This window comes from Pedobacter psychrodurus, from assembly GCF_004331735.1.
Classification (GTDB): domain Bacteria; phylum Bacteroidota; class Bacteroidia; order Sphingobacteriales; family Sphingobacteriaceae; genus Pedobacter; species Pedobacter psychrodurus.
Genome location: NZ_SJSO01000002.1, coordinates 1 through 57,671 on the forward strand (window position 1 = coordinate 1; position 57,671 = coordinate 57,671).

Consider the following 57,671-nt stretch of genomic DNA (forward strand, 5'->3'; position numbering starts at 1 on the left):
ATTGGTACTCCTATTTGTAAAGTAGTTTAATATGGTTTCATAGTTGTTCTGTATCGTTCTTGAAATGGTGTTAAACGACTTGAATCCAGCGGCTTCTACCTGATTATACCAAATTGCCAGTCTTTTAAAAGCAACTATTCTGTCTTTGGATGTACTGAGTATAATGGACAAGCCCTGACTTAATTTATAAGCCTGTTCCAGATCAGGGTACAAGCTGAACAATAGCTCTGCCCGGTGTGATTGTGACGGGGTCCAGTTAGCCTCCCGTTTGAACAGTAAATATCTGCTTCTTGCCAGCAATTGTTTTACTGTATCACCATTTCCCAGCAATTCCGGCACCCAGCGTTTTTTTACAGTCTTGGCCAGCTCCAGTTCCTTGTTTTCCTGTTCGATGGCCTCCCATCTGTGTCTTATCCTTATTTCCTGGACGCCTTCGGTAGCCAGCTGCTGTACGTGGAACCGATCGGAAACCAGTTCTGCATTAGCAAAGCACCGTTTAACTATCCGCGACATTGTTGGAGCAAGATCAAGAGTAACTTCTTTCACTTTTCTGCGCAAGCCTACCTGGATCCGGGAGAGGATTTTGATAACCGATTCGCTTTCAGTTCCTTTAATAATGGCAACCAGGGCACCTTTTTTACCTTTTGCAGCCTTATTGGTCAGAACGGTATACAACTCTCCCTGAGAGAGGCTGGTTTCATCTATGGAAAGATATTCTCCCAGATTCTCAGGAAAAAGAAGCCAGTTCTCCGCATGTTCCAACTGATCCCAATCTGTAAATCCACTCAGATGGCTAGCATATTGTTCCTCAAGGCGTTTGCCATCTACTCCAAAGAAATGACCTAGAGTTTTACAGCTTATTGGGCTTGAATCCAAATAGCTTTTCAAAAAAAAATGCAAACTCAGTAGTCATCTTAGTACCATCGGCAACCAGATTCCAATCCCTGTAAACAATCTTTTTGGTATGGAGGTTTTGCCACTTGCGCCGCTTTACCTTCAAAAAACAAGGCTTGCCACGTAAGGGAAAGTCACGAACGGTAATTTCATCGAAAAAGCCTTTAGAAATCAATTTCTCACCTGAATATTCCTCAGGATGAATGTTTTTTTCTAAAAGATAAATATGATAAGAGCCTTCAGTAACTTCAAACCTATCAAGTTCAAAGTATTCGGTTAAGCCTTCAGGGAGTATAAAAGATAGTATCGAGGTGTCCAAAATAATAATGTTGAACAAAATTAAATAAACTTTTCAACTCCCCAACTTTTTTGCTTGATCCTTCTGCCAACTCTCCGCCGCAAAAGTACGAAGTTGAAGCAAAACTGCAAATGATTTTTAATTAAATTTTTTAAAAAATATTATAAACGTTGCTAATCATTTAGTTAGCAGACGAAAAAAAAGCAAAAAACTTTATTAAAGGGCAGATTCGAGCCATTTAATAAAGTTTTTGATCAATATCTATTACGTTAAAGTGCCTGTTTGGGGTAAACTTTTTCTCGATCTACAGATAATATTCCATTTCCCTCAATTGCAAAACAAACCAATCCGATTAATACGGAGGCCGAAAACCAAAATTCTGAATAGGGTTTAAAAATACCCCCAGAAATATTAACAAAGAATACCGCCCCAATCAGTATGGGTAAATTAACCAGGCAAAATACGCGTGTATGTGTGCCTAGGGTAATGGCTAAGCCCCCAATAAGGTGTAACATAATAATCAGGTGTGCCAGTAAGCTAATGCTCACGGCTGTGCCTAAGAAAGCGCCCCTCATTAAATTACTAAAGGCTTGCATATTGATGTAAAAATCAATACCCTTCCAAATTAAAATAAGGCCTAATAAGATTCTAAAATAGTCTAACCATTTTGGGTGATGGTGATCGCCCCAGTGCTGGATTTTCTTAAGCATGTTCATAACTTCTATATTTTGGTTATGACAATTTACGGAAAAATAAAGAAAATAACAATGCTTAACTATTTGATTTTAAGGCTTTTTTTTCTCTACAGTTTTACTGTTTACATAGTCGGTAGGCGACATGCCGAACTGTTTGGCAAAGTTTCTTCCAAAGTGTGATTGAGAGCTATAACCAACCATTTCTGAGATTTCATAAATTTTTAGTACCCCTTCATTTAAAAGCTCGGCAGCTTTTTTTAGCCTTGCCAAATTAATCAGTTCGTTTGGACTGAGGTTAGAAATAGATTTAATTTTCCGGTATAAGGTTGGCCGGCTCATATTCATCTTTTCTGCCAGATGCTCTACATCCAGATCCTGATCGCTGATGCTTTTGTTAATCGTATCTTGTAATTTTTCCAAAAACAACTCATCCGCTTTAGAATAGGCAATACTTTTAAGGTGAAGGAGGGGAGAACTGGAGAAATATTCTTTAATCTTGTTCCTGTTTTTAATCAGACTGGAAATCTGTACCTGTAAGAATTCGGGTGAAAAGGGTTTTTCAACATAAGCATCGGCACCCAGCTCTAAACCTTCAATTTTAGATTGTAATGAATTTTTTGCGGTAAGCAAGATAACGGGGATATGGCTGAATTCTAAAGTAGACTTGACTTTCGCACAAAACTCGAAACCGTCCATTTCGGGCATCATCACATCACTAATAATGAGTTGTACAATTTCATGTTGTAATATTTCTAACGCTTCTATGCCATTCCTGGCCTGTAGAACATGGTATTTATCTTCCAAATCATCTGAAATGAAATCAAGGATGTCTTCATTATCATCAACCAATAACACTACAGATCTTTCCATATCTTCAGTATCTTTTATGGTAAGCGTGCCTACAATTTCTTCCATTTTCCGTTCAGGTTAAATTCTATAAGTTGATGGATAGGCAGTTCTAATACAAATATATTAAAATCACGATCATTAAAATCTAAATAAAGCTCCCCGCTATGCAGTTGAGCAAGTGATTTTGAAATCGATAAACCTATTCCGGTTCCTGCCTTTATTTCTGTTTCTTTGCCCCTAAAAAAAGGTTCAAATATCTTGTCTTTAATTTCAATAGGGATTCTTTTGCCGTCGTTTTTAACTATCACCGCAAACTTGTCACCTTCCTGTAAGGATAAGTTGATTTGTACAGTGGTTTTTCCATATTTAATGGCATTGTCTATCAAATTGCTGGTCATTTTGTAAAAGGCCTCTACATCGATATAAGCATGGAGCTTTTTTTCGGGTATATGAAGGTCATATTTAATGTCTGCCTGTTCTGCCGCAGGTTGAAACTGTAAAAATACGTCTTTTAGGATTTCAGAAATGTCGGCCTTTACAAAGTTTAAGGAAAACTCACTGGTTTCGGTTTTTCTGAAATCCAGTAACTGATTGGTCAATTTGAGCAACCTATCCGTGTTTCGCCCCATAATCCGTAAATTCTTTTCTATTGCGGGCACAGCATCAGCCTGTTTAATCAGTTTCTCCATCGGGCCGATAATCAATGTGAGCGGTGTTCTGATTTCGTGGGCAACATTGGTAAAGAATTCAATTTTCGCCTGATACACTTCTTTTTGTTTTTCATGCTCGAAAACTTCCATGCGCCGGCTGTTTTTTAACGCAATTTTTCGGTGGTAACTTCTCACCAGGAAGAAAATAATTCCGCCTGCAGCGATCAGATAAAGCAGATAAGCAATTGGACTAAGGTAAAAAGGAGGCCGGATTTTGATCAGGAGTTTAACATTTTTGGTGCTCCATGTACTACTTCCTTCTACCAATGCTTTTACTTCAAAAATATAATTCCCGGGGGCAAGTTTGGTGAAATAAACCTTCCTGTTGGTTTTTAAATATTCCCAGTTTTTATAAAGCCCTGTCATTTTATAAGCATACTCTGTCATTTCGGGCGATAGATAGCTTAAGGCCGCAAAATCGATACTAAAAGAAGATTGGTTATAGTTAAGTTCGATGGTATTGGCATAAACGATCGATTGATCAGAAATAGAATCCGCCCCATTTAAACCGATTTCTGAACTGTTGATTTGAAAGCCCGTTAAAAATACAGGGGTTTCGTACGAAGTTGCCTTTAGGTTTGCGGGATTGAAGCTGACCAATCCTTTTACGCTCCCAAAATAGGTTCGGCCATCCTCATCCTGATAGGCAGAGCTGTAGTTGAACTGATCGGTAAGTAATCCGTTGGCTTTAGAATAGGTTTTGCTGAGACCTGTGTTGGGGTCAAAATGGATAAGCCCCCTGGTACTGCTAATCCAAAACTTGTTTACAGCATCTTCTTCAATCCGGAAAAGGTAATTGCTGGGAAAACCATTTTTTATGCCGTAACGATTAAACTGATGTGTTTTCTGATCAAACCGGCAAAGCCCGCCACCATCAGTGGTTATCCAAATCTGCTGTTTGCTATCTTCAAAAACACTATTTACGGTGTTAAGGCTTAAACTTTTCGCATCTCTAGGGCTATTTCGGTAGTTCACATAACCTGGTTTGGATAAGTTAAACTGAAATAAACCATCGTTAAAGCTACCTGCCCAGATATTACCCTTGCTGTCTTCGATAACCGAATAGTAAAAAATAAAGGGGAGGCCGGCAATAGGTTCAAAATCATCGCGTTTTCGGTTATAACGGTAAATACCATTAATGGTTCCAACTAAAATTTCACCAGATCGTGTTTTACAGAAGGTAACAATAAAGTTGGTGCGTAAAGCATTTCCAACACCTGCCTGATAATGTTTGATTACTTTTTCTGTTTTCAGGTCCAAAACATCTAATCCATGTTCGAAAGTACCAACCCATAGTTTGTTGCCGTCAACCAATAAACCGTGGATATTGGAATAGGCAATGCTTCCAGGTTTTCCGTCGGGTAAAAAGTGTTTAAATATCCCTGTTTTTGCGTCAAGTTTGTTCAGCCCGGCATCTTCCGTACCGATCCAGAAATTTCCGTTACCATCTCGGGTAATTTCCCTTACATCACTTCCACTAATAGAATTTGTACCTTTTTGAGGAAAGTATTTGGTAAAGAGTGAAGTATGGCTCGAATAGTAATTTACACCGCCAAAATAGGTGCCCGTCCAAACCCCGCCTTCGCGGTCAAGGCAAATGGTGTAAACGGCATTATCACTTAAAGAATAATCGTTATTGTATTGTTTTTTAATGTGGATAATTGCTCCACTTTCATCATTATAAATGTAAATGCCCGATTCTGTGGCAATCCAAAACTCATGAGCGCCTGTTTTTTTGATGTCCCGTACAAAAATTGGCGTTTGGTCGTCGTTTAACCTGAGTATATTTTTCGATGTCAAGGTAACCGGATTAAAGAGTTTAACACCTTGATTGGTGGTGCCGACCAATAAATTCCCATTTTCGGTTTCGGCAATTCTCGATACCCAGCCATATTCGGTTTTGGCATTTTTACCGTTGATATTAAAGCGTTGAAAATTGTTCTCTTTGGGATTGTATTTTTCGAGGGTTCCCTTTCCGGTACTGATCCATACACTACTATCTTTTAAAACCGTTACCAATGAGGCATCGAAAGGTGCATTATGGGTAAAAGCCTGTATTTTCTTAGTACGCTTTTGATATAAGTATATTTTGAATGAAGATAAGATCCATAAATTTCCACGCTGATCGCTGGCCAGATCAATTATGCGCATCCCTTTGGTTTCTTTAATGATAGTGAAACTTTCTTTTGCAGGATTGTATTGGTACACACCGTTGTTTGTACCCACCCAGAGTGTTTGTTCCTGGTCGTGGTGGAGCGCGTAGATTAAATCGTTGCCTAAACTGCCAGCCTGATCCGGATCGTGACGATAGGTTTTAAAAGAATAACCATCAAACCGGTTTAAACCATCTTTTGTGCCAAACCACATAAAGCCGTTTCCATCCTGTACACTACAAAAGGCCGTATTGTTAGAAAGTCCGTTTTCTACCTGGTAATGCCTGAAATAGTAAGGTTGCCCCCACAGCAGGTGGACCGAAAACAGAAGACATAAAAAGATGAAGAGTTTTTTCAAGATATCTTGGTCAGCTGCATCAAATATATTAAAGAAATGCTTTGCTTTCGGGCTAAATTGAATTTGAGCGGATAAGTAGAAAGATTGAGACAGATTCCATTTTATTTGGGAAAGCCTTAAAGATTTAAGAAACTCAGTTTTTATAGACCTGAAAACTGTCAATTGCTAATTGCAATCTAATCTGAGTATTACTCTTTGTTATAGACCTGAAAACTGTAAACTGCCAATTGCAGACTAATTTGGGCGTTACCTAAGCTGCGCAAAGGTCGGGCTTTGCAGGGCTGCGCTTCGCTCCGGTACCGATGAAGGATCGGTACTGAATCCTTACAATCCCTAACGCAAAAACCCAGCGTAAAAAACTGCGAAATCTGATTTCAATAGCGCTACATCATTGCAAGATTGCTTCCTCGAAAGGTAGATTCCATAGAAAGGTCGTCATCTCGACTGTAGTGCAACGGAATGGAGAGATCTTTGGACTATATTAAAAGATCTCTCCACTACGGTCGAGATGACGATACTCAGAGTCGTCATACTGAACTTGTTACAAGTAGAAATATTATTTTCAATTGTCTTGTAGCTACTACGTGGTCAGTATCTATCATGCTAATCCGTTGCCATTAAGATCTTGAGACGAACTCAAGATCACGGATTGAGCGGCATTTTCCGTGTTTCTGAGTCTCCGTGTCTAAACAGACTCCTTAGTTACAAATCGAGACAAAATGAAGAAAGATTGATACAAATGCGTATCCCTCTCAATAGCTAAAAACCGAATCTTTGGATAAGAATTAAATAGAACTAAATCCATTTACTTCTTTAACTAACCAAATACCTAACCTAATATGAAAAGAAGTTTATTCTCTTATGGCGGCTTTGTACGCTTGGATTGGTACTTGCTTCAAAGAATATTTTTGAAACGCAAAGTCCTCTCCGTTATTTTTACTTCCATCACCCTAATCTTACTTTCCTTTCAGCTCAGTGCCCAGGAGCAAACTGCCGTTACCGGAACAGTAACTGACGAAAAGGGCGAAACGGTTGTTGGTGCCAGTATTAAAGTTAAAGGTACCAATACAGGAGTAACTACCGATGGCAATGGAAAATTCAAGATTCAGGTAGCAGATAAAAACGCCACGCTGATCTTTATTTATGTGGGTTATATTAATCAGGAAGTAGCATTGGCTGGCCGTACTCAAATCAGCGTTCAGCTTAAGCCATCTAATAATGATTTATCGGAAGTTATTGTAGTGGGCTACAATACACAGAAAAAGGAAGCCATTACAGGCGCTATTTCATCAATCAGTAGCAAAGATATTGAAAAAGTACATGGCGGTTCTACCGTGAGTACAGGTTTAGCAGGAAAGTTACCCGGTGTATCTTTCAGGATGCCTGACGGAAGACCTGGTGCGAGCGCCAATATTCAGATCCGTAACATGGGTAATCCGCTCTATGTTATCGATGGTATTCAGCAAGATGCCGGCCAGTTCAATAATATCTCACCTAACGATATCGAAAGCATCAGTGTGCTTAAAGATGCATCGGCTGCTATTTATGGTAGCAGGGCATCAAACGGTGTAATTTTGGTTACCACCAAAAGGGGAAAGAACAGTACCCGCAATACCTTTAGTGTTGATGCGTATACGGGCTGGCAGAACTGGGTACGTTTTCCAGAAACTACTGATGCTTACCAATGGAAAGTGGGGCAGGCAACTGCAGAAATGAACCAGAACGGCGCAACGAGTATTACCCAGGCCGAATTGGATAAATGGAAAGCTGGTACAGAATATGGCTATCAGAGCCAGAACTGGAAAGACATTATCATTGCGCCAAACGCGCCACAAACTTCAGTAAATTTAAGTGCTTCGGGTGGAAGTGATCGAGTAAATTATTACTTTTCTGCTACGCGTTTAGATCAGAAGGGCGTGTTTGGAACAGCAAGGGAATTCGATTTTAACCGGACCAATATCCAGAGCAATATTGAAGCTAAAATAACCGACCGTTTTAAGGTGGGTATGCTCATCAATGGCCGTATCGAAAGCCGCGACCAGCCAGGTGTACCGGGTGGAGATGATTACTGGGCTGCCCGTTTTGCTTTATTGAGAAACAGACCTACTGAACAAGCTTATGCCAATGGCAATCCAAACTATCCAAATGATATTGGGCACAATACCGAGCAGTTTGCCGTGCAGAGCAAAGCATTAAGCGGTTACTGGAAATCAGACTGGAGGGTTTTACAAACCAATTTATCAGCCTCTTACGAAACACCGATAAAAGGGTTGGAGATAAAAGGTTTATATTCTTATTACATCGCCGATAACGTAATCAACGGGCATGAGTATACCTATAATGTATATACTTATCATCCAGAAACGGGTATTTACGAAGAAAAAGTAGGAAGTTCAAATCCATATAGAGAGCGTAGAAACGAAAAAGTATATACCAATACCTATCAGCTTCAGGCCAATTATAACCGCACTTTTGGCAAACATACCGTAGGTGCTGTATTTGTAGCCGAGCGTTTAGATCGTTTTAGAACCTATACCTTTCAACACGCTGTACCACAGACTAATATTTTGCCTGTACTGCAGTTTGCGGATATGGATGGGCAGGATTTTGCTGATATACAGGAAGAACAGGCCCGTATTGGTTACGTGGGTAGGGTAAACTACAACTACGATAATAAATATTACCTGGAGCTTTCCGGTCGTAGAGATGCTTCATGGAAGTTTGCGCCAGATAGACGTGTAGGTTATTTCCCTTCGGCATCTATCGGATGGAGAATTACGCAAGAGAAATTTATGAAATCGCTTTTGGGCGAAAGCAATATCTTAAACGATTTGAAACTCCGTGCCTCTTACGGGCAGCTTGGGGATGATGATGTAGGTATTGACCCTTTTGCTTATATCCCAGGTTATAACTACAATCAGGGCAGCGTGATATTGGATGGAAAAAACATCACCACTTCAAGAGATAAAGGTCCTATCATCAATAACCTGAGTTGGTTTAAAAGCAAAATTACCGACATCGGTTTAGATTTTTCGATGTTCGGTAGTAAACTTTCCGGAACAGCAGATTATTTTTATAGGAAACGTACTGGTTTACCGGCCATTAAAAACGACGTAATTGTTCCAATTGAACTGGGATACCCTTTAAATGTTGAAAACCTGGAAAGCGATGCACAGTTTGGAGGTGAATTCTCCTTAAACTACAGAGATAAAATCGGTGAGTTTAACTACAATGTTGGTGGAAACATTTCCATTAGCAGAAAGAAACTTTTGGAAAGATATAAGCCACGTTTTGGCAACTCATGGGAGAATTACAGAAGTAATGGTACGGATAGATATGCCGATATTTTTTGGGGTTACGAAGTAACCGGTCAATTTCAGAATGTCGATGAGATCAATAACTACAAGGTAAATATTGATGGGAAAGGTAACCGTTCTTTATTGCCTGGCGATTTAATTTACAAGGATCAGAATGGCGATGGTATTATTGATGGTTTAGATGAAAGACCGATAGGTTATACTACTGGAGGGCAACCAAATGTAGGTTTTGGATTTACCATTGGCGGTTCTTATAAAAACTTCGATTTTACCGCCGATTTTTCTGGCGGTGCCATGTATTCCTGGAACCAGAACTGGGAGCAACGCTGGGCATTCCAGAACGGAGGTGCCTTACTGCAGAATTTTGCTGATGACAGTTGGCACCGTACTAATCTTTATGACCTGAACAGCCCCTGGGTGGCTGGTAAATATCCTGCAATCCGTTTTAATGATCGCGATCATAGTAACAACACTAGAAATTCGACTTTCTGGTTGCACAACGTGCGATACCTGAGGGCGCGTACACTTGAGATCGGCTATACCTTGCCAAAAAGCTGGGCAGAAAAAATCAAGATCCAGAATGCAAGGGTATATGTTAACGGGTATAACCTGTTCTCTATCGATAACCTGAAAGATTACGGTGTAGACCCTGAAATTGCAGACGATAATGGATTGCAATATCCACAGAACAAGTTCTTTAACATCGGTCTTAAATTATCGCTATAACATGAAAAAGACTAATCAAATGAAAAAATATATATACGCATTTGCTGCCATTGCATGTTTAAGCTTTGCGCAGTCATGTAAAAAAGATTCCGAATTTTTAGATAAGCAGCCGACGAGTACCCTTCCGATTGATGCGGTGTGGAAAGATCCTAACCTGGTGCTTACCGTAGTTGGCGATCTGTACGATCGTTTCCCTGATTTTCAACGAATCGAATCGTGGTGGCTTTTTGCCGATTTTGATGAAGGTTTTGGCTCAGCAAGCGGTGATTATTTTCGCCACCAGAATCTGGAATATGGATACGACTCATGGAGATACTGGGATATAAATGTTTATAGGCTGGTAAACGACCTGAACCTGTTTATTAAACGTGGGCAGGAAGCTACAGCTTTAAAAGCCGAAGACCGCGATCGCTTTTTAGCAGAGGCGCGTTTTATAAGGGCTGGTGTATACTTCGAGATGGTAAAAAGAATGGGCGGTGTGCCTTTGATTACTGTTCCCCTGGCCTATGATTATAGCGGAGATCCAAGTTCCCTGCAATATCCGAGGGCAAAGGAATCAGAAATTTATGATTTTGTGATTGCCGAATTGGAAGCGATTAAAACCGTACTTCCTGATAATGCAACCATTCAGAGCAGGGCTACAAAAGCTGCGGCCCTGGCTATGGAATCAAGAGCTGCGCTTTATGCAGGTTCTATTGCAAAGTATAGCAATGCCCAATTAACCCTTCCGGGTGGAGAGGTTGGCATTCCTGCAGCAATGGCTAACGGTTATTTTACCAAAGCCTTAAATGCGGCAAAAGAAATTATCGATGGTGGTAAATATTCGCTTTACAAAAAGAATCCAAATCTATCTGATAATTTTGCAGCCCTTTTTACGGATAAAGGCAGCAATCCAGAGGTAATATTTGCCAAAGATTTTAAATTGAAAACCAATAAAGCTCATGGTTTTACAATCGACAACCAACCACGTTCTTCTGCCGAAGAAGCACAAGGTGGAAGGTTAAACCCTTCCTTAAATCTGGTTCAGTCTTTCGAAAAACTGGATAATAACTATGCCTCTTTAGCTGCTGTTGATGGCAGTGGAAACCCGGTTTATTATACCAACATCACCGACATTTTTGCTGGCCGTGATGCCCGTTTGGCCGGTACAGTTATCCTTCCGGGAACACAGTTTAAAGGCAAAACCGTTGATATCTGGGCCGGTTACCAATTGGCCAATGGTACAATTGTAACAGGAGATAATTTTGCTCAGAGTAAAACCAACGTACTTCCGGGTAATGCCGGTTCTGTGCAGGTAGTGGGTGGTGATGGTCCTGTTGATGGACTTGAATTCAGTGCGCAGTCTGGTTTTTATGTACGGAAATATTTAGATCCAGCCACAGGTTCAGGCCAGATTGGTACCCGAAGTGATGTATGGTGGATCCGTTACCGTTATGCCGAAGTATTGTTAAATGCAGCCGAAGCAGCATTCGAACTGGGTGATGCAGCTACAGCAGCCAATTATATCAAGCCGGTAAGAGAACGCGCAGGACTCATCACTGCATTAAATCCATCTGATATCACTTTTGATCGTATCGTACACGAACGAAAAGTAGAATTTGCTTTTGAAGGACATCAGCTTTGGGATATGAAACGTTGGAGACTGGCCGATAAAGTATGGAACGGCAACAATATGTCGGCTGCCGATTTTACCAATGCAAGCAATATTGGAAGTGCAACACGCCCAAGTACACAGGTGTTTGGTTTGTGGCCATATAAATATTATAACCCAGGTAATGCAAACCACCTCAAGTATATTTTTAAGGTGATTAAACCGAGCCGCGTTACTGCAGCGCACCGTTTCCGTATCGGTAATTACTATTCTTCAATCGGGCAGGATGTACTTAACGGCAACCCAAAAATTATCAGAAACCCTAATCAATAATCATATATAGACATGAAAAATAGATTTTATTTCATTATAGGGGCAATTATAGCCGTGTTTTTCTCTTCTTGTAAAAAGGATAATTACGAAGCACCTGCGGCCGATTTTACAGGAAGGATCGTGTATAAGGGCGAAGCAATCAATGTTCAATACGGCCAGGTAAATTTCGAACTTTGGCAATCTGGCTTTGGAAATTACTCCGCACTAAACGTAAATGTTAGCCAGGACGGCAATTATTCGGCGAAGTTATTTGATGGGAACTATAAACTGGTTTTCTCACCAAACCAAGGGCCGTTTTTATGGAAAAAGAATGCAGCTGGTAAACAGGATACCGTTGCCGTAAATATTAGCGGTGATAAGGTGATGGATATTGAGGTAATGCCTTATTACATGATCCGCGGTGCCACTATGGCTGCCGCTTCTGGAAAAGTGAATGGCTTCTGCAAACTGGAAAAAATAATTACTGATGCCAATGCAAAGGATATAGAAAGTGTAACGCTATATATTAACAAAACGCAGTTTGTAGATGGAGGCAATAATATCGGGGTGCAAGAACTTAGAGGTACTGCGCTAGCCGACCTGAATAACTTAAATATGAGTGTAAACATCCCTGCAATTGTACCTGCGCAAAATTATGTTTTTGCCAGGATAGGTGTTAAAATTGCAGGAGTAGACGATCTAATTTTTACGCCGGTAACTAAAATAAATTTTTAAACTTTAGACAGGCTTCCATTGATAGGTTCAAAAGAAAAATCGTCATCTCGACTGGAGCGCAGCGAAATGGAGAGATCTAATAGATTTCTCGGCTACGTTGCACTCCGCTCGAAATGACGATCTTAACACACTTTATGTCCTCTACTATCAGTATCTTACCCTTAGTTAATCATTATTAAATGAAATATCTTTTCGCCTTTTTTTTATGCTTCTTCGTATTTTCTATTGGTAAAAACGTGTCTGCTAAGCAACTAAATGATACTATTTACCTGGCCGATCCAACCATTTTTTTAGATAAAGGTGTATACTATTTATATGGTACGAGTAGCGATGAAGGTTTCCTGGTTTATTCTTCCCACGATCTTAAAAACTGGACTAAACCTATTGGAAAAAATAAGGGATTTGCATTAAAAAAGGGCGATGCCTTCGGAAGCAAGGGTTTTTGGGCTCCGCAGGTATTTAAAAGAGGTAAAACGTATTTTATGGCCTATACCGCTGATGAACAAATTGCTATTGCTCATAGTAATAGTCCAACAGGGCCTTTTGTTCAGGAAGAATTAAAAGCAATATCAGGCATAGCAAAACAGATCGATCCATTTGTATTTACGGATACTGATGGGAAAAACTACCTCTATCACGTTAAACTCGATAAAGGCAACCGGATTTTTGTAGCACAACTGAAAGATGATTTTTCTGATGTAATCTCTGAAACAACAAAAGCTTGTTTATCAGGAACAGAAGCCTGGGAAAATACGGCAAGAACCGATTGGCCGGTAACCGAAGGTCCAACGGTAATCAAAGAGGGAAATCTTTACTATCTTTTTTATTCGGCAAATGATTTCAGAAATCCTGATTATGCCGTGGGGTACGCTACTTCAAGCTCGCCCATGGGGCCATGGTTAAAATATGAAGGTAATCCCATCGTCAGTAAAAATATACTGCAGGTAAATGGAACCGGACATGGAGATTTTTTTACCGATAAAAACGGTCAACTGCAATATGTGCTACATACCCATTACTCAAAGGACAAAGTATCGCCAAGGGCTACCGCCATCATAAAAGCTGGCTTTGTAAAAGATAAAAAAGGTATCTACCAGATGCAGATCGACCCTGAAAGTTTTAGGTTTTTAATGCAAAGTGCAACAAGAATTTGATTGCATTTGTAGAAATATTGAGATAAAAATAAGCTTATTTAAGAGAATAAATTGCTTTTTTTAAAGATTGGAAAATGCCGATGATCGAAAAATATAAAAGACGTAAGGTTTTAAAAATGAATGCTTTGAAAATAAAATATCTGCTTATCGCTTTGTGCCTGTTATGGGTTACAGGCTTACATGCACAAACATTTACCAATCCTTTACTGCCATCGGGTGCCGATCCTTATAGTTATTATAAAGATGGTTATTACTATTATACCCATACCACCGGAAACCGGGTAGATCTTTGGAAAACCAAAACTTTAGATGGCTTAAAAGATGCGGAGCGGAAAACCATTTGGCATGCACCTGTAGGCACCATGTACAGTAAAGAAATCTGGGCGCCAGAAGTCATGTTTTTAAGAGGTAAATGGTACACTTACTTTGCAGCAGATGATGGGAAGAATAATAACCACCGCATGTATGTTTTAGAAAATGCTTCAGCTGACCCCATGAAAGGCGAGTGGATATTTAAAGGCAAAATTACCGATCCGACGGATAAATGGGCCATTGATGGCGATGTGATCGATTTTAAAGGTCAGTTGTATATGATCTGGTCTGGATGGGAGGGAGATGAAAACGGCAAGCAGGAAATTTTCATCGCCAAGCTTAAAAACCCATGGACGGTAGCGGGGAAACGGGTAAAGATTTCTACACCCAAATTTAGCTGGGAAAAAATCGGAGATCTCGGTGGAGGAGCGCATGTGGATGTAAACGAAGGACCTCAGTTTTTGCCGCACGGTGATAAAATATTCATCATTTATTCGGCCAGTGGCTGCTGGACAGATTTTTATGCCTTGGGTATGCTTTCCGCTTCGGCTAAAAGTAATCTGCTCGATCCTGCTTCCTGGACAAAATCTGATCAACCTGTTTTTCAGCAGTCGCCTAAAGACGGCGTTTATGCGCCAGGCCATAACTCATTTTTTAAATCGCCAGATGGAAAAGAAGACTGGATCCTATATCATGCCAATGATAAACCAGGCCAGGGCTGCGGAGGTTTCCGCTCACCCCGGGCCCAAAAGTTCAACTGGAATACCGATGGTACACCAAATTTTGGAACTCCGCTAAAAGCAGGATTAAGCATAACATCACCAGCTAACCGAAATAAAAAATAATCAGATAAATACCGATATGAAATTAAAAAACTACGCGTTACTTGTTGCACTGAGCTTTAACATCAGTATGGGCTTTGCACAAAAAACAAAAAAAAGCACCGAGCCTGCAAAGGTTTGGTCTGTTGAAAAAGCCAATGCCTGGTACAAAGAACATAAATGGTTAACAGGTGCCAACTACATTCCTTCCAATGCAATCAACCAGTTAGAAATGTGGCAGGCCGATACTTTTTCACCCGATCTGATTGATAAAGAACTAGGTTGGGCCGAAGGAATTGGTTTTAACACTATGCGTGTATTCTTGTTTAGTAAAGCCTGGAGCCAGGATCCCGAAGGTTTTAAAAAGAGAATGGATCAATTTTTAACCATCACCCAAAAACATGGCATTAAACCGATGTTTGTCTTCTTTGATGACTGTTGGAACAAAACTTCAGCGATCGGAAAGCAGCCTGAGCCCAAAACAGGTATCCATAATTCGGGCTGGTTGCAAGATCCTGGCGATCCTGCTTTTAAAGAAGAAGCAAACTTCTCGGAGCTCGAAAAATATGTGAAAGATGTACTTAGTCATTTTGCGCATGATAAAAGAATTTTACTCTGGGATTTGTACAATGAACCCGGAAATAGTGGGAAATTAGAGGCAACCATTCCCTTGTTAACCAAAACCATTAGCTGGGCAAGGTCGGTTAATCCCGATCAGCCTATTTCTATCGGATTGTGGAGCTGGGGTTTCGAAAAGCTTAACGAAATACAGCTGGCCAACTCAGATATTGTAACCTATCATAACTATGAGGCACCAGATTGGCACCAAAGAACCATCGATCTTTTAAAAGCCAGCGGCCGACCATTAATCTGTACCGAATATATGGCCCGATCGCGAAACAGCCGTTTTTCTAACACTTTGCCCCTGCTAAAAAATGAAAATGTTGGCGCTATAAACTGGGGTTTTGCTGCGGGTAAAACCAATACAAAATATGCCTGGGATACTCCACTTGCAGATGGATCTGATCCGATGGAGTGGTTCCACGAAATCTTTCAGCCCGACGGCACTCCGTACCGCTTGGATGAGGTTAACCTGATTAAAAAACTCAACAACAAATAAATCATATGCTGATCAGGGAAAACCCAAAATGGCATTAACTTAATCATAATCGTTGTCAGTTTGAGCGGTCAGTTTTTAACCGAAAAACATTGAAGGCGCAATAACAGGTTTTAGCGGTTCGTCATTCCCAACTCGATTGGGAATCGTAATGCAATAAGCTTTAAGATTCCCACCTGCGTGGGAATGACGATCGATTTTTGGAATCTGTCAATTGTAGCGGAGTCGAAGACCTTTTGGTAGTCGAAAACAAAAACCTTTTGCCTTTTGACAGCTTTGGGATGAGAATTTTTCCCCCTTAAGTTAACACATTTAGCGAAACCCAACCTTAACACACAAATTTAAACCAATGAATAAAAAAGTATCCATCCTTATCTCGCTGCTAGGGCTTTCACTTTCCCTTTCCGCGCAGCAACAGGACAAATCGTGGTCGATGGTAAAAGGGAAAATCTCCTCACCATGGGCCCAGGAAGTAAATCCTAAAAGTGTTCTTCCAGAATATCCGCGTCCACAGTTTGAGCGTACAGGCAACTGGAAAAACCTGAACGGCCTTTGGGATTATGCCATTTCCGAAAAATCGCAGCGCCCTGCAATAAACCAGGGTAAAATTCTGGTTCCTTTCGCCGTAGAATCTTCACTTTCGGGTGTGGGTAAAACAGTTGGTAAAGATAGCCTGCTCTGGTACAAAACCAGCTTTACTGTGCCTGCTAACATGAAGGGCAAAGAAATTATGCTCCACTTTGGTGCGGTTGATTGGAGAAGTACAGTGAGTATTAATGGTAAACAGGTAGGGAAACATGAAGGTGGTTTCGATCCCTTCAGTTTTAACATTACGCCATTTATAAACAAGAGTGGAAGCCAGACTTTAACCGTAGAAGTTTGGGACCCGACAGATGATGGCCCGCAACCAAGAGGAAAACAGGTAAAAAAACCAGAAGGTATCTGGTATACCCCAGTAACGGGTATCTGGCAGACGGTATGGATTGAGGCAGTAAATAAAGTACATATCGATCACATTAAAGTAACACCAGATATCGATCAGCAAACCGTAGCGGTTACCACATTTTTAACGGAAGCTGCTACAGGTGATCAGGTTAAGGTTTCTGCATGGGACGGCACAACCAAAGTAGCTGAGCAGATAGCTGATGGTAATGGTGCAATCAGTTTAAAAATTGCGAACCCTAAACTTTGGAATCCTAAAAATTCGTTTTTATACGATTTAAAAGTTGAACTGATTGCTAAAAATAAAAAGGTAGATGAGGTGAAAAGTTATTTTGCCATGCGCAAAACCTCAATGGGCAAAGATCAGAACGGTATTCAACGCATGTTGTTAAACAATGAGTTTGTTTTTCAGTATGGTCCGCTAGATCAAGGCTGGTGGCCAGATGGACTTTACACTGCACCCACAGATGCAGCCTTGAAGTTCGATGTAGATAAAACCAAAGAAATGGGTTTTAATATGATCAGGAAACACATTAAGGTAGAGCCTGCACGTTGGTATTACCACTGCGATAAAGCTGGTATGCTGGTTTGGCAGGATATGCCTAGTGGCGACTTGGGTAATGGCTGGGAAAACCGTCCAGGTATTTTAGACCATGGCTCAGATCAAAACAGAAGTCCCGAATCTGAAGGCTATTATAAAAAAGAGTGGAATGCCATTATTGATGCACTTTACAATGTACCTTCAATCGTAGTGTGGACACCTTTCAACGAGGCTTGGGGGCAGTTTAAAACCGTAGAAATTGCCAAATGGACAAAAGAGAAAGATCCTTCAAGATTAGTAAATACGGCCAGTGGAGGTAATTTCTATCCGGTGGGCGATATTATCGACCTGCATAATTACCCACATCCGGCTATGCCTAGTCCTGATTATTTTGGAAAAGACTATGCTCTTGTGCTTGGTGAGTTTGGTGGTCTTGGCCTGCCTATTGATGGCCACGTATGGCAACAGAAAAACAACTGGGGTTACCAGAGTTTTAAAAACAAAACCGATCTTTTTAACAAATACGCTCAGTTTATGAAACGTTTAGAAGAATTAATCCCACTAGGGCTTTCTGCTGGAGTGTATACCCAAACTACCGATGTAGAGGTAGAAACCAATGGCTTGATGACCTATGATAGAAAAGATATCAAGTTTTCTGAAGCACAGATGAAAGCTTTGCACGATAAGCTGTATAATATCAAGGTGCCGGTGAATAAATAGTCTTATCACTTATCGATTATTATTTTTCCAAAATCGAAACTGTCCCTGCAATTGTACATGTAGATAACTAAATAATTAGCCCGTATTGATTTACGGGCTATCTTTTTTAAGCAAATTCATTTTGTTGTTCTTGTATTCTGGCAATCTGCAAATCATAAGCGGTTTGCAGATTATACCAGTACTCAGCACTGATACCCAATTGCTTTTCAATTTTGAGCGCAAGTTGTGCAGAAATGTTTCTTTTGCCTGCAAAAATAAGGCTTAAATTATTGGGAAAAATATCTAAAGCTTCTGCAAAATCTTTTTTGACAATGCCCCTTTCTTCTATTTCTTCCAATAAAAACTCCCCTGGATGGAAAGCCTGAATTTCAATTTCAGCACCTTTAGAATTAAAGACCTGATTATTCATGATTTGTGGTATTAAATATTGCCTCAGCTCCCGAAAGCTGAGGCAATATTGTGACGGCCAGAGGCCAATTAAGCATAATGGTTATTGATTTCTTCAATTATCATTATTTCAAGACGATCATCTTTTCCGATTTCAAAAATAAGCCGGTAAGCTTTATTTAAACGGATAGAATACTTATCCTTGAATTTCTTCTCTTTTAACTTTTCGAAGTGCAGGGATTTGATTTGTCTCAGATCCTGCGTTCCTTTTGCACCCTTAACCTGAAAAATTCTCTTTTTGTAAGCAATTACTACTTCTTCTGGGAATTTAGGTTTTCCGGTAAATTTTTTGTTTTCAGCGAGCTCCTCCAGATACTCGTCTCGAAAATGAATTTCCATAATCTACGTTTTAATTTTTTTGTCTACCATTCTGTAATTCTCCTATTTTATTCGTTCACAATAAGTTTTTTAACTCTATAATAACTGTTTGTTTAGTGGTTACAATTATTATATAGTAAATGTATAAAAAATATATTTATTATCATTATTTGATAATTATCTATTTTTGATAATTATCAAATAATGATAAATTGATGACTTTTTTGATGTTGATATTTTAAATTATATTTATCAAAAACCGCAAAATAAAATGCATTTCGGTAAAAACAGCTGATCTGAATTATGATATATTTGTTAATAAAACGATTTACTTGCAGATTGCTTAATGAAGTAGTGCCACATTTGGCGTAAGCTGATTTTTAACCAAATATAAGATATACCGAAAAATGAAAGCGCTCAACTATTCAAACCCCATGGCATTTTTGAGAAATAAATATGTTTATCTGATTTTATGCTTTTTTGCGACCAACGTTGTAAAATCGCAGATCAATGTGCCAAAACAGCGTGTAAGTGAAATGAAGGCTAACTTCCTCCTTCCAAAGGATAGCTATAAACCTGGGGTATACTGGTATTTTATGGATGGGAACCTTTCTAAAGAATCGATAAGCAAAGATCTCGAATCCATGAAAAAAGCCGGTATCGGTAACCTGGTTTTTCTGGAAGTTAATGTGGGTATACCCCGCGGCAAAGTAGATTTTTTAAGCAAGCAGTGGATCAATCTTTTTGCACATGCAGAAAGAGAAGCCAGGCGGCTTGGCATCGAGATCACTTTAGGTATTGGACCGGGATGGACAGGAAGCGGTGGGCCTTGGGTAAAAGCCGAGGAATCTATGCAGCACCTTGTTTCCAGTCAGGTAGTGGTTTCATCGGCAGATAAAGGCAAGATTATATTGCCAGTCCCTAAGCCAAAAAGGCCATTTTTCGGTGAAGACAATCTTACCGTTGATTTTAAAAAGGACTGGATGGCTTATTATAAGGATGTGGCGGTGCTAGCTTTTCCTTTTGAAGAACAAATAACCAAAATAGCGGATATTGATGAAAAGTCCCTTTACTACCGTGCACCTTATAGTTCTGGAACGGTAAAACCCTATCTTCCCTCTCGAATTGCCATGCAGACAGGAAAAGGCATAGAAAAATCAGCTATTTTAGATCTCACTTCCAAAATGTCTTCAGATGGTGCGCTGAACTGGACGCCGCCTTCCGGTAAATGGACGGTTATGCGCTTTGGTGCACGCAATAACGGGGCGATAACCAGGCCGGCACCCGTTCCGGGTCTTGGCTTTGAATCTGATAAATTCGATACCCTTGCGTTAAACCATCATTTGGATACCTATGTGGGTAAACTGTTAGGTAGTATAAACAAAACCAGGAAGGATATCCCGGGTGGGCTTAAGCGGCTGCATATGGACAGCTGGGAAATGGGCGCACAGAACTGGACAGGCAATTTTAGGCTAGCTTTTATCAAAAGCAGGGGCTACGATCCGCTAAAATATTTTCCTGTCTATTCAGGGAATGTTGTAGGTAGTTTGCAAGAAAGCGAACGCTTTTTATGGGACCTGAGAGAGACTGCTCAGGAACTTATTCTGAAAAACCACGCAGAACAGGTAAAAGCTTATGCGCATCGTCATGGCTTATCCCTTTCCATTGAGCCTTATGACATGAACCCAACCGCTGATCTTCGGCTTGGGGCGGTGGCAGATGTACCCATGGCCGAATTCTGGAGTAAGGGATTTGGATTCAATTCTACTTATAGTGTTATTGAGGCCACTTCGATAGGTCATGTGATGGGGCATTCGCTTATTCCGGCAGAAGCTTTTACCGCTCAGGATAATGAAGGTTGGAAACAACATCCAACCAGCATGAAAAACCAGGGAGACTGGGCATTTGCAGCTGGGGTGAACCGCTTCGTATACCACACCTTTCAGAATCAGTTTTTGCCAGATTCGCTCAAACCTGGGGCAACGATGGGGCCATATGGTGTACACTGGGATAGAAACCAGACCTGGTGGCCCATGGTAAATGCTTATCATGCCTATGTAAGCAGATGCCAGTACCTGTTGCAGCAGGGAAGAACCGTTGCCGACATTCTTTATCTTACTCCCGAAGGTTCACCGCATGTTTTTGTCCCTCCTTCTTCAGCGCTGAGAGGCGATACCCTGGCCGACCGCAGCGGTTATAATTTTGATGGGTGTGCGCCTGCACAGCTTATGAAAGCGTATGTAGAAAACCGCTATATTGTATTTCCAAGCGGTGCCAGATACCGCATACTGGTACTCCCCGAAAGTGAAACCATGACACCCGAACTGCTTACCAAGATTTCATCACTGATCAGTAATGGCGCAACCGTTATCGGCAACCCACCAAAGCGTTCACCGAGTTTGATAGGTTATCCCGGTTGTGATCAGCAGATTAAAAAGATCGTTCGCGAAATATGGGGGCAGGGGCAATTGCCCAAAACACAGGAGGCAAAACATTACGGTAAAGGAACAATCATCTGGGGAGAAGCGTTGCGTAAACAACAGGACCATCTTTATCCTCATTATGGGCAAACAGCTGAGCTACTGCATAAATTACCATTGGAAGAGGATTTCGTTACAATGGCGCCTGTAAGATATACCCATCGTACCAACGGGAATTGGGACATTTATTTCCTTTCTAATACCAGCGATAGCGCTATCAGTTTTAAAGCTGCTTTCAGGTCGGTAAAAGGCGCTCCGGAGATTTGGGATGCGGTTACTGCTAAGATTAAACAGGTAAGTGATTTCACTGTTACGAAAACAAAAACGATGATCCCGATAGCATTGGCGCCTTATCAGAGCTGCTTTGTGGTGTTTTCTAAGGAAAATCGCAATATGCAGGTAGCTGGTCTGCATGAAACACAGCACCAGGAACTGCTCACCCTCAAAGGACCATGGGGAGTGAGTTTTGACCCGAAATGGGGAGGACCAGAAAAAGTGGTTTTTGATTCCCTGTCTGATTGGTCTAAAAATAAACTTGAAGGCATCAAATATTATTCGGGGATTGCGGCCTACCACAAAACTTTTGATTTTAAAGCAGGTAAGCTTAAAGGAGAAACCTATCTGGAGCTTGGAAAGGTGAAGAACCTTGCCCGTGTAAGTCTTAATGGAAAAGTGGTTGGCGTGTTATGGACGTCGCCTTGGAAAATCGATATTTCCGCTCAGGTTAAACCAGGGAAAAACGAACTCATTATAGAAATTGCCAACCTTTGGGCTAATCGGCTGATCGGTGATGAAGCAAAACCCGATGATGGGATTGCCGGTGGCCAATGGCCGCAATGGTTGTTAAGCGGCAAGCCACGAACCAGTGGCAGATTTACCTTTACCACATCTAAGCAATACAGTTCAGATTCACCTTTATTGGAATCCGGACTTTTAGGTCCGGTCCGGATTATAAATGAAAGCATAAATATCAAAAAAGAAGTTAAACTCAGGTGATGTCCCTTTAGCGCTATAACAATTTTGAAATCGTGCCAGCAACTGGCCTTTAGTACAAAAAAAACTAAATAATAAAATGAAGTCTTTAAAATACCTAATATTAGCGATAACAGTTAAACTGCTCCTGATCGCGAATCTTTTATCTGCACAGGTTGTTATAGCGCCGGTAATTGCCGGAGATTTTGCCGACCCTTCCATCATCAGGGCCAATAACCAGTATTATGCCATCGGTACTTCTTCCGAATGGGCACCACATTTTCCTATTTATACTTCTAAGAATTTACTCGACTGGAAGCAGTCCGGATATGTTTTTGACCATGCACCCCAATGGACTTCGGGTTCGTTCTGGGCGCCGGAATATGACTATCATGACAAAACCTATTTCATCTATTATACCGCAAGGCGAAAAAGCGACAACGTTTCATGCATTGGCGTGGCAATTTCTAAATTTCCAGACCGGGGCTTTGTCGATAAAGGTGTAATAATCGATTACGGTAAAGAGTCGATCGATGCATTTGTTTATCTCGATGGTGCTACAAGATATATTACCTTTAAAGCATATGGCCTTGATAAGCGGCCAATTGAAATTTTGGCTTATAAACTTTCGCAGGATGGTCTTCACATCGAAGGGGAACCTTTTTCGCTGCTTAAAGATGAACAGCGCATCGGTCTGGAGGGGCAGAGTATCCTGAAAAAAGATGGGTATTACTATCTTTTTTATTCTGCAGGAAACTGTTGTGGTGCGCAATGTGATTACAATGTAAGGGTTGCCAGATCAAAATCATTTGCCGGACCATATGAACTTTATCGGGCCAATCCCTTATTGGCAGAGAATGCGTACTGGAAATGTTCTGGTCACGGTACTTTTGTGAAAACAGCAGATGAAAAAAGTTATTACCTCTATCACGCCTATGATAAAAATACCAATGTTTTTAGCGGCCGGCAGGGCATGCTGGCGCAATTGGTGTGGCCACAAAAAAATGCATGGCCGGCACTCAAAGCGCAAAGTGGACCAAACATTAATAATGATCTGAAAATTATCTTTACCCAATCCAATATCGATAAAAAATGGCAGTGGGATTTTAGGAACTCCTCTCCAAAAATTTCACAACTTAATGGCCAGATCCATTTATCGGGCGATATTAAAAAAGATAACCTAAGCGGAATCGCATTAACCGTTAGACCGGTATCAGGAGTTTTTGAAGTAACCACAAAAGTTAAAAATACAAACGATGCCTTAAAAGGTCTGGTGTATTATGGCGATGCCAATGCTGCTGTAGGCGTGGGTGTAACTGGAGATGAAGTAGAATTTTGGAAGGTAGATAATAAGGGCAGAACTGTGCTCTCGAAAACAAAGCTATCAGCAAAAGGCCAGGTAGAACTTAAAATGAAGGCCATGGCAGATTCAGGCCTGATGGTGTTTTTTAAACAAGGAGATCAGGAATGGGAAAACCTTCCCTCAAAAGAAAAGTTTACTGGTAATTTTTTACCACAATGGGATAGGAGCCCACGTATTGGTCTTCACTTTAAAGGAAATTCAGCGCAAAGGGCCTCTTTTTCATCCTTTGAATTAAAGTATTAAAATTGATCCAGTTGATGAATGTATAGATTTATTAACTGGATCCAGTTTGTATGCTACAGGCCTTTATAGGAAGTTAGTTTTTCCCTTTCCAGTCTATAACCCTTAGTTCATCGCCAACACTGATAATTCCAGTATGCTGATGCAGCAGGTTCTGTCCGAACATGATTTTTTTGCCTACTGTGCGGTAACCGGCCAATGTTCTTAAAGGTTCCTGCCCTTTTTCGCCGGTTTGCTGATCGATGGTAATCAATACGCATCTTGCACATGGTTTTACCGCAGAAAACAGTACCTCGCCAATCTGAAAATTTTGAAAATTGTCTTCAACATGAGGCTCTCCACCTGTAAAAACAAAATTTGGGCGGAAACGGTCCATAAAAATTGGTTCCGTGAGCTTTTCGTTTAGTCCATCCAAAGAAGATTGGCCTATAATCAGACAGGGATAACCATCAGCAAAGCTTACTACCTCTTCATTCAAAGCATAATCCCGATCCACCAATCTCTTTTCAGTCAAAGGCATTTTTACCAATTTAACCTTAAATTTAAGGAAATCAGAAAACCAATCGTTTACGCTTTTATTTACTTCAAGTGCCGTAGCGGTATCGTTCCAAATTACAACAGATATCTGTTCTCCTGTATCTTCATCCAATGAAAAGGATATGCTTTGCTCGGGTGATGTTTTATGAGAAACGGTTAATTTACCATCACTAATATTTACTTGCAGCAGTGCCAGTTCAAAATGTTTCCGCTGGGTAATAAATATGCCTTCTTCATCAACAAGCATCCATCTCCTGTCATACTGGAGCCCTTTCTCTTCGAGCTGGGCTTTTTCAAGTCGAATTCCGCCCAGCGATTTAATGGGATAGATGTTTATTTCGGAAAGGACAAATTTGCTCATGTTGTAAAGGTAAAAAACACATTTTGATTTATCGGTCTAATGTTTTGCTTTAGTGAGTTTCATCCGTGTACGAAAATTCACTTCCTCCGTCATACTGAAGTTGTTTCAGCATCCATCATGCATTTTTACATGTGCTCAAAATCTGAACACATTACGGCCATATGTCCAGATTTAAAGAAAAATTGGACATATTGCAACAATGCTTATTATAAAATTTCGATGTTCTTTTCTTCAAATACCTCAAATATCTGTGCATTAATCATACTTCTGGTTAAGTCGGCTTTAGAAATATCCTTACACCAGAAATAGATGTTAATATTGCTGTTCAGCTTACTTACCGGGCTGATCATAATAATCGGTTCTTTGCTGATAAAAACATTACTGTTCTCTACAATAATTTCTCTGATCAGGTTTACCACTTCGGTAGAATTAAAGGGTTTGGCAATCGATAGAGAAATATCTACCCGCATCTGGTTATTGCTCAGTGTCCAATTGATGATGTTGTTCGATAAAATGGAGCCGTTGGGGATAATAATTTCTGCGCCTTCGTCGCTAAGTAAAGTACTGGAGCGTACGCCGATTTCCTTTACCCTTCCTTTTTTATTGCTCAGCTCCACAATATCGCCTATGCGGATGGTTTTATCAAAAATGAGGATAATCCCCGATACAAAATTGCTTACAATATTCTGTAAGCCCAACCCAATTCCAACACCCAATGCACCAAGAATAACCGTGATTTTATCGATAGGGAGTCCGGAGGCAGCAACAGCGATCATAAATCCTCCAATAAGCAATATCAAGCGGGTTACCAGTAATTTAGATCGCTCTCCTTTGTTATCATCAAAACTATCATCGCCTGTATCGCCAAAGAAATAGGCAATGTACTTCTGCAAAAAGTTGGCAATCCAGATAATACCCAAAAACAATACAATGCCCCCAAAAGTAAAAGAGAAGCTGCCTATAGTTCTTTTTTCAATCAGGATTTCCATTACCGATTCATATAGCCCATTAAAAATATTCAGGTTGGTGGTAAATATCACAAACCAGATTAGGGTAGCACCAATACCCGTAAGCCTTTTAAGTCCGGTAATTACAGGTTGCCAATCAAAATACGCTGGAAATCCCTTACGGATCCTACTGCTTTTCATCTGTAGCAAAAAGGCTTCAACAAATACTTTGGCCAGGATGGTTAACGATATGGCATTTAAAAGGGAGCTTACCCCGGTTGAATAAAAAATCTGCGTGAGCGTAAAGCGGCCAAATAGATTACAAAAGGTGGCAATGATGGCAAAGGCAACATAAATAAAGCCTGTGGTAAGGATCATTTTATACCTTTTGGTTTTCTCATCGAGCATTTTCAATACCATAATACCATAAGCAACGGAACTGGTAGTGAGGAACAGAAGGAGCCAGCGCTGGTACCTTGGTGGCATACCCAAAAGACGTAAGAAAACCGGGGCAAGAAGAAGTACCACAAATATGCACCAGTAGTAAAATAACTTTGAACCTAGCTTTTTACGGAAAAATACAGTGAGCAAAATAGCCAGTATAATCTCTACAGCTTCTATGTAAAGTGCAGGCGCCCTCAGATCGAAGATTGGGGCTAATGCAAAGAGCATGATAAAGGTGATTAAATAAGGCTGCGGACTGATCAGTGAAAAACCATCGAGGGTTTCTAAACGGCCCCGTTGCTTTACGCTTCTAAAATTGAAGAACACCCATAAGAAGAATATGGTACAGGTGAAAAGCAATAAGAGCCGGCTGCTTCTGGTGTACACAAAATAATAGCCAGATATTTCTTGCTCTCCTTTGATAAACCGACGGAAGCCCATACTTTTATTGGCCCTTTTGTTTACCGACTCCCATAAATAACGGCGCTCTTTACCAAAAGCTTTAATGCTCACCGCATCGAGCTGACTATCGGTAAGGTACATTAACTCTTTAATATTGATGAGGTTAGAAGAGGTTCTGGCTTGTAGATTGTTGATTGATAAGGTAGTTGTTCTCAATAAACTATCCATTACCACGCGTTTCTTCTTCAATTCGGCAAACTGATCTTTAAACATAACCTGGATGGCAGGTACTGTAAATACTTTAATCAATACAGTATCCTTACGCAGGTTAAGAATTTCGGTTTTTAAAGCCCGCAACTCCTTTTCATATTCATTAAGATCTAATAAACACGCTTTGTTATTGCTTTGTAGTTCTTCTAACAGGGTTTGGTCCATCAGCAGATTTTGCAGGTTTGGAGATCTGTCGCTTTGCGTTAACCGGCTTTTAAGCAGTGCCAGTGCAGCTTCATCCTGAATTAAATGGGCTTCTATAGGCTTAAGTTTCTTAAATGAGCCAACGGTTGCCGGAACTTTATTAACGGTTTCAAATACTTTTTCCAGGTGTGCGAGATAATCGCCCTTGGTTAATGTAGCAGAATCTGAAAGAATAGATACATCCTGCCCCTTATCTACAGGCTTATCTTTCTGCGCAAACACATGGCCAGAAAAAAATAGGATAAGAAGTAAAGATATTAAGTTCCGGATGGCCGGGTAAAAAGAATTTCGTGTTATCATTGAGCTTAAGCAGTATTGAGTATTATCCTTTATGGGGATATGGGTTTTCAAAAATAGGCATTAGGATTGATTTTTTAATCAGAACGCAACCACTCCAGGATGATGTGTAAGCTTTTAATTCCTGTCTAATAATGCTCAAAATAACATTGCTCTTTTTGAAAAATCTCCTCAGCCCACAACTTGCTCATCAACTTCAGTAATATTTTTAATAATGCGAGTAAGAATAAGGATTCCGGGATTAATTTATTGTAAACTAAAACATGACAGGTTTTATAGTTTTAAAAATATTTTAGCAAACTCGGAAGCTAAAATCCTCTTGTCATTTATACTGACATCTTTTTGCGATAAATCCCTTAACTTAATGACATTACGATAAGGGCCGGCTAAGGAAGGGGAGCCTGCTTTCTCTTGAATTCACTTGGCCTCATACCATATTTTGATTTGAATACGGTAGAAAAATAATTTGGTGAGGAGAATCCAACCATATAAGTAATTTCTGCGATTGTATATCTTTCATTGATCAATAGAAATTTTGCTTTTTTCAGCCTTCTATTAATGATGTAGTCCGTGACACTGCAATCGAGTAAAGCTTTTACTTTCCTATACAGCTGTACCCTTGAAACGCCCAATACTTTGCTGATTTCATCGACGCTGAAGTTCTCATTGCCCAGGTTCTGCTCCACCAGGCCGGAAAAATCGTTCACAAATTTTCTATCCAGGCTCTTTGAAATAGGTTGCCTGTTTCCAGAGCTGATGTCGCTTGTGTAATGGGATTTGAGCAAGAGCCTGTTCTTCATCAGGTTTCTCACAGTCGCAAGTAAATATTCATAATTGAAGGGTTTGACGATATAGGCATCTGCCATACTTTCGAAGCCATTGATTTGCTGTTCCACACTTCCCTGTGCGGTGAGCAGGATAATAGGGATATGCGAGGTGCGGATGTCAGATTTGAGCTTTTCTGTGATCTTTTTTCCTGAAATATCGGGCAACACGACGTCGGAGATGATGAGGTCGGGTACCTGCCCGTAGGCGGAGTTGATCCCATTTTCACCAGTATTTGAAATAAATACTTCGTATTCATCTCCTAGCTTTTCACCCAAATAATGTAAAAGATCCGCATTATCCTCGATAACCAGGATAGATTGTTCCTTTATCTGGTGAAAAGCGCCACTGTTTTTTTCTGCCTGAATATGCTCCAGTTCGCTCGTATAGATTTTTGCATTTTCGTAAAGTTCGTCTCTTTTCTCGCTTTGAGTCTGCTTATCCTCCTCACGAAGGTGTTCGGAACCCAAAGGGAGCGAAACAGTAAAAATCGTTCCATGCCATTTCTTGCTTTCTACGCTAAGCTCACCATGCAAAAGCGTCATCAGTTCTTTGGAAAGGGAGAGGCCCAGCCCCGATCCTTTTTTCGCGTTAGATTCCGCCTGGTAAAAATGTTCAAATATGTGGAGGATTTCTTCCTGGTCCATTCCAGGGCCATTGTCTTCAACCTTGATGTAGACATAGGAACTATCTGTGGTGAGGGCAATGTGGACCTTTCCATTCACAGGAGTAAATTTCAGGGCGTTTGATATCAGATTGAACATGACCTTGTCTAGCATGTTCACATCAAACCAAACCGTTATATCCGATTCTTTAGTGTAGAGTCTCAGATCTATGTTCTGCTTTTTTGCAGCGAGCTGAAAGGTTTCGATGATGTCCGAAAGGAAATCTATCAAATTGTTCGATGTTGATCTTATTCGCATCTTACCGTATTCAATCTTTCTGTACTCAATGAGTTGATTGATCAGACGCAACAGCCGGAAAACGTTTTTATTGATTAGTTTCAGGTTTTTTCCTGCAAGTGCATTAATTTTTTCATTATTAATCAAATCTTCCAGAGGAGAGAGGATCAGGGTTAGGGGGGTACGGAATTCATGGGATATATTGGTGAAAAAGTTGAGCTTGGCTTCGGTAGCCTCTTTGGCCTTTTTAGACATCTCAATAAGTTTGTTTCGTTGGTCCAGAATCTCCAGATTGTTCGCCTCGAGGTTTTTATTTATTTTTCTGTTTTCCAGCAGGGAAAAGAAGGCCAATCCCCCGAAAACCACAGAGAGTACTAAGGTGACAATCGTTACATTCAATATAACTTGCTGGTTCTGGAAAAGCGAACGCTGCTCATAAAGAAGCGATTGCTGGCGCTCAATATCTCTCTGCTGACTGCTGAATTTGTTCCACTGCAGTTTCATCAGTTGCACATTCGATGAATCAATGACCACAGATTGAAGTATGTTTTCTTTGAGTACAGATTCTTTTCCAAGGATGCGGAATGCTGTGGAGATAGCCTCCCTGCCTCCGGTAGGATAGAGCATGCTCGCATCTATAACCTTACTATCGATCATCTGTAGTCCTCCGCCCTGGCCTGGCAAAGCATCAACCCCGACAATGGATATTTTACGCTTTATTCCAAGTTTGCTAATTACTTCGCTGGCTGCTGAGGCCATCTGGTCGTTGTGTGCAAAAATTACATCCGTTGCATCCAGTGCATTTCGCATTTTTAAAAGCTCACGCGCTGCGTGCGACTTTAGCCAATCTCCATAAATCTGATGGGAAATTTTAATATTGCCGGTTTTCTTGAGTCCGTGTGCGAATCCTCTCTCTCTTTCTACTGTGGGAGAAGAACCGGGAAGTCCCATGATTTCCATAATATTTCCCTTTCCTTTAAGAAGGCCGGAAACATACTGCCCCGCCATTTTGCCAATCTGGTAGTTGTCAGCACCTACATACGCAGTATAACCTGAAGATGATGTTTTCCTGTCGATAACAACCACAGGTATACCACTACTATATGCCTGGTCAACAATTGGAGTAAGCGGGCGCGCCTCATTTGGAGAAATGATCAGCAGATCAATATTCATCTTTAATAGTTCGCCAACCTGGGCGATCTGTTTGCTGCTGCTATTGTTCGCATCCTTATAGACTAGTCTGGCACCCGGATGCAAAGAGAGTTCCATTTTCATCTCCTCTAACATCGTCTTCCGCCAAAGATCTGAGCCCACGCACTGTGAAAAACCAATTACATATTCAGTTTCTTTTTTCTTTTCACCGCAACTGCAGAGCATAGCGATAAGAATGATTGAGATAAATATTCTGGAAAGAGTGTGAAACTTCGCGGCCATGTTCATCATTCAAATAATGGGAGAGATTGAATTCCCGGTGATATCTGGTTAGTATCCTTTATAACAATACCTCCTAAAGGTAATGAAATTTGAAAGTTTTAAAAAATGAGGCTTACCGGCTGATCCAACCGGAAGGTTATCCGATGTATCAAAACCTTAATGATGATGTCTAAAAACCATAACTCATCTAAAAAATTAAAATTTATTTTGTGTTAACTATCTGTTTTTAAATGTTTTATAATTTGGTTTGAAATTGTATTCTTTTGAAACAAATTTGTTGTCCTTCCTTCCTGTTTTTGCCCAATTTGCAATCCTTAACCAATAATAGACCCTTATGAAAAAACATTCCGTCCTGGCCTGGTCCATGGTCGTAGCCCTAGGCGGCTTTCTGTTTGGATTCGATACAGCCGTTATATCCGGCGCCGAAAAATCCATTCAACAGTTCTGGAACCTTTCCGCATTTGCGCATGGGCTTACCATATCCATTGCACTTATTGGTACGGTGATCGGCTCTCTGGTAGGATCTCGGCCATCTGATTATTTCGGAAGAAAAAACACACTTTATTTCGTGGCTGCTGCATACTTACTCTCTTCCCTTGGTACCGCTCTGGCAGATAACTGGTATATCTTTTTAGTATTCCGCCTTTTGGGTGGCCTGGGCGTGGGCATATCTTCTGTAACCGCACCTATTTATATTTCAGAGGTATCCCCGGCACACAGAAGGGGCCGGCTTGTAGGGCTTTTTCAGTTCAATGTTGTACTGGGTATATTAATATCTTATCTGTCAAACTATTTGCTAAGCCAGGGGGGCGAAGCATCCTGGAGATGGATGCTTGGTGTCCAGGCATTTCCTTCAATAATATTCCTTGTACTAATCTACTTTATTCCAGAAAGTCCAAGATGGCTTATACTCAAACGACATGCCTACGATAAAGCATTGGAAATCCTGCGCATCATAAATCCACTAAACTGCAATGAAGAGCTTGCCGCTATCCGGAAGTCAGGTAAGGATATGCAGCAAGATAAATCTTCGGATGGACTTTTTTCAGGAAAGTACAAAACACCTGTTATCCTGGCCGTGCTGTTTGCTTTTTTTAACCAGGTATCCGGAATAAACGCCATTATCTATTATGCGCCAAGAATATTTGAGATGGCAGGACTTGGAGCACATTCTTCGCTTTTATCCACTGTCGGTATCGGAATGGTCAATTTTATCTTTACGCTACTGGCTATTAATATCATCGATAAAGTTGGTCGAAAAACCTTGATGCTTATTGGTTCTGTAGGCCTTATCGTATCTCTTGGACTTGTTGCATTTGCATTTCTGGGCGGTTCATCCAGCGGTTTCGAAATCCCAATTTATGTAATGCTCTTCATTGCTTTCTTTGCTTTTTCTCAGGGAGCGGTTATCTGGGTATTCATTTCCGAGATCTTCCCAAATCAGGTCAGAGCAAAGGGGCAAACACTCGGCAGTTCTACCCATTGGGTAATGGCAGCACTGATTGCATTCTGCTTTCCATATCTGGCAGAATCGTTTGGAGGTGCAAATATATTTTTCTTTTTCTCTGCGATGATGGTCCTGCAATTGGTATTCGTTTGGAAAATGATGCCTGAGACAAAAGGCAAGTCCCTGGAGCAGATAGAAACCGGAATTGTAATGCACTAAATAAATAAAGACAAGAACATGATTACACCTGCTATATGCTTTGGCGAAATATTATGGGATGTGCTACCTGATGGGCCTATGCCGGGCGGTGCACCGTTAAATGTTGCCTATCACCTCAATAAGCTCGGACTGCCCACTAGTATAATCAGTAAGATTGGCAATGATGAAAAGGGATTGAAACTGGAACGTCTGCTTGATGGCTGGCAAATTAACAAAAGCCTCCTTCAACACGATACGATTCACCCTACCAGCGAAGTGATTGCCCGGGTAGGTAGCAGAAATGAGGTTTCTTATGAAATCGTGTTTCCTGTTGCATGGGATTTTATTGATCACCAGTCCAGGATCGATAACGCACTGCAGTCATCCATATATTTTGTATATGGAAGCCTGGCCTCCAGAAATACGCTTTCCAAAGAAACGCTGTTCAGGTTCCTCGAAAGCGATGCAATAAAGGTATTTGACATTAACCTCCGCCCTCCTTTTTTTAATAAGAGCCTTTTGGCAGACTTGATGAAGCGGGCAGATATCATAAAATTTAACGAGTCGGAACTCCAGATGGTTCAGATACTTTTCGGGGGAAGTTTAGTAAATGAGAGGGAGCAGGTCCGTTTTATACAGGAACGCTTTAATATTCCAGAAGTGATCGTGACAAAAGGGGAATTTGGGGCTTCCTATTATCGGATGGATCAATCTTACCATGCCTGGGGATCTGAGGTAAAGGTTAATGACACCATCGGAAGCGGAGATTCTTTTCTTGCGGCCTTCATTGCCAATCATCAACTGGGATTGTCACCAAAAACCATCATAAAGAATGCGATCGGGATGGGGGCTTTTATAGCCACCAAAAAGGGGGGCTGTCCGGAATATGAGATTGAAGAATACAAAAAATTTATTGAACAAATATTTTAACCAACCATAATACTAACCAAATCTGAATTTTATGAGAAAAATTTTCCTTACCTGGCTTTTTGCCTGTATGGCAACAGGCCTGGCTTTTGGCCAGACTAGGCTAATCAGCGGGGTTGTCACCGACAATGAATCCGTTCCCCTGGAGGCTGTAACGGTAGCTATCGTAGGCACCCAGAAAACAGTGACTACAGATGCCAAAGGCAGTTTTAAAATCGAAGCTTCTACCGGTCAGTTGCTCAGGTTCATCTATATTGGCGCTGAACCATTAACTATTCCCATTACCACAGAATCGGCCAATCTTAAGGTCAAGCTCGACATCGCGATCAATAACCTCAACGAGGTAGTGGTTACGGGCTATCAGAAGGAACGCAAGAAAGACATCACCGGAGCGGTAAATGTGGTTGATGTATCGAAGATCAGGGACATACCATCTGGTAATGCCGTAAAATCCCTGCAGGGAAGGGTTCCTGGTGTGCTTATTACCACGGATGGCTCTCCAACCGGCCAGGCGACTGTAAGGATCCGTGGCATTGGGACCCTGGGCAATAACGATCCACTGTATGTGATCGACGGCGTACCGACCAAGAATGGACTTGAACAGCTTAACCAGAATGATATCGAATCCATCCAGGTGCTAAAAGATGCATCTTCTGCAACCATTTACGGTTCACGCGCCGCAAATGGTGTAATCATCATTACTACAAAAAAGGCCAAGAAAGGCTATTCGAAGATCGACTTCAATGCCTCTACATCCATTCAGAATTATGCTACCAAGCTTAAAACGCTTAATGCTGAGGAAAGAGGCCGTGCCTACTGGCAGGCAGCCGTAAACGATAAGGCCAATCCAAATAATAACCAGATCTATCAGTATGACTGGAACAATAATTTTAACAACCCGGTACTCAACCGCGTAATCTTTCCTGAATATATTGATGCGGCAAAGACTATGAAAGCTGCAGATACGTATTGGTTTGATGAGATTGCACAAAATTCAATCATCCAGTCCTACGATGCAGCCCTGTCAAATGGCGGGGAGAAGGGCAACAGTCTTTTTTCGGTAGGTTATTATGATAACAAAGGCATCGTAAAGGGGTCAAGAAGTCAGAAATATACGGCAAGATTCAATTCCGATTATAATTACCTCGACAACAAGTTAAAAATTGGCGAGAATTTTTCGGCAAGCTATATAAAGAATGCCCAGATACCAGCAAGCGATATCCTTTTTGCTTCGCTCGTGCAGCAACCTGTTGTCCCGGTATATACCGTAAACGGAGGCTGGGGAGGACCTGCGGCAGGAATGACAGACAGACAGAACCCAGTTAGGCTAATAGAGGATAATAAACAGAATACCTATAATTTCTACAGGTTTTTCGGAAATGCATACGCGGATTACCAGATCATTCCCGGGTTGAATTTCAGGACAAATTTTGGTGTAGACTATAATGGTAGCTATCAGCGCCTGTTGAAGAAATCATATGTTTCCGGCTTTTTGGCCGATCCGGCAAACCAGGTGAGCAATTCACAAACTTATCAGGGCAACATCATCTGGCAGAATACCCTTAACTATAAACTCACCAGGGATAAACATAACCTGGAGATACTCGCCGGTCAGGAATACATCAAGAACATCAGCCAGGAATTTTCGGCAAGCAGACAAGGTCTCGCGATCGAAAATATTGACTATGCCTACCTTAACGCAGGTACCACCAATACCCTCAACGGAGGAAGTGGTGCCGGAAATAGGCTGTTATCTTACTTCGGAAAGGTGAACTACAGCTACAACGACCGTTACATTGCCTCTGTAACCCTAAGGAGAGATGGCTCATCACGTTTTGGTAAAGAAAACCGTTATGGTACTTTCCCTGCTTTCTCATTAGGCTGGAGGATGAGTGAAGAAAAGTTCATCAAGGATATGGGCTTATTTTCTGATCTAAAACTGAGATATGGTTGGGGCCGCTCCGGAAACCAGGAGATTCCGAATAACGCTACCCGCTCATTGTATTCTGCTATTTACGGTACGGACCCAACATGGGACTTTGACAAAGGTACAGCATACGATATCACTGGTGCAGGTACAGGCCAACTGCCATCTGGTTTTGCCCTTATCCAGCAGGGAAACGACAACCTAAGATGGGAATCGCTAAAAGAGTCGAATTTTGGTCTGGACTTCGGTTTATGGAACAATAAACTTACAGGATCTGTTGATTATTTTATTAAGAAAACCTCCGATATTCTAATCAGCCCGGCTTACCTGGCGGTACTAGGAGACGGAGGAAATAACTACAGCAATGGCGCTTCGCTTCAGAACAAGGGGCTTGATGCGATTCTTACCTATGAAGATAAGATTGGCGAGGATTTTAACTTTAGCCTGACGGGTAACTTTTCGCTCTACAGGAATAAGGTGACCTATCTGCCTAAAGATGTATTGGCTTCCTATCCGGGCAATGGTACCGATAAAAACGTACTCGGAAGACCTATAAACTCCTATTTTGGATATGTTGCCGACGGCCTCTTTACCTCGCAAGCAGAAGTAGATGCTTATGCCAACCAACCTGGGAAGGGGTTAGGCAGGATTAAATATAAGGATATAAATAATGATGGGGTGATCAACGATCTGGACCGTGACTTTATAGGCGACAATAGCCCTAAGTTCACTTATGGACTGAATGTTTCGCTCAGCTACAAGAACTTCGATATGAGTTTTTTCCTACAGGCCATCAATGTGGACGTTGTGAATGATTTTAAGACCTATACCGATTTTTCTTCGCTTTGGACAGGTACAAACTGGGGCAGCAGAACACTTGATGCCTGGAGCCCTTCAAATCCTGGCTCTACCATTCCGGCGCTCACGCTTGTTGACCGCAATAACGAGGGCAGGTTTTCGACCTATTTCATAGAAAACGGATCTTACCTCAAGCTTCGCAACCTTCAGATCGGTTATAACCTGAAAAAGGCACTGAACATGAAAATACAAAACTTCAGGGTATTCGTACAAGGGAGTAACCTGTTTACCATCAAGAGCAAGTCCTTTACCGGTACCGATCCGGAAATTCCTAATTATGGATTTCCTGTGCCTGTTGTTGGAACCATTGGTGTTAATATCACATTGTAAAATTAGCTATAGAAAAAATGAAAAAATTAATATATACACTGGTATTCTTCGCTACGCTTTTCTTCTCATGCGAAAAAGCCCTTGACGAACCAGCACAGGGTGTGGTTTCAGGAGATGATTTGAACACTCCGCAGAATATTGATAAAATGGTGATTGCGGCTTATTCAGCGCTTGGAAATGATCACTACACCTCACCATACTCGAGCATGTGGCCGTACGGGAGCGTGCGCGGGGGAGATACCTATAAGGGAGGCGATGGTCCCGGCGATCTTTCGGAATTCCATCTTTTTGAGACATTTTCGCTCAACAGGCCTGATAATGCACTTATCGACCAGGTGTGGTTCAGGTTGTATGTTGGTGTCGGTCGGGCTAATGATGCGTTGAGAAGGGTTGATGCCATGTCTGCTACTGATTATCCCAACAAGGTTCAGCGCCAGGGCGAACTTCGGTTTTTAAGGGGCCACTTTTATTTTCTGCTCAAAATCCTTTTCAAATACGTACCCTTCATCGATCAGAATACGCCAAAGGCAGACTATCCAACAATTTCAAACAGGGCCTTGAGTAACGATGCGCTTTGGACAAAGATTGCAGATGATTTTAGGGCGGCCGCAACGGCGCTGCCAGTAGATCAGGCAGATAAAGGCAGGGTAAATAGAAATGCTGCAAAAGCTTATCTCGCCAAAGTACTGTTGTACCAGGCCTATACCCAAAGTGAAAATAATGCGATAAGCGGTATTGATGCTTCTAAATTAAATGAAGTGAATACTTTATGTGATGAGATCATCGCATCTGGAAAATTTAACCTGAGTACCGATTTTGCCAACAACTTTTTAGCTGCTTTTGATAACAGCGCCGAATCTGTTTTCGCCATCCAGTATTCAAAAGATGACGGTACGCCAAAGGGTAGACTGGATTATGGGCATGCGCTTAACTATCCGATGAATCAGGAATATGGATGCTGCGGTTTCAATGTGCCCAGCCACGATCTGATCAATGCCTTTAAAACAGGAACCAATGGGTTGCCGCTTTTCTCGACCTATAATAATAATGATGTTGCCGCTTCCTTAGATTTTCAAAGCAGTTCATTTGATCCACGTCTTGACCACACTGTGGCCAGACCAGGTGCACCCTTTAAATATAAATCAACATTTCTTTTCCAGCGTTCCTGGTCAAGGGCACCAGCTATATATGATGCATTTGCCAGTATGAAAGAGGCCGTGCTTCCCGATGATCCTTCTTTTCAGAAAGTTCCGCCCTTCATCGGAAGTTCCAAAAATTGGGAGATCATCCGTTATTCTGATGTCTTGCTCTGGAAGGCGGAAGCCCTCATAGAGCTTGGAAGGCCATTAGAGGCAGTTACATTAATCAACCAGGTTAGAAACCGCGCGAACTTAAGCCGAAACCTGTTGAAAACTGCTGCGGGTAGTCCCACTTCAAACTATAACGTGCAGACGTATCAGCCTGGGGTAAATTGCGACTGGACACCCGATTTTGCAAGGCAGGCATTGAGGTTTGAAAGGAGGCTTGAATTTGCAGCAGAGGGCTATCACTTTTTTGATCTTGTGAGGTGGGGTATTGCCTCCCAGACTATGAATGCCTATTTTACACTTGAAAAATCAAGAGTAAGCCACCTTTCAGATGCCAGGTTCACTTTAGGAAGAGATGAATATTTTCCAATTCCTTTGAACCAGATCAACTTTAGTGGTGGAGTATACAAGCAGAATAACGGATGGTAGCATTTTAAAGAGGCTGTATCAAAAAAATAAATTTAAGAATTGTTAAAGAATTAAATTTGAGATTTTCGTCATTCCCACGCAGGTGGGAATCTTAAAGCGTAAAAAAATAAATATTAAGCGCATTACGATGCCCAGTCAAGCTGAGCATGACGACTTTCCGAAATATTATTTTGTTAATCAATCAAGAAAATGCTTTTTAATACAGCTTCATTTGCTAAAAATTAAAATAATAAATTATGAAAAACAAATTTATAAAACCGGCGATCTTTCTACTTTGCAGTCTATTTTCTATTGGCGCAAGTGCTCAATCCACCGAAAGTGAAAAATACAGGCCGGCTTTTCATTTCTCGCCAAAGGCACACTGGATGAACGATCCCAACGGCATGGTATATTATAAAGGGGTTTATCATCTTTTCTTCCAGTATCACCCAGGGGGAACAACATGGGGACCTATGCACTGGGGACACGCCGTAACCCGCGATTTATTCAACTGGGAGGAAAAGCCCATCGCACTTTATCCGGATAGTCTTGGGATGATTTTCTCTGGAAGTACCGTAATCGATAAAGACAATACTGCAGGATTTGGAAAGAATGCTATGGTTGCCATATTTACCCATCATAACCAAAAGATCGAGGAGGCAAAGACCGGTTTGCACCAGTACCAGAGTATTGCCTATAGTACAGACGAGGGAGCGCACTGGACAAAGTATAAAGGAAATCCAGTGCTGCCGAATCCCGGGATTACCGATTTCAGGGATCCTAAGGTGATGTGGTTCGAACAGGGAAAGAAATGGATCATGACCCTGGCTACAAAGGATAGAATCACTTTCTACTCCTCCCCGAACCTTAAAACCTGGAAACGCGAGAGCGAATTTGGAGCCAACCTGGGCGCACACGGAGGCGTATGGGAGTGTCCGGATCTGTTTCCACTTAAAAGCAATGGTAAAACAGTTTGGGTGCTTTTGGTCAGCATCAATCCAGGAGGTCCTAACGGAGGTTCTGCAACGCAGTACTTTACCGGAAGCTTTGACGGGAATAAATTCACGCCAAACGCTACCAAAGAGAAGTGGGTGGATTACGGTACTGATAATTATGCAGGGGTTACCTGGTCTAACACTGGTGACCGTAAGATATTCCTTGGATGGATGAACAATTGGCAATATGCCAACCAGGTGCCTACCAAGGCCTGGCGTGGAGCGATGACAATCGCCAGGGAATTATCGCTTGAAAATGTTGGGAACGACTATTACCTTCGTTCAGTTCCTGTAAAGGAAATAGGCCCACTGTTAAAATCTGTGTACAACAGAACTAACTTTTCTATCGGTACGGAGCTAAATCTCTCTTCTTATATCAAATCCCTAAACGGAAAGTTCAAACTTGATTTAGGTATCGCAAAGTTAGAAAAGGTAGATATTGTACTGGAAAACCGTGATAAAGAGCAGCTCATCATTGGTTATGATGAAAAGAATGACAATTATTTTATTGACAGGAGGAGCGCTGGCAATACATCTTTCGAAAAGGGATTTGCTAAAAAACACGTTGCTCCAAGGAGTTCAAAATCAAAAAATCTAAAGCTTAGCTTAATTCTCGATGAAACTTCGGTAGAGCTCTTTTCGGATAATGGACTAACGGTGATGACCGATATTTTTTTTCCACATAGTTACTGGGATACACTGAAGATCCGTACATCTTCAGGTGTTAAATTGAGTGATATTTCGGTTTGGGCGATTGATCTGAAAAAATCGGTAGATAACAGGCACAAAAAGTAGAAAGTTTCCTATTCTCCTATCCGTTCAATTCAGGAGGATTGCTTCCCTATTATCACATTCTTCAAAGTTGAATCAATCAATAAGAAAGGACAAGTTAAAATGCTTGTCCTTTTTTCTTTTCTTTAAACTGAAAATTCCTGACAATGAAGTGGGAATGATAAACGGCACAGATATAATGCAGCCTGTTTGCATAAGTAAAAAAATATATCATTTTAAACAGGCTCTTAATACTTGTTGTTTGCTAAAAGAGATAAACATTTTGATGGGGGTATAGATTTAGGCCCTCAAATATTAATCTCTTGGTTGTCTCAACGCAACAAAAAAAGGGCTGCAAAATATTTTTGCAGCCCTTTTCAATATTGTTGTTAACTTATTTTGCTAATGAAGCAGTTTGTTCTGTAGCAGTTACTGGTGAGCTCATTTGTGTTTTCATTGCGGCAAATCTGTCTAGATTCAATTTTGGTGTGCTTCCCATTACTAAGATATGCTCCCCGGTAGCTCCGCTTAATTTTAAATCGGCACGGCCTTCAATTACAGTGTATAAACTTTCTGTATCTGAATCGATTTCTGCAACCGCATTTCCTTTTAAAAATACCTGAAGGTATTTAGTATCCAATTTGCCAGCAGTTTTTACTAATGCATTTTCAGAAGCCTGTACTCTGTTAATATTTTTTACATAAACTGTAATCTTAGCCGTATTTCTATCTGCCGAACTAATTTTTAATGCATGTCCATCCTGGATCACTTTTACTTTACCAGTGTTATCATCATTGTAGCTTACAGCTTCTTTTTCTCCTTGGATCAACGTAATTTCTACATTTCCGCTTACAATAACTTGGCTGATGTTTTTAGGTGCCGACATTTTGATTGGCTGTTTCTCGCCTGCCATTACACTTGTTGAGAAAATAGCAGAACTTAAAACGATAGCTGCTAATACTGATTTTGTTAGGGTTTTGATTGAGGTTTTCATAATGCTGTTATTTATATTTTTAATTAATATTTTGTGATTGTTTTGTAGATAAGACGCCACTATGGGCGAAACGTTGCAGCAGAAAACACTCAATTATACCAACACAGCTTAATTCTCGACGAACTGGTTTAAAAATCGGGTGAAAAAGAGTTCATTTTATAGATGAATCTATAACTGTGGCTCAATTTTACAACAGGTATTAACCTTAATGTTCAGGATTATGCCGACACGTTAAGTAGTTTAAAGGCTTTGAAAGAAATGAGATAAACCATTAATTTGGTTTAACAGCCTGTTGCCATCGCTAAATGGAGGTCATGATGATGAGCCTTCGGTAGAAAGAAGATGCTGGGGCCGGTTAATCGGCCACCAACTGGTAATACCAATGTTATTAACTTAATCTTTTTTGCCACAGATGTTCATAGATAAACACAGATTTAAATATCGCATCTGTGTCTATCCGTTTTATCTCCCGAACATCGGGACAAGTAGTGGTTGTTTTTTTGCATACACCTCACTTAACATTCTGCCCATTTTCGATTGCTGTGATGGCTAAAATTTAATCGATAGTTTTTCAGAGACCAGAACATTGTTTTTGTAGTACTCGAAGAACCAACTTCCACTCTTTTTTAATATTACACCGTTCGCGTTCCCATTGTTCGAAATATAACAATCCGCTACAGAGGTTTTTAGTAAGGTCATAACAATTTTAGGCGTTGCATCTATCAGTTGGTAGCCATTATTTATAGGCTGTGCATATAATAGTGCTTCTTGTGGTGCTGCTTCGACAGCGATTGGCTGATTAACCGGTACAGGTGCTGTTTTAGCCGCTGCGTTTGCCGGGGCAGGTGTTGGGCTGGTAGCCGCCGTTGGGTTGCCTGCGGCATACTTAAAATCGTTAAAGGATGTAAAAGCGTCTTTCAATGCCAAATTGTAAGAAGTCTCATATTCTTTCTCCCTGCTTTTGCCTGCTTTGCTTTTTATCACTACAGCGCCCTTACAATCTTTAAGTAAAAGGGTAAGATTGGTAACGAACATACTATTGTTTTCTTGTACTTCTACTACCAGGGCCTTGCATCTATCGGTTGCAATTTCTTCTGGTATTTCCGAATTATCAAAATACACCGTAAAACCCTTCTCCTCAAAAAAAGCCTTGGTAAGGGTATTTAAGCCATATTGATTAACCTGTTTGAGAAAACTAAATTTCTCGGGCACAATGATGTATTTGTAATTGGTAGCATTAGACTGTGCCTGTACAGAAAAAGAGATTGCTAAAAAGAGAATAAAAACATATCTTTTCATAACGATTATAATGGAGTTTGGATAAGATTCCGCCTCAATTTATAGAATGAAACGGAGAAAATCAAATTTATCGTTCAGCAACACGTCCACATTAATCAATTACCTCCGGTAGGTAAGCCGCTGGGATGGATCAGAGCTCACTAGGGAAAAAAAGAACAACTATTTATCATAAAAATATTTCTAAATTTAGAAAAAACCCCTTTTTTTATTCCAAAATTAAAACCAATATAAACCTAACATATGCTTAACATTCAAACCACCAAATTATTCTGGGCAAGCTGCCTGGCATTATTGGTTACCTCTCTTTCCTTCGGCATCCGTGCCGGGATAATGAACCAGCTCGGGATCGATTTTCAATTGAGTACCACCCAATTGGGCACCATTACGGCTGCTGCCTTCTGGGGCTTTCCACTGGCTATCGTAGTTGGAGGTTTTGTGGTCGATATGATCGGCATGAAACGCTTGCTGGTAATGGCCTTTATCTTTCACCTGGCCGGAATTATACTCACTATTTTTGCCCAGGGTTATTGGAGCCTGTTTTTATCTACCCTGCTGATCGGCATTGCCAACGGCACTGTAGAGGCCGCCTGTAATCCATTGGTAGCCGCTTTATACCCAGAAAACAAAACCACAAGATTAAATCATTTTCACTTATGGTTTCCCGGAGGCATTGTGATTGGCACATTGCTGGTTATTCTGTTTGTTCAGCTTGGACTGAGTTGGAAGGTGCAGGTTGCCATGATGATTATTCCCACTTTAATTTATGGATACCTATTTTCGAAGTTAGATTTTCCGGTTACTGAAAGGGTATCGTCTGGTTACTCCAGTTCAGATATGTATAAAGCAGTATTTTCCCCATTGTTTATCTTTATGTTCATCTGCATGTTCGGTACTGCTATTACCGAGTTATTTACCGGTCAATGGATAGGTTTACTACTTAAAAATGTAACGGATAATGCCATTTTATTGCTCACGCTCACTACCGGTATTATGGTAATCGGCCGGGGTTTTGCCGAACCTGTGGTTCACCGTCTAGCTCCTCAGGGCGTACTGCTTCTGTCTGCAATATTTGCTGCAACCGGACTTTACATGTTAAGCACCTTTACCGGAAATTCTGTTTTCTTCGCTGCGATCGTTTTCGGTATAGGCGTTTGTTATTTCTGGCCAACGATGATCGGTTTTGTAGCGGAAAATGTTCCTAAATCCGGAGCACTTGGCCTAAACCTAATGGGAGGTGCAGGGATGTTTGCTGTTTCTATTTATACGATGTTTATGGGTAGCTTTTACGATAACCTGATTGTTAAACATTTACCTTCTGGAGCCTCGCTTGATGCTTATTTAAAAGCTCCGGAAAGTTCTGCACCCGCACAGGCGCTTGCCAATGCCAAAAATCTCGCGGGTCCTGAAATTCTGCAGGCTACACTGATTATCCCTGTAATATTGATTGTGGCTTTCGGCGGGCTGGTTGTATACCTTCGTTCACGAAAAAATAGCAGGGCTATAGCTTTATAATTAAAATATAATGACTTTATAAACGCTCGCTTTTAACGCATGAGAAGCATATTTATCTGCAAGTTTATGATGCTAAATCCATCATAACTTGTAGATATTTAGGGTTTACTTTTTGATCACTGTATTGTTTTTCAATCAATTAATTACAACAAGGAACTGCCTGGTGATAGCTCGTATGGGGCTTTGCCCACTTCAAAAATCCTTGTAGCCTCACTCCCCTGGGTAGTGATTTTCTCTCCCAGTATCCTGATCCAATTGCCTTCGCGAAGGCCTACGACCTTGATGTCGTTCTGCGTTAGAAATTCCATGATCCTGGTTTCCCTGGTCTCTCCATTATGTTTTAATTCCGGATTTGGATCGAGGTAATGTGGATTAAGGTTAAAAGGCACCAGGCCCATGCAATCAAAAGAGGGAGGATATACAATAGGCATATCATTGGTGGTTTTCATATTCATGCCAGCAATATTACTACCAGCACTACAGCCCAAATAAGCTTTGCCCAGTTTGATGTTTTTACTTAGATGCTTCATCAGTCCTAGCTCATGGAGTGTTTTTACCAGAAGAAAAGTATTGCCTCCCCCGGTAAAAAAACCTTTGGCGGTATGGATCGCCTCAACGGGGTTGTTAAATTCGTGCAGGCCTTTAACGCTGATATTTAGCTTTGAGAAAAAATCGCGGGCTTTGGCAGTATATTCTTCATGCGAAATACCTCCAGGTCTTGCAAAAGGGATAAATATAATTTCATCTATCCCGGCAAAGAGCGTGATGAGCTCCTCTTTTAGGTATTCCAGATAATTGCCACCAAACAGCGTAGAGGTAGAGGCAAGGATAACATTCATTTTGTTTTAAGTTGCTTTTGGCAATTATACTGTTTTTCCATTAAAATAATTGTCCTTTGATCCAATAAGGGAATCAGCTGTTTTTCAGACTAATAGTGAAATAGAAAAGAGATTAACTTCTTTTAGAAACGTGGGTTGAATTTTTCTTTAGAGCATGTTTTCTTAATGCTTTTACGATAAAAACTAGTGCTGGGCGCTAGACACCCTGGTCGCAGAAAGATATCTCCTTCGCTCATTTATCCGCCCTTTTAGCTTTGGGACAATAAACAGGATTGCAAAGGCCAGTATGGAAATGATCGCCTGTAAAGAGAGGTTTATCTTGGTCACCGGATGAATATCTACATTACCCATTACCACGACCAGGCGGTATACGCTCCTTACAATGATTAAGACCAGCAAGTATTTGCTCCACTCGAACCTGCGTTTGATCAGGATAAAAAGCAGATAGCGCGCGATGAGGATTGATATAAAGATAACCAACTCCTGCGTACTCTTATAATCGTAGAAAAACAGATTTACTATCCCGATTAAAAAAGTAATTAAAATAAGATTAGAAGATAAGGAATACTTATTCTTCATTAATTTAAAATTTACCAACTTAAATAATTTTAGGACAATAGACAATACAAATGTCTTGATAATTTTTAATATCAGGTAATTTCAGGGCTTAAGAAATATAAATCTTTTGATATTTGTCAACAGAAATTGATGTAAGCGTATTTAAAACAAAAAACGGATCGCTTTTTGGCAATCCGTTTTTTTTTATTTGGTCTATATTTTATATTAACCTGAGTTCGATTAATATTGGATCATAATGATTGATTTAATAACTCCTTTGCCTAATGCGATCGTCGTGCTGAGGAATAATTTATTGCATAAAGTCAATATGATTGATGTATACGATTGATTATTTTTTACCCAACGGCTCATCCTTGCCTCGGCTACCGATATAAAATCGGTACAGATCCGCCGCCGCCGATGGGCTCTTTCTTTTTGGCGTCAAAAAGACCAGCAAAGCTAGCTTGAACACCTATAAAACAATATAGACAGGTGAAAAAACAAAAAACACCGGCTGAAAATTTATTCATTTGTAAAGTAGTTTTCAGCTCCATTCATGAGGGCTTCGCCGTTTTCTTTCGAAGCTAGAGGGGTGGCTGGGTCAGTATAGCCCGAAAAATTTGTTAGGCTGGATTTAAGTGGAACGGAGATACGGTGCTATGGCCTAGCTGGGCGGAAGTACGTATTCAACACAAGTCACTCATGAATAGGTAATTAAAAAATAACGTCAATGGTAACTTGTTTCAGCATCTTTCCTACTATTATGAGACCCTGAAATGAAATTTACTTCGTAGCTTTTCGCTGCGCTACAGGTCAGGGTGACGGCACTCATTAAAAAATACCTTGTAATATATTATTAATCGAATTCAAGTTATCAGGCTTTCATTACACGGTCTTTAATCTTCACTGCAGGGTTGCCTTGGTAAATAGCATAAGGCATTAAGTCTTTAGTAGCTACACTTCCTATTGCTAAAACCGCATGACTATGTAGGGTCACACCTGGACCAACCTTAGTTGCGGCACCAACCCAAGCCCCATCTTCCAACAAAATAGGACCAGTCATTAAGTCAAAATTTGTGCTGCGATAATTGTGATTTCCAGTAATGAGAACGGCCTGTTGCGAAATACAGCAGTTTTTTCCGATTTTTACCTGATCCAAATTGTCTATATAACAATCAGCCAGCCAACTATAATCGCCAATTTCCAGTTTCCATGGATATTTAATGTGGATGCCTGGTTTTATGCGTACCGCTTTACCAATCCTGGCGCCGAATAATCTCAACAAAGCAACCAGTACCGAGCTGACTGGCATCAAACGGCTTTTAAAAAAGATAACATCCGTAAAATACCAGAAAAACTGCTTGAGGATAGATGCACCAACCTTAAAATTGCCCGTATCAAAATCCTTATGTAGCTGCGTTTTTAGCAAAATTTTGGCTTTAGCTGTTGTTGGCAATGGTTTGAGCTTTAACTAATTTATTGCTTTTTTTGATCCAAAAATATAACATCGCGAAAATGCAGATGTATACAATGATATTAAAAACTTCGTGGTGATAGGTAAAATTGTTCCGCTGCGATTTAAAGAATCCCAGTAATACGCCCAAACCTGCAATACGCAATACATTCAAAACGTAGATGGCAATAAAACCGATGACCAGCATTTTTAAAGTCGATTTCCATGGCGCAGGGAATGCCAGTACAAAAGCGGCTAAAAAACTCATTACACCAAGGCCAAGGCAAGAATAATTAACACGCAGATAAGGCCCGGCCACTACCATTACATCCATTTCGTTATATATGGCATAAAAACCAAAAGCTTTAATTATCCATACGGCAGGTACAATTAATGCTGTTTTCAAGCCCTGGATATAATCAAAGTGATTGGCAATGTAGGCATTATAGAATCTGGAACCAGGTGTCATCACACTATTCATAAACAGATTACCCTGGCTAAACAGGATATATAATATAAACAGGGCAACCACAAATTTGATGGCCTTTTTATTCGCTTCCTTTTTTGCTTCTTCTGGGGTCATATATTATCGGCATTTATAAATTTAACTTCTATTTTTTTGAATTACTTTAATTTTTTTATCCACCAGTTTTCTGAACCAGAAGCCTTGAAGATAATGGAATTTAATACCCGTGGTGCCCTCAAATATACCCAGTTTAAAAAACATCCGGTAGCCAAAGTAAAGATAGGGGCGAAATCCGAGAGGGAGTTTCCACCACAATTGTTTTAACCATGCCCGTTTTTCATCAGGACTGCCCAGTAAGTTAGGCTTTAAACTTTGCGTCCGTAGCTTTAACATCCTCTCTACCTCTTCCTGCGCAACTAGATCACTATAACGCTCATGTTTGGCTTTCCAAAAAGCAATATCATTCTCTTTTAGGTTTTCTTCCAAAATCCAGCCTTTTTTCCAGATTTCGGTGTTACCCGGTACAATAAACCGGTGGTCCATATTCTCGTTCAGATCAGAAAAACCGACTCCGGTTCTGAACATTTTTAAAAGGTAAAAAGGGTAGAAGGTACCAAACCTGATCCAGCTTCCCTGAAAGAAATTTTTGCGGTTAAAGTAAATGCCATTAATATCACGGTGCGCTTCATCTTTAAAGTTGGCCAGCATTTCGAACAGCTCGGGCGTAACGGTCTGGTCCGCATCGAGGCCAATCGTCCATGGCGTTTCTACTTTAAAATTTTTTAAGGCGAAATCCCATTGTTTTGGGTGGTTTATAAAAGAATTTTGTTTTACCTCGGCGCCGTAGCGCTCAGCAATTTTCAAGGTTTCGTCGGTACTTCCACTATCCAAAATAAATATGCTGGCATTTAGCCCTTTAATAGATTCTAATAATCTGGGCAGATGAATCTGCTCATTAAAGGTTAAAATGATAAAGCTAAAATTTTGATTCATATCAGGATTAAAGTGCTGATGGCGTAGCTAAAATTTCTTTATAAAATTCAACATATTGTTTAACCAGAGCAGCATCGTTAAAATCAGTATTGATCAGGAGGGGAGCAGCCGTTCTGATTTCTTTTCTTTTTTCAATATCCTGCCGGGCCTGAATTATTCCGGTTTTAATCTCTTCAATGTCTAGTCCCGTAATCCATCCCAGGTTTTTATCAGCCACATAATCGGAAAGACCAACAAATTTGCTGATCAATACAGGCGTACCAACGCTTAAACTTTCAACCACTACATTAGCGAAATTTTCGTTGAAAGAGGTGAGTACAGTTAAATCATGCTTGGCCATTAAGTTAAACTTATCCTCATTATTCACCAGCCCAAGCCAGGTAATGCGCTCGCTAAGTTTCAGCTTTTCAGCCTTGTCTCTTAAACTTTGTACATATTCTTCCTTCCCAGTACCCCCAATGGTTAATCTCCAAGGGATATCGACAAGTGCTAAGGCCTCAAAAAGTAACTCAAGTCCTTTCTTCTCTTCAATGCGGGAAAGAAATATAATGTTAAAAATTAGAGATTCTTGATACTTGCTGCTGGCTACCTGATACTCACTACTCGCTACCTGATACCCACTACCAACTCCTCCCGCACCTAAACTAACCAGATTGGCAATTACCCTGATACTTTTCGGCGTTACGATTTTCAATATATCTCTTTTTTCCTGTTCGCTGGTGGCGTGGATATGGCAATATTTTAATAATGTTTCACCCAGTAATTTGTGAATGATTCTTTTTGAAAAGGAATTCCGGTTTCCAAATGTATAGGAGGTGAGCATACCTCGTGGAGACAAAATAACAGGGATTTTATACCACCTGGCTACAAAACAGCTTAATACTGAAACTAAATTCCACCAGGCATGGATGTGTACAACATTCCCCTCCTTTGGAGGGGTGTCTGCAAGACGGGGTGGTCCTTTTAGGTTTTGATTGGCTGTACTTAGTTTGTCATCCTGAGTGTAACGAAGGATCTTTCTTCTCAACGCCCACAATAACCCAAGCGAAAAATGGCTGTGATCTTTGGTCCAGCGTTTAAAATAGGTAACCTTTACACCCTCTACCAGCACAAGTTTACCTATTGCCACGTCTAGCTCATTTGTTCCATTTGCCGTTGTGGTTAATATTTGCACATCATTAACGTCTAACCCCTCATCCCTAACCGCTAATCCACCTAAGGCCTCGCATAACTTCCCTACACTCTGTATCGGCCCGCCGTAAATGTAAGCAGGTTTGTAAGAAGCAGTAACGTGAATAATTTTCAATATAAATCCCTTAAACAACTAACCCCATAACCCTCTAAACATTGACTAACTAATCAAACACAGGCCTCAATACCTTTATTGTCCCGAGCAGATAAAACAGGAACCACATAATTATATAACCCCAAAAAATATTATTGAACATAAATTCAAAGTTGTTTCCCCGCCAAAGGCCCTGAAAAATGCTATTAAACATAATTACACAACCCAGTTCGTAACCGCCAAATATCTCCTCAGCCTTATCTGACAGGTGCTGTACTAGTATACCATAGAGCAACATAAAAAAGAAAACTCCAGGAATACCAAAGCTTAAATAAGCATCAACTACAGGCCGTGTTTTAGCCGAAACTGCCGACATTTTACTGGCAACCCCCGCATCGTAAACACGTTGCATCGAAAGGGTTTCCATATTGGGTTTACTAGGCCACAATACCCTTGGGATAAGTCCATCAAGAGAATTTCCTATTATTTCCCATTCATAAAAAGGATGATGGCTGGGCACATAATCCACAAATTGGGTAAACATTTCAATTTCACTCAGTCTTCTGGTTAAAAAGCCCCAATTTGTTTCTTCAATTTGCTCTTCGTTCTTCGAATCCAGGTTTTCAAAGGCCTGACTTTGTGCTTCTTCTGCGCTAACTTCTCCGCTCCAGCTTTGCCTTACGGTATTGTTATACGTAGGCAGAAAATAAAGAAGCACATAAGCAAATGGGATAGCTAAATAAAGTATCAGTTTTTTATAATATGGAAAAAACACACAGGCAATTACAATAATATTAATAATGATGGGCTCTTTATAGCCCGATAACGAGGCATGCAAAAAGTTTATGATAAAAATGGTGGCACCAATACCTAAGTATTTGATGTTTTTTGAATTAAATCCTTTAACAAACAATACTGCCGCACATGATATCCCGATAAGGGTAAGCGGAAGGGAAATCTGGCTAAGCCCTGATACCCTTTGGGCCAATGAGCCGATTCCAAACACGATGATACTGAGCCAGATTAAAAAGTCATCATTATCAAAAGTTTTTTCACTCTTAATGCTTAGTTTGTTTTTTTGAACCAGAAGGATACCTGTAACCAATGCTGCATGTGCCAGTAAGCTCATGCGTTGACAGCTGGCGATTAAGGCAGTTTGCTCGCTTTCTTTAAATTGTGCGCCATAATTAACATCTACTAAATATCGGTAGCCCAAGTGATCCATGAAATAAAAAATGGAGGTTATGCACATAAAACCAGCAAAAATAAGCTGTGTTAAGAAAATGGGCCGCATAATCTGTTTATGGATAGGTAAATCCTGTTTAATAATTGCGGCTGGGGATAATATGGTGGTATAAAAAATAAACAATGATCCAAACCAAGCAGCAAAGTAGGATATTATAGGGCTATTAATAAATAAATAAGCAATCAGAACTGGAAAGTATAAAGCTAAAATGAGTTTTGTTGGATTGTTACTTTGCATCTTTATCCGCATTAATCGTATCTACAATTGCTTTAACCTGTTTTTCAAAAGACCAGTTTTTGATCATTTCCTTTGAAGCTTTTCCCATTTGTACCAGTTCGTGTTTATGACTTGTTAGTTTTTCTATCTTTTGTTTGAGTGCATTAAGATTACCCGGTTGAAATACTTCGCCGTTTACACCTGCTTTAACGAGGTCTGAGGCGCAACCCACCACAGTAGAAACCAAAACGGCCTTTCCAGCTGCCATGGCTTCATTTACAGCGAGTCCCCAAGTTTCGTTTGGACCTTTTGATGGCAAACAAAATAGATCGCAAGCCTGATAAACAGTCGGCATTTTGCTTTGATTCTGAAAATCCATAAAATATACTCGGTTTATCTCTCGGCTTTTAACTTGATCTTTTAAAATGCTCTCCAGTATACCGTTGCCAACAAATAACAAATGGACATGGGGTAAGTTTAACTCAAAAAAGGCTTCCAGTAGAAGTAATGGATCTTTCTTTTGTTCAAATTTCCCTGCAAAAAGAATTAATACATCCTTATCGCTTAGCCCAATATCTTGTCTAATACCAATGTTGTCTTTAATCCCCTCATTTAAAAACCTTTCATTTTCTATAGCGTGGGGTGCAAAGAAAAGTTGCTGCTCTTTTAATCCGAAATTATTGAAATAATCTTTATTTGCAGTACCAACATAAAATGCTTTTTTTACATGGCTATAAACCCAAGTCAATAATAATTTTCTGAAAATTTTTTTCAACGGATCAGTACTGTCCAGCAGAACAGAATCGCCCCTGAAGTAAATGGGGATTTGATTACTAAAATGCCTAAGTATGCTTAAATGAGCAGAATACGCCCAACCATAAACCAAAATAGCATTGGGACTGTATTTTTTTAGATTCGCATTAATGTCAGGGTTAATAATACCCTTGAAATGATGGGTACCTGGTTCTTTTGAAGTATTTTTTACAAATTCATATTCATACCCATCAAGTAGAGGTATATCCCACGCTATTTCTTGTTTAAATCCATGATCGAACTTATTTAATGAATAATCGCCTAAGGTATAATATACTTTTATTTCCAGGTATTTAGCCAATAATCTAAACACGGGAGCATAATATTGAATAGGATGTGTGGTAATAATGGCTAGCTTCTTCATTTTTGATTCGTGGCTTCGCCAAATTGTTGCATTACCCGTTCAAACACATCAACCTGTTTTTGGGTCAAATAATTAGCAGTATATGGTGCAAATGCACTCCAATCGGTTTGTGGTGTCCTGTGCGACAAAATATCTTCAATAAAGTTTTTAAGCGCTTCAAAAGCTTCTATTGGGCTTTGGTTTAAGGTAATTAAATGGCCAGCATTGCACTGTTGGATCACTTTACCCGCACTACTTTGGGCATTAAAGATACCAAGTAGGTTTTTTTGCGAAAGAATATATGGGTATACCTTAGAGGCTGTATAGGCAGCCTGATCTGATCCAATAATAATTAAACCATCTGCATGCTGAAGGTTATTTATACTTTCATAGAAACCTATTCGATCTGTATATTCGGTAATGTATGCAGAAATGCCAAACGCTTCTGCAACCGGAGCTATGGTTGGCGTACCCTGTCCGGCTGGGGCATAACTGGTGCCAATAAAATATAATTTAATATTTTCAAACAACTGTGGCAATTTACTTATTCCCTGTTTAAATGCACCAAAAAGAAGTTTAAGGCTGCTTCTCATATCTTCGCCGCCACGTCCAATATATACCAGGTTGAGCTTGTTTTCTGTCTGTGGAAAAACTAGTTTCGATTCTGTATATATTTTTTGGGCAATGTCGAAATCTGATTCAAAGGCCCCAAAAGTGATCACTTTATGAGGTTTGTCGATTAATTGTGGATAACGTTGATGAATTGTATCAATGTAGGCTTTCGAAACGCTGATTAAGCCGTCTGTGCTTTTTAGGGCTATAGGTTCAAGGTATTTGTTTAACCGATAGGAAAACCAATATTTTTTTGGCCTTTGCGATTTTGGTTTATCCTGATAATAATCGGTATGCCAGGGGTCTTGCATATCGATAACATAAGGTATATTGAATTTTCTTTTCCAATAGGCACCCAAAATGCAAACAGGAAATTGGGTAGTAGAAAAGTATATTAAATCAAAATGTGCTGTTTTAAGCAGTTGGTTTACTTTCTTTCGGTAATACCAAAGCGAGCGGAGCGCCAAACTGCCCAGTCCAAATTTGGATGTCAATTTTTTCGAAAAAGCCTGTACGCGGTGGATTTTAGTTGAAGCAGGGATGGATTGCAAAAGGAGTGGATCTTTTACCGCATCAATGTATTCTTCACCAACTGCCACAACTTCTGCTTCCCAACCAAATTTTTCGAAGTAAGGCAAGCTCATGCGTACACGCTGCGAATCTGCGGTATTAGCTGGTGGAAAATAAGGAGAAATAATTAATACTTTTTTCAAAGAACTAAATTCTTTTTTTATAATTAAGGGCAATACGATCCGTGTAATAATAAATTAAATATACTATTGGGATTATGATCATTATTGATCCTGTTACATACCATAAGTGGTAAGGCAGTTCCTTATTCTTGGCATAGTGAATAGCCAAGGCTTTAAACAACAGGAGTATTGGGAAGTGCAATAAATAAAGCGAATAGGAAAAAGTACCAAGCCAGGCTAAAGAAGATAATGCTTTGGCCAATAGTGATTTATTTCTTTTGATCATTAAAGCAATAAAGCCGGTGGTAATTAATCCAAAACAAAGGTCTAACCAAGGGTAATTACTGTTTATCCTGGCAATGAAAGGGTATGCCACACAAAAAACAATCAATATTGGTATGTAGTTGAAAAGTCTTTCATTTTGGTGATAAACAGTTGCCATTACAGCACCCAAAAGCCAGATAGATAGGGTATAAGCAGCCGCACCAATATAGTCGATTTTGTAGCCGAATAGGTATGCAGCAAAAAGAGCTATACTCAACAGTAATGGCATAATTCTTTGTTGATGATAGCTCCACAATAGCAATGGGTACATGAGATAAAAGAACCACTCATGCTTTAAAGACCAAACAGGATAGTTGGAACCCCAAAGTGGACTTTCGGGTACTAAAAAGAAATTAAACAAAAATCTGCTCAGCGAATATTGACTGAGCGGATAAGAATCGCCAGTGGTTATACGAATGATATAATCTGTTAAAAAACAAACTATAAATGAAACGATTAGCGTTGGGTAAATCCTGATTATCCGTTTTTTTAGGTATTGTTTTAATTTAAATTCTGAAAAACTATACTGTGCACCGGCATATCTAAAATGGATTAAAAAACCGGAGAGTACAAAGAAAATGATAACCGCTTCGTGCCCAAATTTGAATAAAGAAAAGAAATAGACCATTAACTTATCGTACCATTGATATTGTTCGGGATGTTTGGATAAACCGTTAAAATAAGGTTGGGTCAGGGTTAAACGTGCATGATGGATGAGTACATATATAGCCGATAAGCCCCTTAGGCCATCTAGTACTTTTAAATTATTTTTCAACCGGTTCAAATCTTGATAACGTATTTTTGATAAAAGCTTTCAACTTTCACAGCTACTGGTTAAACTTATTGCCTATAAACCTGGCAAAATGATGGAATGGCTTTTCTATTAAAAGATAGAAAATGTAGGATAGGATTATCGCAGTAATAACCATTAACATGCTTGTTAAATTGTTGATTTGTATAAGCTTGTGAATTAGTAGAATAATTAAGGGGTGAAAAATATATAATGAGTAAGACGATTTCCCCAATTGCTCCGTAAAGCGCATTGTTTTTTTATACTTTGAATAGATGATTTCATTTTTTAACCAATAATAACATAGTATGGCAAAAAAATTCATCGAGAGGATATAACTAACGAAATATTCTTCTTTCAGAAAATGAAGTAAAACCGAACATATCAAAACGCTTATTCTGTAAAGGTAAACCACTTTAAATGATGTTTGGTCATCGCTATGGATATCTTCTGCAATTTTTACCCCAAAAAGCCAACACGGCAAGCCAATAATCCAAGTGTATAATGGGCCAGCTTGCCAATAATAACCATGATAATGATTTGCGGATTGATTAACCATTGCCAAAATATCGTGATAAGCGAAAAAGTAAATGGCAATTAATGATACCAAGAAGCTAATTACTAGTTTGCTGTTCCAGTTTAATTTAATTTTCTGCATAAAGGGATATAGTGCATAAAAAATAAGCTCACAGAGCAGGCTCCAAACTACACCTTTTTCAGGATGTCCAAATCTATATCCAAATAAGAATACCACAGCCAATGGCCCTAAAATGCGGATAAACCTCCGGGCATAGAATTTTTTTAACTGGGTTACCTGAAGTTTTGAGGTATAATGGATAATAAAACCAGATAAGATAAAGAAACCTATTACTGCAGCAGTACCGTTAGAGATTAATCTTATGAACGTGTAAATTATGCCGCTGATTTCTGTATTAGGGACAAGCTGAAAATCAGGATGCGTAAAAATATGCGATAACAATACTACAAGAGCTAATATAAACCGTAAACTGTCTAACCCATTAAGCCATTGAATGGATTGTACTTTTTTATCCAATTGTTTCTTTAACTAAAATTAAAAACTTTTGACTTTCATTTTCCCAGTTTAAACTTTTTTGGCCAAGTTCATAGCAGGCCTTTTTGGTAGCGTTTAACATTGTTCTGTTTTCGTGGTAATAATTGATTATAGTGGCCAGATCTGACGCATCATGGTAAATTTTGCCGGTATAGTTATAACTACTCATAAAGGCATTTTGGGCTGCAGTATTACTTGCAGCAACCGCCAATCCGCATTGGATATAGGTGAAAAGTTTATTGGTTAAGCATATGTTACGATTAAGGGGTGAAGTATTTTCAGATGCTATGCCAATATCATAACTGCCCGCGATTTTTAATAATTGATCTGGACTTACCGTATGGTGAAAGAATAAATCTTTTCGTCTTTCTGCAATAGTCAGTTGATTTAATTGTTCTTGATAGTTAGGATCAAACTTCCCCAATAAATGTAATTCAAGGGGTGTGCTTATGCTATTTATGGCGTTAATTATGGTTTCAATGCCCCGGTTTGGGCCAACGGTTTGCGAAAACCAAAAAAGTTTAATAGGCTTTTGGGTATTGATGACTGAAGCATCCGCTATTTTAGGAAAAACATTGTTAATGCTTTGTACCTTAATATTATATAACGATTTGTAAAGATTAGCAATTAATGGGCTGGCAGCGGTAAAGTAATCTAATTTAGGTATATAGTGATTCTCAATTTCCGCTTTAAGTTGGTAATCGCTACTGTGCTGATCATCGGTTAATTCCTGCCGGTGAAAATCTTCTGCATCAAAACCGCTCTTAGCCTGGTTGGCCTTTGCTGCATTTACTGCAATAGGCAATGCCCCAAGATTATGGCCAATATATAATGCTGCTTTAACTTTAAGGGCTTTGGCCAATTGCCAGCTGTAATTTCTATTTAAAGTGTAGTGTAAGTTGTTGTTTGGTAATAAGTTAAGTATTTTTAATCTTAAACCCGATTTAATTTTAGAAAATGTGGTTAATAAATTTTGCGGTGTCCAGTTGAGTGCGTTAAAAGTCCATGATGGATTAGCTTCAAGGATTTCTTGATCATACTTAACCAGCGAACTAACATATTGTGTAAATATTAAGTGCACGTTATAGCCTTCTTTGGCTAATGATGTAGCTTCTTTAACCAATCTGGGGTTTGATGAGATGTGCCCAGGCGTAATTAAGCAGATGGTTTTGTTTTGCGCTCCGTCCATTTATTGAAAATTATTTCGCTTAATTTTTCCCGGTATTGATGCCATGTCCAGGTTTGTGCCTTTCTTAATGCTGCGGCACCAAATTTTGGCAGTTCAATTTTATTTGCTGTACACCATTTTAGTTGATTTATGAGCGCTTCCAAATCGCCGGCCGGAATAATCCAGCCATTCTCCGTGGGCGATATCAAATCTGGCCCACAGCACGCATCGGTTGCAATAACCGGAATTCCATTTGCCATGGCTTCGGTAACAACCATCCCAAAACCATCAGCCAATGTTGGGAGTACAAATACATCAACCTCATTATATAGATCCATCAGTTCCTGATGAGGAATATTTTCTTTAATGATTACTTTGCCCGGCAGGTTTCTTCTGATCTTTTCGGGCAGGGTCATTTTACCGATCAGATAAAGTTCTGCCTCTTGTTCGTTAAAATTGCATTGTTTCCAGGCTTCATACAGGAGGTGTGAACCTTTTCTTATAGATTGATTGCCCGCATACAAAAATTTAACTGGTCCGGTTGAAGTTTTTTCTTGTATAATATGGGGCTGGTCCACAGGAAATGCCAATGGAATAACTTCAATTTTTGCAGCATCAATACCGCCTTCAATCAGTGTTTTTTTCGTAAATGAAGAGTTGCATATAATCAAATCAGCTATTTTAAGTTCCTCATCACGCCTTTTGTTTCTTCTAACGGCTTTAGAATTAACTAATAGATCTGTATTTTCTGTTCTTAATTCAGGATAAAGCTCAAACTGTTTCTGAACTACTTTTGTAAAAAAGAGATGGTGTTGACTGGGCTGCTCATAAACAGACAATATATTCATGGCCTTTGCCTTAACCAAAGTATTTAATGCGCAGTGCTCATAAGTATGCACTACATCAGTTTGATCGTGTGTTAAGGCTTTAGCTACCCAATTATCAAAACTGAGTTCGCTCCATTCCCAAATCCTGTCGGTAATTAGGGGATAATCCAGCCTCGAGAAAAAAGTCCGCATTAATTCAGGCAAAGGTCTGCTAATAAATTTATGAATAGGGAGCTCATTAAACTGCCTTCTTTTGATTAAGTTTTTTAGATAGCTGAAAGCCGAAAGTTTGTTGGATAAGCTGTTTTCTGGA

41 protein-coding genes (1 of these 41 running past the window's edge) are annotated in these 57,671 nt (G+C 40.1%); 15 read left to right on the forward strand and 26 right to left on the reverse strand.

Going from position 1 to position 57,671, the window contains the following annotated elements; all coding sequences use genetic code 11:
* The 5 genes from EZ456_RS25480 to EZ456_RS01785 form a co-directional block, all read right to left on the reverse strand.
* Positions 1-876: ISAon1 family transposase (locus EZ456_RS25480; protein ID WP_131526766.1), on the reverse strand; the 876-nt coding region annotated here is incomplete at its 3' end.
* Complete coding sequence (locus tag EZ456_RS01770; RefSeq protein WP_131526767.1) at positions 851-1,213, reverse strand: ISAon1 family transposase N-terminal region protein; 363 nt, start codon at positions 1,211-1,213, stop codon at positions 851-853. The genes EZ456_RS25480 and EZ456_RS01770, both read right to left, overlap by 26 nt.
* A gap of 248 nt (positions 1,214-1,461) precedes the next feature.
* Positions 1,462-1,908, reverse strand: a complete 447-nt coding sequence (locus EZ456_RS01775) for a DoxX family protein (RefSeq protein ID WP_131526768.1) — start codon at positions 1,906-1,908, stop codon at positions 1,462-1,464.
* 69 nt (positions 1,909-1,977) lie between these two features.
* The gene (locus tag EZ456_RS01780) at positions 1,978-2,802 is read right to left on the reverse strand and encodes a response regulator transcription factor (protein WP_131526769.1); all 825 of its coding nucleotides are present in this window, start codon (positions 2,800-2,802) and stop codon (positions 1,978-1,980) included.
* Complete coding sequence (locus tag EZ456_RS01785; RefSeq protein WP_165501209.1) at positions 2,787-5,957, reverse strand: ligand-binding sensor domain-containing protein; 3,171 nt, start codon at positions 5,955-5,957, stop codon at positions 2,787-2,789. Before EZ456_RS01785 ends, EZ456_RS01780 begins: the two co-directional genes overlap by 16 nt.
* An 839-nt stretch (positions 5,958-6,796) precedes the next feature.
* Between EZ456_RS01785 and EZ456_RS01790 the strand changes: the two genes are divergently transcribed.
* The 7 genes from EZ456_RS01790 (at position 6,797) to EZ456_RS01820 (ending at position 18,245) form a co-directional block, all read left to right on the forward strand.
* Complete coding sequence (locus EZ456_RS01790; RefSeq protein ID WP_131526771.1) at positions 6,797-10,000, forward strand: SusC/RagA family TonB-linked outer membrane protein; 3,204 nt, start codon at positions 6,797-6,799, stop codon at positions 9,998-10,000.
* A 1-nt stretch (position 10,001) separates the two neighbouring features.
* The gene (locus EZ456_RS01795; protein ID WP_225876446.1) at positions 10,002-11,924 is read left to right on the forward strand and encodes a RagB/SusD family nutrient uptake outer membrane protein; all 1,923 of its coding nucleotides are present in this window, start codon (positions 10,002-10,004) and stop codon (positions 11,922-11,924) included.
* A gap of 12 nt (positions 11,925-11,936) precedes the next feature.
* Complete coding sequence (locus EZ456_RS01800) at positions 11,937-12,638, forward strand: DUF3823 domain-containing protein (protein WP_131526773.1); 702 nt, start codon at positions 11,937-11,939, stop codon at positions 12,636-12,638.
* Positions 12,639-12,817: 179 nt separating this feature from the next.
* On the forward strand, positions 12,818-13,792 hold the full coding sequence (locus EZ456_RS01805) for a glycoside hydrolase family 43 protein (protein WP_131526775.1): 975 nt from the start codon (positions 12,818-12,820) through the stop codon (positions 13,790-13,792).
* A 74-nt stretch (positions 13,793-13,866) separates the two neighbouring features.
* Positions 13,867-14,949 carry a glycoside hydrolase family 43 protein gene (locus EZ456_RS01810; protein WP_225876447.1) on the forward strand — a complete coding sequence of 361 codons (1,083 nt, stop codon included), beginning with the start codon at positions 13,867-13,869 and terminating at the stop codon, positions 14,947-14,949.
* A 16-nt stretch (positions 14,950-14,965) separates the two neighbouring features.
* The gene (locus tag EZ456_RS01815) at positions 14,966-16,045 is read left to right on the forward strand and encodes a glycoside hydrolase 5 family protein (RefSeq protein ID WP_131526776.1); all 1,080 of its coding nucleotides are present in this window, start codon (positions 14,966-14,968) and stop codon (positions 16,043-16,045) included.
* 346 nt (positions 16,046-16,391) lie between these two features.
* Positions 16,392-18,245, forward strand: coding sequence for a glycoside hydrolase family 2 protein (locus tag EZ456_RS01820; protein ID WP_131526777.1), 1,854 nt, complete (start codon positions 16,392-16,394; stop codon positions 18,243-18,245).
* 106 nt (positions 18,246-18,351) lie between these two features.
* Here EZ456_RS01820 and EZ456_RS01825 read toward each other — a convergent pair whose 3' ends face one another.
* The gene (locus tag EZ456_RS01825; protein ID WP_131526778.1) at positions 18,352-18,654 is read right to left on the reverse strand and encodes a HigA family addiction module antitoxin; all 303 of its coding nucleotides are present in this window, start codon (positions 18,652-18,654) and stop codon (positions 18,352-18,354) included.
* 68 nt (positions 18,655-18,722) lie between these two features.
* Complete coding sequence (locus tag EZ456_RS01830) at positions 18,723-19,031, reverse strand: type II toxin-antitoxin system RelE/ParE family toxin (protein WP_131526779.1); 309 nt, start codon at positions 19,029-19,031, stop codon at positions 18,723-18,725.
* Positions 19,032-19,417: 386 nt separating this feature from the next.
* On the opposite strand from EZ456_RS01830, the gene EZ456_RS01835 reads away from it, so the two are divergent.
* Positions 19,418-22,486 (forward strand): glycosyl hydrolase, encoded by a 3,069-nt coding sequence (locus EZ456_RS01835; RefSeq protein ID WP_205945005.1) that lies wholly within the window; start codon positions 19,418-19,420, stop codon positions 22,484-22,486.
* Positions 22,487-22,562: 76 nt separating this feature from the next.
* Entirely contained in the window at positions 22,563-24,068 is a 1,506-nt protein-coding gene (locus tag EZ456_RS01840) for a glycoside hydrolase family 43 protein (protein WP_131526780.1), read from the forward strand.
* A gap of 73 nt (positions 24,069-24,141) precedes the next feature.
* On the opposite strand, the gene EZ456_RS01845 is transcribed toward EZ456_RS01840, so the two are convergent.
* The 3 genes from EZ456_RS01845 to EZ456_RS01855 all read right to left on the reverse strand — a co-directional run bounded on the left by EZ456_RS01845 (position 24,142) and on the right by EZ456_RS01855 (position 30,688).
* A complete protein-coding gene (locus EZ456_RS01845; protein ID WP_131526781.1) occupies positions 24,142-24,963 on the reverse strand; it encodes an MOSC domain-containing protein in 822 nt (273 codons plus the stop codon).
* A 206-nt stretch (positions 24,964-25,169) separates the two neighbouring features.
* Positions 25,170-27,530 carry a mechanosensitive ion channel family protein gene (locus EZ456_RS01850; RefSeq protein WP_131526782.1) on the reverse strand — a complete coding sequence of 787 codons (2,361 nt, stop codon included), beginning with the start codon at positions 27,528-27,530 and terminating at the stop codon, positions 25,170-25,172.
* Between the two features lie 383 nt (positions 27,531-27,913).
* Positions 27,914-30,688 carry a substrate-binding domain-containing protein gene (locus tag EZ456_RS01855; RefSeq protein ID WP_225876448.1) on the reverse strand — a complete coding sequence of 925 codons (2,775 nt, stop codon included), beginning with the start codon at positions 30,686-30,688 and terminating at the stop codon, positions 27,914-27,916.
* 334 nt (positions 30,689-31,022) lie between these two features.
* Here EZ456_RS01855 and EZ456_RS01860 point away from each other — a divergent pair, with 334 nt between their 5' ends.
* The 5 genes from EZ456_RS01860 (at position 31,023) to EZ456_RS01880 (ending at position 39,880) form a co-directional block, all read left to right on the forward strand.
* Positions 31,023-32,354, forward strand: coding sequence for a sugar porter family MFS transporter (locus EZ456_RS01860; protein WP_131526784.1), 1,332 nt, complete (start codon positions 31,023-31,025; stop codon positions 32,352-32,354).
* An 18-nt stretch (positions 32,355-32,372) separates the two neighbouring features.
* The gene (locus EZ456_RS01865) at positions 32,373-33,263 is read left to right on the forward strand and encodes a carbohydrate kinase family protein (protein WP_131526786.1); all 891 of its coding nucleotides are present in this window, start codon (positions 32,373-32,375) and stop codon (positions 33,261-33,263) included.
* A gap of 31 nt (positions 33,264-33,294) precedes the next feature.
* The gene (locus EZ456_RS01870; RefSeq protein ID WP_131526788.1) at positions 33,295-36,375 is read left to right on the forward strand and encodes a SusC/RagA family TonB-linked outer membrane protein; all 3,081 of its coding nucleotides are present in this window, start codon (positions 33,295-33,297) and stop codon (positions 36,373-36,375) included.
* Positions 36,376-36,392: 17 nt separating this feature from the next.
* A complete protein-coding gene (locus EZ456_RS01875; protein WP_131526790.1) occupies positions 36,393-38,111 on the forward strand; it encodes a RagB/SusD family nutrient uptake outer membrane protein in 1,719 nt (572 codons plus the stop codon).
* 236 nt (positions 38,112-38,347) lie between these two features.
* Positions 38,348-39,880, forward strand: coding sequence for a glycoside hydrolase family 32 protein (locus EZ456_RS01880; protein ID WP_131526792.1), 1,533 nt, complete (start codon positions 38,348-38,350; stop codon positions 39,878-39,880).
* A 370-nt stretch (positions 39,881-40,250) separates the two neighbouring features.
* Here EZ456_RS01880 and EZ456_RS01885 read toward each other — a convergent pair whose 3' ends face one another.
* Complete coding sequence (locus tag EZ456_RS01885) at positions 40,251-40,850, reverse strand: GIN domain-containing protein (protein WP_131526794.1); 600 nt, start codon at positions 40,848-40,850, stop codon at positions 40,251-40,253.
* A 549-nt stretch (positions 40,851-41,399) separates the two neighbouring features.
* Positions 41,400-42,149: a hypothetical protein gene (locus tag EZ456_RS01890; protein WP_131526796.1), complete on the reverse strand. Its 750-nt coding sequence runs from the start codon at positions 42,147-42,149 to the stop codon at positions 41,400-41,402.
* Between the two features lie 240 nt (positions 42,150-42,389).
* Here EZ456_RS01890 and EZ456_RS01895 point away from each other — a divergent pair, with 240 nt between their 5' ends.
* A complete protein-coding gene (locus EZ456_RS01895) occupies positions 42,390-43,661 on the forward strand; it encodes an MFS transporter (protein ID WP_131526798.1) in 1,272 nt (423 codons plus the stop codon).
* Positions 43,662-43,804: 143 nt separating this feature from the next.
* On the opposite strand, the gene pepE is transcribed toward EZ456_RS01895, so the two are convergent.
* The 14 genes from pepE to EZ456_RS01960 all read right to left on the reverse strand — a co-directional run.
* On the reverse strand, positions 43,805-44,500 hold the full coding sequence (gene pepE, locus EZ456_RS01900) for a dipeptidase PepE (RefSeq protein WP_131526800.1): 696 nt from the start codon (positions 44,498-44,500) through the stop codon (positions 43,805-43,807).
* 183 nt (positions 44,501-44,683) lie between these two features.
* Positions 44,684-45,079 carry a hypothetical protein gene (locus tag EZ456_RS01905; RefSeq protein ID WP_131526801.1) on the reverse strand — a complete coding sequence of 132 codons (396 nt, stop codon included), beginning with the start codon at positions 45,077-45,079 and terminating at the stop codon, positions 44,684-44,686.
* 362 nt (positions 45,080-45,441) lie between these two features.
* Positions 45,442-45,588, reverse strand: a complete 147-nt coding sequence (locus EZ456_RS25230) for a hypothetical protein (RefSeq protein WP_205945006.1) — start codon at positions 45,586-45,588, stop codon at positions 45,442-45,444.
* 344 nt (positions 45,589-45,932) lie between these two features.
* Entirely contained in the window at positions 45,933-46,487 is a 555-nt protein-coding gene (locus tag EZ456_RS01910; RefSeq protein ID WP_131526803.1) for a WcaF family extracellular polysaccharide biosynthesis acetyltransferase, read from the reverse strand.
* 10 nt (positions 46,488-46,497) lie between these two features.
* Entirely contained in the window at positions 46,498-47,094 is a 597-nt protein-coding gene (xrtY, locus tag EZ456_RS01915) for an exosortase Y (protein WP_131526805.1), read from the reverse strand.
* A 21-nt stretch (positions 47,095-47,115) separates the two neighbouring features.
* Positions 47,116-47,970, reverse strand: a complete 855-nt coding sequence (locus EZ456_RS01920; RefSeq protein ID WP_131526807.1) for a glycosyltransferase family 2 protein — start codon at positions 47,968-47,970, stop codon at positions 47,116-47,118.
* Positions 47,971-47,977: 7 nt separating this feature from the next.
* Positions 47,978-49,276, reverse strand: coding sequence for an XrtY-associated glycosyltransferase XYAG1 (locus EZ456_RS01925; RefSeq protein WP_165501210.1), 1,299 nt, complete (start codon positions 49,274-49,276; stop codon positions 47,978-47,980).
* 49 nt (positions 49,277-49,325) lie between these two features.
* Complete coding sequence (locus EZ456_RS01930; RefSeq protein WP_131526812.1) at positions 49,326-50,738, reverse strand: exosortase Y-associated Wzy-like protein; 1,413 nt, start codon at positions 50,736-50,738, stop codon at positions 49,326-49,328.
* Positions 50,728-51,894: a glycosyltransferase family 4 protein gene (locus tag EZ456_RS01935; protein ID WP_131526814.1), complete on the reverse strand. Its 1,167-nt coding sequence runs from the start codon at positions 51,892-51,894 to the stop codon at positions 50,728-50,730. The genes EZ456_RS01930 and EZ456_RS01935 overlap by 11 nt, the downstream gene beginning before the upstream one ends.
* Positions 51,891-53,198 (reverse strand): glycosyltransferase, encoded by a 1,308-nt coding sequence (locus EZ456_RS01940; protein WP_225876449.1) that lies wholly within the window; start codon positions 53,196-53,198, stop codon positions 51,891-51,893. Before EZ456_RS01940 ends, EZ456_RS01935 begins: the two co-directional genes overlap by 4 nt.
* A 4-nt stretch (positions 53,199-53,202) precedes the next feature.
* Positions 53,203-54,276, reverse strand: a complete 1,074-nt coding sequence (locus tag EZ456_RS01945; protein ID WP_165501211.1) for an acyltransferase family protein — start codon at positions 54,274-54,276, stop codon at positions 53,203-53,205.
* Positions 54,277-54,328: 52 nt separating this feature from the next.
* A complete protein-coding gene (locus tag EZ456_RS01950) occupies positions 54,329-55,345 on the reverse strand; it encodes an acyltransferase family protein (RefSeq protein ID WP_131526818.1) in 1,017 nt (338 codons plus the stop codon).
* Positions 55,338-56,552 carry a glycosyltransferase family protein gene (locus EZ456_RS01955; RefSeq protein WP_131526820.1) on the reverse strand — a complete coding sequence of 405 codons (1,215 nt, stop codon included), beginning with the start codon at positions 56,550-56,552 and terminating at the stop codon, positions 55,338-55,340. Before EZ456_RS01955 ends, EZ456_RS01950 begins: the two co-directional genes overlap by 8 nt.
* Positions 56,519-57,671, reverse strand: partial view of a glycosyltransferase gene (locus EZ456_RS01960; protein WP_131526822.1) — the 3' portion only. It continues 110 nt past the right edge of the window; the window shows 1,153 of its 1,263 coding nt (coding positions 111-1,263); its start codon lies off the right edge, out of view; the stop codon is at positions 56,519-56,521. Before EZ456_RS01960 ends, EZ456_RS01955 begins: the two co-directional genes overlap by 34 nt.

Coding starts and splice junctions, on each gene's coding strand:
- EZ456_RS01775 (WP_131526768.1), bottom strand. CDS start 1,908: ATGAACATGCTTAAGAAAATCCAGCACTGGGGCGATCACCATCACCCA.
- EZ456_RS01780 (WP_131526769.1), bottom strand. CDS start 2,802: ATGGAAGAAATTGTAGGCACGCTTACCATAAAAGATACTGAAGATATG.
- EZ456_RS01790 (WP_131526771.1), top strand. CDS start 6,797: ATGAAAAGAAGTTTATTCTCTTATGGCGGCTTTGTACGCTTGGATTGG.
- EZ456_RS01795 (WP_225876446.1), top strand. CDS start 10,002: ATGAAAAAGACTAATCAAATGAAAAAATATATATACGCATTTGCTGCC.
- EZ456_RS01800 (WP_131526773.1), top strand. CDS start 11,937: ATGAAAAATAGATTTTATTTCATTATAGGGGCAATTATAGCCGTGTTT.
- EZ456_RS01805 (WP_131526775.1), top strand. CDS start 12,818: ATGAAATATCTTTTCGCCTTTTTTTTATGCTTCTTCGTATTTTCTATT.
- EZ456_RS01810 (WP_225876447.1), top strand. CDS start 13,867: ATGCCGATGATCGAAAAATATAAAAGACGTAAGGTTTTAAAAATGAAT.
- EZ456_RS01815 (WP_131526776.1), top strand. CDS start 14,966: ATGAAATTAAAAAACTACGCGTTACTTGTTGCACTGAGCTTTAACATC.
- EZ456_RS01820 (WP_131526777.1), top strand. CDS start 16,392: ATGAATAAAAAAGTATCCATCCTTATCTCGCTGCTAGGGCTTTCACTT.
- EZ456_RS01825 (WP_131526778.1), bottom strand. CDS start 18,654: ATGAATAATCAGGTCTTTAATTCTAAAGGTGCTGAAATTGAAATTCAG.
- EZ456_RS01830 (WP_131526779.1), bottom strand. CDS start 19,031: ATGGAAATTCATTTTCGAGACGAGTATCTGGAGGAGCTCGCTGAAAAC.
- EZ456_RS01835 (WP_205945005.1), top strand. CDS start 19,418: ATGAAAGCGCTCAACTATTCAAACCCCATGGCATTTTTGAGAAATAAA.
- EZ456_RS01840 (WP_131526780.1), top strand. CDS start 22,563: ATGAAGTCTTTAAAATACCTAATATTAGCGATAACAGTTAAACTGCTC.
- EZ456_RS01845 (WP_131526781.1), bottom strand. CDS start 24,963: ATGAGCAAATTTGTCCTTTCCGAAATAAACATCTATCCCATTAAATCG.
- EZ456_RS01850 (WP_131526782.1), bottom strand. CDS start 27,530: ATGATAACACGAAATTCTTTTTACCCGGCCATCCGGAACTTAATATCT.
- EZ456_RS01855 (WP_225876448.1), bottom strand. CDS start 30,688: ATGGCCGCGAAGTTTCACACTCTTTCCAGAATATTTATCTCAATCATT.
- EZ456_RS01860 (WP_131526784.1), top strand. CDS start 31,023: ATGAAAAAACATTCCGTCCTGGCCTGGTCCATGGTCGTAGCCCTAGGC.
- EZ456_RS01865 (WP_131526786.1), top strand. CDS start 32,373: ATGATTACACCTGCTATATGCTTTGGCGAAATATTATGGGATGTGCTA.
- EZ456_RS01870 (WP_131526788.1), top strand. CDS start 33,295: ATGAGAAAAATTTTCCTTACCTGGCTTTTTGCCTGTATGGCAACAGGC.
- EZ456_RS01875 (WP_131526790.1), top strand. CDS start 36,393: ATGAAAAAATTAATATATACACTGGTATTCTTCGCTACGCTTTTCTTC.
- EZ456_RS01880 (WP_131526792.1), top strand. CDS start 38,348: ATGAAAAACAAATTTATAAAACCGGCGATCTTTCTACTTTGCAGTCTA.
- EZ456_RS01885 (WP_131526794.1), bottom strand. CDS start 40,850: ATGAAAACCTCAATCAAAACCCTAACAAAATCAGTATTAGCAGCTATC.
- EZ456_RS01890 (WP_131526796.1), bottom strand. CDS start 42,149: ATGAAAAGATATGTTTTTATTCTCTTTTTAGCAATCTCTTTTTCTGTA.
- EZ456_RS01895 (WP_131526798.1), top strand. CDS start 42,390: ATGCTTAACATTCAAACCACCAAATTATTCTGGGCAAGCTGCCTGGCA.
- pepE (WP_131526800.1), bottom strand. CDS start 44,500: ATGAATGTTATCCTTGCCTCTACCTCTACGCTGTTTGGTGGCAATTAT.
- EZ456_RS01905 (WP_131526801.1), bottom strand. CDS start 45,079: ATGAAGAATAAGTATTCCTTATCTTCTAATCTTATTTTAATTACTTTT.
- EZ456_RS25230 (WP_205945006.1), bottom strand. CDS start 45,588: ATGAATAAATTTTCAGCCGGTGTTTTTTGTTTTTTCACCTGTCTATAT.
- xrtY (WP_131526805.1), bottom strand. CDS start 47,094: ATGACCCCAGAAGAAGCAAAAAAGGAAGCGAATAAAAAGGCCATCAAA.
- EZ456_RS01920 (WP_131526807.1), bottom strand. CDS start 47,970: ATGAATCAAAATTTTAGCTTTATCATTTTAACCTTTAATGAGCAGATT.
- EZ456_RS01930 (WP_131526812.1), bottom strand. CDS start 50,738: ATGCAAAGTAACAATCCAACAAAACTCATTTTAGCTTTATACTTTCCA.
- EZ456_RS01935 (WP_131526814.1), bottom strand. CDS start 51,894: ATGAAGAAGCTAGCCATTATTACCACACATCCTATTCAATATTATGCT.
- EZ456_RS01955 (WP_131526820.1), bottom strand. CDS start 56,552: ATGGACGGAGCGCAAAACAAAACCATCTGCTTAATTACGCCTGGGCAC.